At 62.9% G+C, this 55,841-nt stretch carries 56 protein-coding genes and 1 pseudogene (2 of these 57 running past the window's edge); 40 read left to right on the forward strand and 17 right to left on the reverse strand.

Annotated elements, in window-relative coordinates; genetic code table 11:
- Window positions 1-489: the 5' portion of a carbonic anhydrase gene (locus tag P5W98_RS26070; RefSeq protein ID WP_421027643.1), read on the reverse strand. The gene continues 132 nt to the left of window position 1, outside the view; only the first 489 of its 621 coding nucleotides appear in the window; it begins with the start codon at window positions 487-489; its stop codon lies off the left edge, out of view.
- Window positions 490-996: 507 nt separating this feature from the next.
- Window positions 997-1,908, reverse strand: a complete 912-nt coding sequence (locus P5W98_RS26075) for a LysR family transcriptional regulator (protein ID WP_421027644.1) — start codon at window positions 1,906-1,908, stop codon at window positions 997-999.
- Window positions 1,909-2,016: 108 nt separating this feature from the next.
- Between P5W98_RS26075 and P5W98_RS26080 the strand changes: the two genes are divergently transcribed.
- From P5W98_RS26080 to P5W98_RS26140, 13 genes are all read left to right on the forward strand, one after another.
- Complete coding sequence (locus P5W98_RS26080; RefSeq protein ID WP_421027645.1) at window positions 2,017-3,267, forward strand: CaiB/BaiF CoA transferase family protein; 1,251 nt, start codon at window positions 2,017-2,019, stop codon at window positions 3,265-3,267.
- Window positions 3,260-4,399 (forward strand): acyl-CoA dehydrogenase family protein, encoded by a 1,140-nt coding sequence (locus tag P5W98_RS26085; RefSeq protein ID WP_421028031.1) that lies wholly within the window; start codon window positions 3,260-3,262, stop codon window positions 4,397-4,399. The genes P5W98_RS26080 and P5W98_RS26085 overlap by 8 nt, the downstream gene beginning before the upstream one ends.
- A 26-nt stretch (window positions 4,400-4,425) precedes the next feature.
- Window positions 4,426-5,175: an electron transfer flavoprotein subunit beta/FixA family protein gene (locus tag P5W98_RS26090; protein WP_421027646.1), complete on the forward strand. Its 750-nt coding sequence runs from the start codon at window positions 4,426-4,428 to the stop codon at window positions 5,173-5,175.
- Window positions 5,176-5,197: 22 nt separating this feature from the next.
- Window positions 5,198-6,142: an electron transfer flavoprotein subunit alpha/FixB family protein gene (locus P5W98_RS26095; RefSeq protein WP_421027647.1), complete on the forward strand. Its 945-nt coding sequence runs from the start codon at window positions 5,198-5,200 to the stop codon at window positions 6,140-6,142.
- A 97-nt stretch (window positions 6,143-6,239) separates the two neighbouring features.
- A complete protein-coding gene (locus tag P5W98_RS26100) occupies window positions 6,240-7,691 on the forward strand; it encodes a purine-cytosine permease family protein (RefSeq protein ID WP_421027648.1) in 1,452 nt (483 codons plus the stop codon).
- A 309-nt stretch (window positions 7,692-8,000) separates the two neighbouring features.
- Complete coding sequence (locus P5W98_RS26105) at window positions 8,001-9,398, forward strand: PLP-dependent aminotransferase family protein (RefSeq protein ID WP_421027649.1); 1,398 nt, start codon at window positions 8,001-8,003, stop codon at window positions 9,396-9,398.
- A gap of 174 nt (window positions 9,399-9,572) precedes the next feature.
- Window positions 9,573-10,604, forward strand: coding sequence for a hydroxyectoine utilization dehydratase EutB (eutB, locus tag P5W98_RS26110; RefSeq protein ID WP_421027650.1), 1,032 nt, complete (start codon window positions 9,573-9,575; stop codon window positions 10,602-10,604).
- Entirely contained in the window at window positions 10,601-11,590 is a 990-nt protein-coding gene (locus P5W98_RS26115) for a cyclodeaminase (RefSeq protein ID WP_421027651.1), read from the forward strand. The genes eutB and P5W98_RS26115 overlap by 4 nt, the downstream gene beginning before the upstream one ends.
- Before the next feature lie 62 nt (window positions 11,591-11,652).
- The gene (gene doeB, locus P5W98_RS26120; protein WP_421027652.1) at window positions 11,653-12,690 is read left to right on the forward strand and encodes a N(2)-acetyl-L-2,4-diaminobutanoate deacetylase DoeB; all 1,038 of its coding nucleotides are present in this window, start codon (window positions 11,653-11,655) and stop codon (window positions 12,688-12,690) included.
- 15 nt (window positions 12,691-12,705) lie between these two features.
- Entirely contained in the window at window positions 12,706-13,197 is a 492-nt protein-coding gene (locus P5W98_RS26125; protein ID WP_421027653.1) for an Lrp/AsnC family transcriptional regulator, read from the forward strand.
- On the forward strand, window positions 13,194-13,334 hold the full coding sequence (locus tag P5W98_RS26130; RefSeq protein ID WP_421073378.1) for a hypothetical protein: 141 nt from the start codon (window positions 13,194-13,196) through the stop codon (window positions 13,332-13,334). Before P5W98_RS26125 ends, P5W98_RS26130 begins: the two co-directional genes overlap by 4 nt.
- A gap of 29 nt (window positions 13,335-13,363) precedes the next feature.
- Entirely contained in the window at window positions 13,364-14,848 is a 1,485-nt protein-coding gene (locus P5W98_RS26135) for an NAD-dependent succinate-semialdehyde dehydrogenase (RefSeq protein ID WP_421027654.1), read from the forward strand.
- Window positions 14,849-14,889: 41 nt separating this feature from the next.
- Entirely contained in the window at window positions 14,890-16,287 is a 1,398-nt protein-coding gene (locus tag P5W98_RS26140) for an aspartate aminotransferase family protein (RefSeq protein WP_421027655.1), read from the forward strand.
- Between the two features lie 91 nt (window positions 16,288-16,378).
- Here the strand turns inward: P5W98_RS26140 and P5W98_RS26145 are convergent, their stop codons facing one another.
- The gene (locus P5W98_RS26145; RefSeq protein ID WP_421027656.1) at window positions 16,379-17,473 is read right to left on the reverse strand and encodes an alcohol dehydrogenase family protein; all 1,095 of its coding nucleotides are present in this window, start codon (window positions 17,471-17,473) and stop codon (window positions 16,379-16,381) included.
- Between the two features lie 72 nt (window positions 17,474-17,545).
- A complete protein-coding gene (doeA, locus tag P5W98_RS26150; RefSeq protein ID WP_421028032.1) occupies window positions 17,546-18,766 on the reverse strand; it encodes an ectoine hydrolase DoeA in 1,221 nt (406 codons plus the stop codon).
- Between the two features lie 437 nt (window positions 18,767-19,203).
- Here doeA and ehuA point away from each other — a divergent pair, with 437 nt between their 5' ends.
- The 6 genes from ehuA to P5W98_RS26180 all read left to right on the forward strand — a co-directional run bounded on the left by ehuA (window position 19,204) and on the right by P5W98_RS26180 (window position 24,603).
- The gene (ehuA, locus tag P5W98_RS26155; RefSeq protein WP_421027657.1) at window positions 19,204-20,106 is read left to right on the forward strand and encodes an ectoine/hydroxyectoine ABC transporter ATP-binding protein EhuA; all 903 of its coding nucleotides are present in this window, start codon (window positions 19,204-19,206) and stop codon (window positions 20,104-20,106) included.
- Between the two features lie 60 nt (window positions 20,107-20,166).
- On the forward strand, window positions 20,167-21,009 hold the full coding sequence (gene ehuB / locus P5W98_RS26160) for an ectoine/hydroxyectoine ABC transporter substrate-binding protein EhuB (RefSeq protein ID WP_421027658.1): 843 nt from the start codon (window positions 20,167-20,169) through the stop codon (window positions 21,007-21,009).
- 36 nt (window positions 21,010-21,045) lie between these two features.
- Window positions 21,046-21,705, forward strand: a complete 660-nt coding sequence (gene ehuC, locus P5W98_RS26165) for an ectoine/hydroxyectoine ABC transporter permease subunit EhuC (protein WP_421027659.1) — start codon at window positions 21,046-21,048, stop codon at window positions 21,703-21,705.
- A gap of 4 nt (window positions 21,706-21,709) precedes the next feature.
- Complete coding sequence (gene ehuD / locus P5W98_RS26170) at window positions 21,710-22,369, forward strand: ectoine/hydroxyectoine ABC transporter permease subunit EhuD (RefSeq protein ID WP_421027660.1); 660 nt, start codon at window positions 21,710-21,712, stop codon at window positions 22,367-22,369.
- 3 nt (window positions 22,370-22,372) lie between these two features.
- Window positions 22,373-23,152: an ectoine utilization protein EutA gene (gene eutA / locus P5W98_RS26175; RefSeq protein ID WP_421027661.1), complete on the forward strand. Its 780-nt coding sequence runs from the start codon at window positions 22,373-22,375 to the stop codon at window positions 23,150-23,152.
- Window positions 23,153-23,241: 89 nt separating this feature from the next.
- Window positions 23,242-24,603, forward strand: a complete 1,362-nt coding sequence (locus P5W98_RS26180) for an MFS transporter (protein ID WP_421028033.1) — start codon at window positions 23,242-23,244, stop codon at window positions 24,601-24,603.
- Between the two features lie 390 nt (window positions 24,604-24,993).
- Here the strand turns inward: P5W98_RS26180 and P5W98_RS26185 are convergent, their stop codons facing one another.
- From P5W98_RS26185 to P5W98_RS26215, 7 genes are all read right to left on the reverse strand, one after another.
- On the reverse strand, window positions 24,994-26,544 hold the full coding sequence (locus P5W98_RS26185) for a phospholipase D family protein (protein ID WP_421027662.1): 1,551 nt from the start codon (window positions 26,542-26,544) through the stop codon (window positions 24,994-24,996).
- 249 nt (window positions 26,545-26,793) lie between these two features.
- Window positions 26,794-27,132, reverse strand: a complete 339-nt coding sequence (locus P5W98_RS26190; RefSeq protein ID WP_421027663.1) for a DUF4148 domain-containing protein — start codon at window positions 27,130-27,132, stop codon at window positions 26,794-26,796.
- 426 nt (window positions 27,133-27,558) lie between these two features.
- Complete coding sequence (locus tag P5W98_RS26195; protein ID WP_421027664.1) at window positions 27,559-27,990, reverse strand: LLM class flavin-dependent oxidoreductase; 432 nt, start codon at window positions 27,988-27,990, stop codon at window positions 27,559-27,561.
- Between the two features lie 79 nt (window positions 27,991-28,069).
- On the reverse strand, window positions 28,070-29,320 hold the full coding sequence (locus P5W98_RS26200; RefSeq protein WP_421024726.1) for an IS256 family transposase: 1,251 nt from the start codon (window positions 29,318-29,320) through the stop codon (window positions 28,070-28,072).
- Window positions 29,268-29,960: an LLM class flavin-dependent oxidoreductase gene (locus P5W98_RS26205; RefSeq protein WP_421027665.1), complete on the reverse strand. Its 693-nt coding sequence runs from the start codon at window positions 29,958-29,960 to the stop codon at window positions 29,268-29,270. The genes P5W98_RS26200 and P5W98_RS26205 overlap by 53 nt, the downstream gene beginning before the upstream one ends.
- 31 nt (window positions 29,961-29,991) lie before the next feature.
- The gene (locus tag P5W98_RS26210) at window positions 29,992-30,396 is read right to left on the reverse strand and encodes a DoxX family protein (RefSeq protein ID WP_421027666.1); all 405 of its coding nucleotides are present in this window, start codon (window positions 30,394-30,396) and stop codon (window positions 29,992-29,994) included.
- Between the two features lie 21 nt (window positions 30,397-30,417).
- Window positions 30,418-31,089 carry an alpha/beta hydrolase gene (locus P5W98_RS26215; protein ID WP_421027667.1) on the reverse strand — a complete coding sequence of 224 codons (672 nt, stop codon included), beginning with the start codon at window positions 31,087-31,089 and terminating at the stop codon, window positions 30,418-30,420.
- Between the two features lie 175 nt (window positions 31,090-31,264).
- Here P5W98_RS26215 and P5W98_RS26220 point away from each other — a divergent pair, with 175 nt between their 5' ends.
- From P5W98_RS26220 to P5W98_RS26270, 11 genes and pseudogenes are all read left to right on the forward strand, one after another.
- Window positions 31,265-32,176, forward strand: a complete 912-nt coding sequence (locus tag P5W98_RS26220; protein ID WP_421027668.1) for a LysR family transcriptional regulator — start codon at window positions 31,265-31,267, stop codon at window positions 32,174-32,176.
- A 61-nt stretch (window positions 32,177-32,237) separates the two neighbouring features.
- A pseudogene (locus P5W98_RS26225) lies at window positions 32,238-32,432 on the forward strand (DDE-type integrase/transposase/recombinase); the annotation flags it as partial.
- A 255-nt stretch (window positions 32,433-32,687) separates the two neighbouring features.
- On the forward strand, window positions 32,688-33,515 hold the full coding sequence (locus P5W98_RS26230) for a transporter substrate-binding domain-containing protein (protein ID WP_421027669.1): 828 nt from the start codon (window positions 32,688-32,690) through the stop codon (window positions 33,513-33,515).
- Between the two features lie 66 nt (window positions 33,516-33,581).
- The gene (locus tag P5W98_RS26235) at window positions 33,582-34,229 is read left to right on the forward strand and encodes an amino acid ABC transporter permease (RefSeq protein ID WP_421027670.1); all 648 of its coding nucleotides are present in this window, start codon (window positions 33,582-33,584) and stop codon (window positions 34,227-34,229) included.
- Between the two features lie 10 nt (window positions 34,230-34,239).
- Entirely contained in the window at window positions 34,240-34,893 is a 654-nt protein-coding gene (locus P5W98_RS26240; protein ID WP_421027671.1) for an amino acid ABC transporter permease, read from the forward strand.
- A 24-nt stretch (window positions 34,894-34,917) separates the two neighbouring features.
- Window positions 34,918-35,781, forward strand: coding sequence for an amino acid ABC transporter ATP-binding protein (locus P5W98_RS26245; protein WP_421027672.1), 864 nt, complete (start codon window positions 34,918-34,920; stop codon window positions 35,779-35,781).
- Complete coding sequence (locus P5W98_RS26250) at window positions 35,778-36,920, forward strand: aminotransferase class I/II-fold pyridoxal phosphate-dependent enzyme (RefSeq protein WP_421027673.1); 1,143 nt, start codon at window positions 35,778-35,780, stop codon at window positions 36,918-36,920. The genes P5W98_RS26245 and P5W98_RS26250 overlap by 4 nt, the downstream gene beginning before the upstream one ends.
- A gap of 2 nt (window positions 36,921-36,922) precedes the next feature.
- A complete protein-coding gene (gene hutC / locus P5W98_RS26255) occupies window positions 36,923-37,699 on the forward strand; it encodes a histidine utilization repressor (protein WP_421028034.1) in 777 nt (258 codons plus the stop codon).
- Between the two features lie 57 nt (window positions 37,700-37,756).
- Window positions 37,757-38,734, forward strand: a complete 978-nt coding sequence (locus P5W98_RS26260) for an isopenicillin N synthase family dioxygenase (protein WP_421027674.1) — start codon at window positions 37,757-37,759, stop codon at window positions 38,732-38,734.
- A 66-nt stretch (window positions 38,735-38,800) separates the two neighbouring features.
- Window positions 38,801-40,180 (forward strand): FAD-binding oxidoreductase, encoded by a 1,380-nt coding sequence (locus tag P5W98_RS26265; RefSeq protein ID WP_421027675.1) that lies wholly within the window; start codon window positions 38,801-38,803, stop codon window positions 40,178-40,180.
- Between the two features lie 255 nt (window positions 40,181-40,435).
- Window positions 40,436-41,248: a thiamine pyrophosphate-dependent enzyme gene (locus P5W98_RS26270; RefSeq protein WP_421027676.1), complete on the forward strand. Its 813-nt coding sequence runs from the start codon at window positions 40,436-40,438 to the stop codon at window positions 41,246-41,248.
- Here P5W98_RS26270 and P5W98_RS26275 read toward each other — a convergent pair.
- Together P5W98_RS26275 and P5W98_RS26280 are read right to left on the reverse strand one after the other, a co-directional pair.
- The gene (locus tag P5W98_RS26275; RefSeq protein ID WP_421027677.1) at window positions 41,148-42,410 is read right to left on the reverse strand and encodes a cation:proton antiporter; all 1,263 of its coding nucleotides are present in this window, start codon (window positions 42,408-42,410) and stop codon (window positions 41,148-41,150) included. The two genes, P5W98_RS26270 and P5W98_RS26275, sit on opposite strands and share 101 nt — an antisense overlap.
- 235 nt (window positions 42,411-42,645) lie before the next feature.
- The gene (locus P5W98_RS26280) at window positions 42,646-43,695 is read right to left on the reverse strand and encodes a GSU2403 family nucleotidyltransferase fold protein (protein WP_421027678.1); all 1,050 of its coding nucleotides are present in this window, start codon (window positions 43,693-43,695) and stop codon (window positions 42,646-42,648) included.
- Between the two features lie 270 nt (window positions 43,696-43,965).
- Between P5W98_RS26280 and P5W98_RS26285 the strand changes: the two genes are divergently transcribed.
- Window positions 43,966-44,901, forward strand: coding sequence for a LysR family transcriptional regulator (locus P5W98_RS26285; protein ID WP_035525651.1), 936 nt, complete (start codon window positions 43,966-43,968; stop codon window positions 44,899-44,901).
- An 18-nt stretch (window positions 44,902-44,919) separates the two neighbouring features.
- On the opposite strand, the gene P5W98_RS26290 is transcribed toward P5W98_RS26285, so the two are convergent.
- The 3 genes from P5W98_RS26290 to P5W98_RS26300 all read right to left on the reverse strand — a co-directional run bounded on the left by P5W98_RS26290 (window position 44,920) and on the right by P5W98_RS26300 (window position 46,891).
- Window positions 44,920-45,807: a sigma-70 family RNA polymerase sigma factor gene (locus tag P5W98_RS26290; protein WP_421027679.1), complete on the reverse strand. Its 888-nt coding sequence runs from the start codon at window positions 45,805-45,807 to the stop codon at window positions 44,920-44,922.
- Entirely contained in the window at window positions 45,804-46,280 is a 477-nt protein-coding gene (locus P5W98_RS26295) for a carboxymuconolactone decarboxylase family protein (RefSeq protein ID WP_421027680.1), read from the reverse strand. The genes P5W98_RS26290 and P5W98_RS26295 overlap by 4 nt, the downstream gene beginning before the upstream one ends.
- A 95-nt stretch (window positions 46,281-46,375) precedes the next feature.
- Window positions 46,376-46,891, reverse strand: a complete 516-nt coding sequence (locus tag P5W98_RS26300) for a GNAT family N-acetyltransferase (RefSeq protein ID WP_421027681.1) — start codon at window positions 46,889-46,891, stop codon at window positions 46,376-46,378.
- A 36-nt stretch (window positions 46,892-46,927) separates the two neighbouring features.
- Between P5W98_RS26300 and P5W98_RS26305 the strand changes: the two genes are divergently transcribed.
- The 3 genes from P5W98_RS26305 to P5W98_RS26315 all read left to right on the forward strand — a co-directional run bounded on the left by P5W98_RS26305 (window position 46,928) and on the right by P5W98_RS26315 (window position 49,973).
- Window positions 46,928-47,497, forward strand: a complete 570-nt coding sequence (locus P5W98_RS26305; protein WP_421027682.1) for a helix-turn-helix domain-containing protein — start codon at window positions 46,928-46,930, stop codon at window positions 47,495-47,497.
- Between the two features lie 124 nt (window positions 47,498-47,621).
- Window positions 47,622-48,299, forward strand: a complete 678-nt coding sequence (locus P5W98_RS26310; protein ID WP_421027683.1) for an alpha/beta hydrolase — start codon at window positions 47,622-47,624, stop codon at window positions 48,297-48,299.
- A 51-nt stretch (window positions 48,300-48,350) separates the two neighbouring features.
- Window positions 48,351-49,973 carry an AAA family ATPase gene (locus P5W98_RS26315; protein WP_421042745.1) on the forward strand — a complete coding sequence of 541 codons (1,623 nt, stop codon included), beginning with the start codon at window positions 48,351-48,353 and terminating at the stop codon, window positions 49,971-49,973.
- 51 nt (window positions 49,974-50,024) lie between these two features.
- Here the strand turns inward: P5W98_RS26315 and P5W98_RS26320 are convergent, their stop codons facing one another.
- Window positions 50,025-51,260, reverse strand: coding sequence for an NADH:flavin oxidoreductase/NADH oxidase family protein (locus P5W98_RS26320; RefSeq protein WP_421027685.1), 1,236 nt, complete (start codon window positions 51,258-51,260; stop codon window positions 50,025-50,027).
- Between the two features lie 68 nt (window positions 51,261-51,328).
- Here P5W98_RS26320 and P5W98_RS26325 point away from each other — a divergent pair, with 68 nt between their 5' ends.
- From P5W98_RS26325 to P5W98_RS26350, 6 genes are all read left to right on the forward strand, one after another.
- The gene (locus P5W98_RS26325; RefSeq protein WP_421027686.1) at window positions 51,329-51,754 is read left to right on the forward strand and encodes a MerR family transcriptional regulator; all 426 of its coding nucleotides are present in this window, start codon (window positions 51,329-51,331) and stop codon (window positions 51,752-51,754) included.
- A 140-nt stretch (window positions 51,755-51,894) separates the two neighbouring features.
- Window positions 51,895-52,725, forward strand: a complete 831-nt coding sequence (locus P5W98_RS26330; protein ID WP_421073379.1) for an ATP-dependent Clp protease proteolytic subunit — start codon at window positions 51,895-51,897, stop codon at window positions 52,723-52,725.
- A 272-nt stretch (window positions 52,726-52,997) separates the two neighbouring features.
- Window positions 52,998-53,276 (forward strand): hypothetical protein, encoded by a 279-nt coding sequence (locus P5W98_RS26335; RefSeq protein ID WP_421027688.1) that lies wholly within the window; start codon window positions 52,998-53,000, stop codon window positions 53,274-53,276.
- 104 nt (window positions 53,277-53,380) lie between these two features.
- Window positions 53,381-54,538, forward strand: coding sequence for a CaiB/BaiF CoA transferase family protein (locus tag P5W98_RS26340; RefSeq protein ID WP_421027689.1), 1,158 nt, complete (start codon window positions 53,381-53,383; stop codon window positions 54,536-54,538).
- Window positions 54,539-54,593: 55 nt separating this feature from the next.
- Entirely contained in the window at window positions 54,594-55,343 is a 750-nt protein-coding gene (locus tag P5W98_RS26345) for an electron transfer flavoprotein subunit beta/FixA family protein (protein ID WP_421027690.1), read from the forward strand.
- Window positions 55,344-55,353: 10 nt separating this feature from the next.
- Window positions 55,354-55,841: the 5' portion of an electron transfer flavoprotein subunit alpha/FixB family protein gene (locus tag P5W98_RS26350; RefSeq protein ID WP_421027691.1), read on the forward strand. It continues 457 nt past the right edge of the window; 488 of the gene's 945 nt are visible here — the first part of the coding sequence; its start codon is at window positions 55,354-55,356; the stop codon falls past the right edge of the window.

Below are 55,841 nucleotides of genomic sequence, written 5' to 3' on the forward strand. Positions count from 1 at the left end.
CTCGCGCAGCAGGCGCACCTGCTCGATCACGTTGAGTTCGGCAAGATGGTTGATGCGAGCTTCTTCCGACGGCAGGCGTTCGAGGGTCGCGCGATGCGTCTGCGCGAGCGCGCAAAGCGGCTTGATGCGCCGGTTCACGTGCGGCAGAGCGCCGGCGGGTGGGAGCAGCGAGGCGCGTACGCCGCCGCATCCGTAATGGCCGCAGACAATAATGTGTGCGACCCGGAGTACGCGCACCGCATATTCAAGCACGCTCATGTTGTTGTCGTCGTCGGGGTGGAACAGGTTGGCGATGTTTCGGTGGACGAAGAGGTCGCCTGGTGCACAGTGGGTGACGCTTTCGGCCGGTACGCGGCTATCGGAACAGCCAATCCAGAGCACTTGCGGCTTCTGCCCGGCGGCTAGCGCGCTGAAGAACTGCGGGTCGCGTCGGGCAATTTCCTGCGCCCAGGCGACGTTGGCTACGAGCATGCGTTTCGGAAGATTCATGGGTCGAGGCTCCAATGAGCGGCGGCTCCGCTCAATTCTTACGTATTGCTTTCTACCAGAAAAAAACTGGACGCCCGCGAAAAATAAATCGAAACCATGCGCAGTGAATATAAAAAGGCAGATTGGCCGTGTTTGCGCGAGTACGCGGGAAATTAGCGGCGGCTAACGACCATCGGGAACAATCTTGCTGTGGCGCCCTGTCGAAGAGGGCAGGGCGCGCTTTGGCGCGCTTTGGCGCGCTTGGGCGCGGTTGGCAAGCGTATGCATATCCGCTGAAACCCACGAACGCTATGCGGTGGCGGGCATGTGGTGCGCCTGGTTTGCCGATGGCGCGATCTGTGCGTGCTTTCCCTGCCTGCCAGCCGCTCGGCAAATCTTGAGGAGGCGCCTTCACATACGGCTGGCCCTGATGCCGGCCGTGATGCCGGATGGCCTTTCAATGGATGACCCAATGATGGGCGCAACGGTGACGGAATTAATGCGGACGACGCTTGATGCCCACATCGATCATTTTCCGACCCGCTCGCGCGTTGCTTCAGTCACCGCGTCGCGCACGCAGGCGGTGAGCAGTTCCGAGGCTCGCGTGTGCGGCACACGCGCGGGTCGTGCAATCACGAGCGGCTGAATCACGGTGGCTTCACGTATCGGCCGCTCGGCAACGAGCGGCGTCTTCTCGGCCGCGGGACTTTGCGTAATTAGCAGCGACACGCCCAGCCCGCTTGCCACCATCGCGCGCACGAGTTCAATGGACGTCGCCCGATACTGCACGTTGGGCGACAGGCCGTGCTGCCAGAATGGGGCCATCAGAAAGTCACGGCTCTGCGGCAGGTCGATCTGGATGAATGGCTGCTCCGCGAGTTCGTGCAGCGAGATCGCGCGCCGGCGCTTCGCGAGCGATGACGCGTAGGGCAAGAGCGCGTACGGCTTGAGTTCGGCGAGGCACTCGCGCTCGATGTCCCCGGGCAAGCCCACGTCGTACATGAGTGCGAGATCGATCTGGCGCTTGCGCAGCCACTCATCGAGTTGCGCCAGGTCACCTTCGCGGAACTGCACGGTGAGACCCGGAAAGCGCGCCTGCGCGAGCTTGAGCACACGCGGCAGATAAACCGGCGCGATCGTGCGGAACACGCCGATCTGAACGAGGCCGCCGTCGCCTTCGCCAACGTCGTCGGTGGCGAACGCCAATGCCGAGGCGAGCAGGTGGCGCGCCTCGGCCAGCTTTCGTTGTCCGAAATGCGTAAGCGTCATGCCGGTGCCTGCGCCGCGCGCGAAGAGCGGCGCGTCGAACAGCGCTTCCAGCTCACGGATCGCCACTGAGATTGAAGGCTGCGACACGTTCAACTGTTTCGCCGCAGCGGTCGTGCTGCCGGTTTCCGCGGCCGTAACGAAGTAGCGCAGCAGCCTGAGCGATAGGGCCATACGATTTTCATATAGCGGTTAATTTATTCCAGTATTTTATCTTATTGCCTCCAAAGCCGAGAATTAATTCACCCGCCGAATTGGCCGGCTGTTCTGGAGGAAGACGCTGTGACACTGCTCGCGCTGCCGCTCGACGGCATTCGTGTGATCGATTTTTCCCGCGTGCTCGCGGGCCCGCTATGTTCCGCGCTGCTCGGCGACCTGGGCGCCGAAGTCATCAAGATCGAGCCGCCCGGCGGCGACGACTACCGCGCAATCGGCCCGTTTTCTGGAGGAGAGAGCGGTCTTTTCAGTGCGATGAACCGCAACAAGCAAAGCGTCGTGATCGATTTGAAGCGCGACGAAGGCCGCGCGCTGGCGCAGGCGCTTTGCGCGCAGGCCGATGTCGTTGTCGAGAACTTCCGCCCCGGCGTGGCCGAGCGTCTCGGCATCGACTATGCGCAGCTCGCCGCGCACAATCCCGCGCTCGTGTATGCAAGCGTCTCGGGTTTCGGCCAGACCGGACCGGAATCGCATCGGCCCGCCTACGACATCATTCTGCAAGCGATGTGCGGACTGATGGACGCGACCGGTTTGCCCGATGGCGCACCAACGCTTGTCGGCGATTCGGTCTCGGACGTCGTGAGCGGCATCTTCGCTTCGTGGGGCGTGCTCGCAGCGCTGCTAGCGCGCGAGCGCACCGGCAAGGGTACGCACGTAGACGTGGCGATGTTCGATGCGACGCTTAGCCTGACTGCCGCGCAGGTCGCGCGTTATGCGACGACCGGCATCGCGCCGCAGCGCGTAGGCAACCGGCACCCGTCGTCGGCGCCGTTCGGGGCCTATCGCGCGAAGGACGGCTATTTTGTCGTGGCGGTGCTCAACAATCGTCTTTTCGAGCGCTTCGCGCACGCGCTTGGCCAACCCGCGCTGGTCGACGATGCACGCTTTGCGAACGACGCGGCGCGCTGCGAAAACGAAGCGGTGTTGCGTGCGTGCATCGAAGCGTGGTCTGGTATCCGTAGCATCGACGAGGTGAATGCGCTACTGAGCGAGGCGGGCATTCCTGTCGCACCGATCCAGAACATCAGAGACGCGCTGGAGAGCGAGCAAGCGCGCGAGCGTGGCCTGCTGGTCGAGACGCCGTCCAGCGGCGGGGGCACCATGCGCCTGCCGAGGCAGCCGGTCCAGTTCTCGGCCTGGCCCGCCACGCGCACGACGCGTGCGCCGCGCCTGGGCGAGCACACGCTGGCCGTGCTGCAGCGGCAGCTCGGCGTCGACGCAACCCACATCGATGCGCTGTGCGCCGCCGGCGTACTGGGTGTCGACAAAACCTTAAGCATGCCAAACGAAACGATTCAGGAGATGAATGATGCTTAAACGAATGGGTGTCACCGCGGCCGATCTCGAGATTGCCGAGGCGATCCGTCGCTTTGCGCACGCAGAGTTGGCGCCGCACGCGGCGCAGGTGGACCGCGACGAGATTTCCACTACGCGCTATGTGCCGGCGCTTGCCGATCTGGGCGTGATGAGCATGAACCTGCCTGAGCGCTGGGGTGGCATTGGCGCCTCGCCCGCAGCGATCATTCTTGCATTGGCAGAGATTGCGCGCGCGTGCGCGTCGACTTCGTCGATGATTGGCGCCCACTACCTCGCCACTGATTCGATCCTGATCGGTGGCGACGATGCGTTGCGCGCACGCTATCTGCCCGACGCGGCGACGGGCGTCAAGCTCGGCGCGTTCGCGTTGACCGAGCCGCAAGCCGGTTCGAATCCGGCTGGCATGACGACCCAGGCGGTGCGTGATGGTGATGGCTACAGGCTGCGCGGTGTGAAGCACTTCATTTCGAACGCCGGGGCGGCGCAATTTATCGTGGTCTACGCGAAGACCGCGATGGAGCTCGGGACGCGCGGTATCAGCGCGTTCGTTGTGGATGCCGATACGCCTGGCGTGTCGGTGTCGTCGGCTGAAATGCTGATGGGCATTCGGGGCGCACCGGCGCACGAGGTCGCGCTCGATTGCTATGTGCCGGCGGCAAACCGGCTGGGCGAAGAAGGCACCGGCTTTCGCACGGCGATGAAAGTGCTCGACAACAGCCGCCTGGATGTGGCGGCGACCAGCCTCGGCATTGCAGAAGCGGCACTTGGCGACGCGATGGAATGGGCGAAGACGCGCCACGTCAACGGCGAGCCCCTTGCAGCGAAACAAGGCTTGCAATGGAAATTTGCCGACATGAAAACGCAACTGGAAGCAGCGTGGCTCCTGACGCTTCAGGCGGCGACGCGGCGCGCGGCGGGCGAGCCGTTCACCGATGCGGCTTCGATGGCGAAGCTCTACGCGTCGGAGATGGTGGCGTTCGTCACCGACGCGGCGCTGCAGATACACGGCGGCTATGGATTCACGCGCGAGATGCGCGTCGAGCGGCTCGTGCGCGACGCGCGGATTCTGCGTATTTACGAAGGGTCGTCGGAAATTCAGCGCACGGTGATTGCGCGGTCGATTCTGGCGTAACGACGGTCAATGGACGGAGGGCGAAAATGAAAGTGCTAGTGGCGGTCAAACGCGTTGTCGATGCCAATATCAAAGTCGGCGTGAGGCTCGACGGCACTGGCGTCGACATTGCGAACGTAAAGATGTCGATGAACCCGTTCGACGAAATCGCCGTGGAAGAGGCGGTACGCCTGAAGGAAGCGGGCGTGGCGACCGAAGTGATCGCCGTGTCGGCAGGCGTGACGCAGGCGCAGGAGACCCTGCGCACCGCGCTCGCGATCGGCGCGGACCGCGCCATCCTGATCGAGTCGAATGAAGACCTGCAGCCGCTGGCGGTGGCCAAGCTGATGAAGGCGCTGGTCGACAGGGAACAGCCTTCGCTGGTCATCCTGGGCAAACAGGCCATCGACGACGATTCGAACCAGACCGGCCAGATGCTGGCCGCGCTGGCCAACCTGCCGCAGGCAACGTTCGCGTCGAAGGTTGTGGTGGCGGATGGCAAGGCAAGCGTGTCGCGCGAAGTGGACGGCGGCGCCGAGACGCTGTCGCTGAAGCTGCCGGCCGTGGTCACGACGGATCTGCGCTTGAACGAGCCGCGCTACGTGACGCTGCCGAACATCATGAAGGCGAAAAAGAAGCCGCTGGAAACGATCAAGCCGGAAGACCTCGGCGTGGACGTCGCGCCGCGCCTGAAGACACTGAAAGTCAGCGAGCCGCCGAAGCGCGCCGCCGGTGTGGTGGTGCCGGACGTGAAGGCGCTGGTGGCGAAGCTGAAAACCGAAGCCAAGGTGCTTTGAGCAAACCACGGATACAGAGCAAATGACGAATCTGGTAATTGCAGAACACGACAATGCGTCGATCAAGGCCGCTACGCTGAATACGGTTGCTGCGGCGCTGAAGATCGGTGGCGACGTTCACGTGCTGGTCGCGGGTCACCATGCGCAGCCTGCAGCGGATGCGGCAGCGAAGATCTCAGGTGTGTCCAGGGTGCTGTTGGCCGACGCGCCGCAACTTGAAGCAGGTCTTGCGGAGAACGTCGAAGCGACGGTTCACGCGATTGTGCAAGACCCGGCGAAGAACTACACGCACATCCTCATGCCGGCGACTGCCTGCGGCAAGAACATCGCGCCGCGTATCGCCGCGAAGCTGGACGTCGCCCAGATCAGCGATATTACCGCAGTCGACAGCCCGGACACGTTCGAGCGCCCGATCTACGCAGGCAATGCGATTGCGACGGTGCAATCTCAAGATCCCATCAAGGTCATCACGGTCCGCGCGACCGCATTCGATGCGGTTGCAGCCGAAGGCGGCAGCGCGAGCGTGGAAAAAATCGAGGCTGTGGCGGATTCCGGCCTCTCGCTATTCGTGAGCCGTGAAGTCACGAAGCTAGACCGCCCGGAACTCACGAGCGCGAAGATCATTGTCTCTGGCGGCCGCGGTCTGGGCAGCGGCGAGAACTACACCAAGGTTCTGGAGCCGCTGGCCGACAGGCTGAACGCAGCGCTGGGCGCCTCGCGTGCGGCAGTCGATGCAGGCTACGTGCCGAACGATTACCAGGTCGGCCAGACCGGCAAGATCGTCGCGCCGCAACTGTACGTCGCGGTGGGCATCTCGGGTGCGATCCAGCATCTGGCCGGGATGAAGGACTCGAAGGTCATCGTGGCGATCAACAAGGATCCGGAAGCGCCGATTTTCAGCGTCGCCGATTACGGCGTCGTCGGGGATCTCAACGACATCGTTCCGTCGCTTACCGAAAAAATCTGAACAACGTACGCCGCTTTGTTCAACGCCTGGTGCGCCGCGGTTCGCAGCGCACGCGGGCACGACCCTGCAGCAGTTACCTTTTGGAGATGAGCACAAAATGGACCGTACCGCATCACGGAGTGCAAGAACCGCCATAGCTGAGCGTCGTTCGATCGACTACATCCCCGATGCCGAGCGCCACGGCAATCTTTCCAGCCAGTTTTCGCTCTGGTTCGGTGCGAATCTGCAGATAACGGCAGTCGTGGTTGGCGCGCTCGCCGTCGTGCTGGGTGGCGACGTATTCTGGTCGTTGATCGGGCTTCTCCTCGGGCAGATTCTCGGCGGCGCGGTCATGGCCTTGCATGGTGCGCAAGGCCCGCAACTCGGCCTGCCTCAGATGATTTCGAGCCGCGTGCAGTTCGGTGTCTATGGCGCAATCATTCCGCTCGTGCTGGTCTGTGTGATGTACGTGGGGTTCTCTGCGGGCGGCACGGTGCTGGCCGGTCAGGCCATCGGCGAACTGCTCGACGTGAACAACACCGTTGCGATCCTGATCTTTGCCGCCGTGGTGATTCTGCTCACCGGACTAGGCTATCGAATCATTCACGCAATGGGCCGCGTATCGAGCATCGTCGGCACACTGGCCTTCCTGTACCTCTTCGCGAGCCTCCTGACGGGTCACGCATGGAGCTCGCTGATCGCCAACCGGCATTTCACCGTCGCCTCCTTCCTGCTCGCCGTTTCGCTCTCAGCGTCCTGGCAGATCGCATACGGTCCCTACGTCGCCGACTATTCACGCTATCTGCCGAAGTCCACCTCGACGCTCAAGACCTTCTTCGCCGTATTCAGCGGAACGGTGATCGGGGCGCAGGTTTCGATGACGTTCGGCGTGCTCGCCGCCGCGCTCGCGGGGAACCGCTTCTCCGGGCATGAGGTGGCGTTCATTGTCGGCCTCGGTGCGACGGGTACCATCGCTGCGATCCTCTATTTCACGATTGCGCTTGGCAAGCTCACCATCACCACGCTCAACGCGTACGGCAGCGTGATGTCGGTGGCGACGATCGTTACCGGTCTGGGCCAGCGCCGCGAAGTGTCCCGCCGTACCCGCCTCGCATTCGTGATTCTCTCCGTGAGCGCGTCGAGCGCACTCGCGCTTGCCGGGCAGCATTCGTTTCTGAAGGCATTCTCGTCTTTCCTGCTGTTCCTGCTGGTGTTCTTCACGCCGTGGAGCGCGATCAACCTTGTCGACTACTATTGTGTCACGCGTGAGCGTTACGACGTGCCCGCGCTCTTCGATGCGAATGGCCGATACGGGCGCTGGAATCCGGTCGGTATAACCGTCTACGTTGCAGGTGTGCTGGTGCAGATGCCTTTCGTTGCCACCGGCTTTTATACCGGGCGTTGGGTCGAGTATCTCGGCGGCGTGGATATTTCGTGGATCGTCGGCATCGTCGTGCCGGGCGCGCTGTACTACGCGGCGACGCACTTCGCGCCTTCGCGCGTGCCTGCCCAGCTCATCCTGCCTGATACGCTGAGCGATGAGGCAGGCGCCAGGGAAACGCTGATTTAGCGTGCTGGCACGACCGCGCGGGGCTGAAAACGAAAAAATTTGCAGCCCAAGGGCTTCGAGGCGGCAAGTGGGAATTGTCCCCTTTGGCTACAAAAATCGGGGAACGGGTCTCTTTTATAGCTCATGGGCTAAAAGGCATTCCCGCTGGGCCTACGCCACCCCTCCGACGCCGAAAGCGAGCAGCAATTTTTTTCCGGAAATGTCATAGGACAATATTCTTCGCGTCCTGTTTTGCCGCAATATAGACGAGGGAAGCCACAAAAACCGGTGGTAACCGGATACGCGAACCGGAAAACGCGGAGGTCGTCGGTGATCGAGCAGTGGCGGGAAACCCTGCGCGCGGTGCATGGCGTGGAATCGAAATACAAACGGCTGGTCAAGGCTATCGCGAGCGACATCGAGAGCCAGACTTTGCCGGCTGGCGCACGCCTGCCGCCGCAGCGCGACGTCGCGGCCGAACTGGCGATCAGCGTGCAAACAGTGACCAATGCGTACAAGGAACTGGAGCGACAGGGGCTGATCCGCTGCGAGGTAGGACGCGGCAGCTTCGTGGCTGCGCGCGTTACCGAGACCATGTCGAGCTACATGCTCGATACCGCCGAGCGATCGGTGGTCGATTTTTCGATCGCGCGGATCATTCATACGGCGGAACACGACGCGATGTGGCGCAAGGTGTGCGCCACGCTTTCAACCATCGACGATCAGCCGTGGATTCGCGCGTTTCGCCCGATCGCGGGCTTCGAACACCACCGGCAGGCGGGCGTCGCGTGGCTCGCGTCACTGGGCATGCCGGCTTCGGCCGATACGCTGCTTGTGACGAACGGCACCGCGCACGGCATTTTTCTCGCGCTGGCATCGACGGTCGGCCCCGGCGATACGGTGTTGTGCGAGAGCCTGACCGATCACGGCGTGATCGGCTCGGCCAACGTGCTGGGCTTCACGCTGAAAGGCCTGGAGATCGACGAGTACGGCATTCATCCCGAACATTTCGAGGAAATGTGCGACAGCGAGCGCATTACCGCGCTCGTCTGCACTCCGACGCTGAACAACCCGACGGTCGCGCTGATGCCGGACTCGCGGCGCCGCGCGATTGCGCGAATCGCCGAGCGCTACGGCGTGTACATAATCGAGGACGATGTCTACGGCCCGCTTCCCGCCAAAGCGGCCACGCCGATCTCCAGCCTGATTCCCGACCTGTCGTTTTACTGCACGAGCATGACCAAATCGGTGATGGCGGGCTTGCGGATCGGCTATCTGGCGACGCCGCGCAGGCTGGCGCTGCGCGTGGAGAGCGTGCTTCGCGTCAGCAGCTGGATGGCCACCTCACCGATGGCGGAAGTGGCCACGCGCTGGATCGCGGACGGGACGGCGGCGCGGCTCGTCGAGATCCAGCGCGAACGGCTTGGAAAGCGTCAGGCACAGTTGCGCAAGACGCTGGGCAAATACGTGCTCGGCGCGCATCCGCAGGCGCTCTCCGCGTGGCTGCGCGTGCCCGATCACTGGCGCACCGATCGCCTCGTGAGGGAACTGCGCAATCGCAATATCGCCGTGACTTCACCCGATCCGTTTCTGGTGCGCGACGCCGATAGGCCCAACGCCGTGCGCGTGTGTGTGGGCGCCGAGGTGGGCGAAGGAACTTACAACAATGCGCTGGAGACCATGCTCGATGTGTTCGAGCAATACCCGCAAGTACACGATTTCGTGTAATCGTCGCGCGCATTGCGACGCGCGAACTGGAAATGTACCAGGACAATAAAAATCGCTTTTTAGAACATTAGACTGGGCTGGACTGAGCACGATGCAGCCACCCATGAGCCAGCAAGGCGGGCGTAGCCGCATCGGATTCGAAACCTTCGAACCCTTTCGCGCAGAGCCGAGTCGATGTCCGCTTCGATATCCCTTACTTCGCAGACCGGTCTTTCATTGGCCGATGTCTATCATGCGCGGCGGCGTATCGAGAGGCGCATCTGCCGCACGCCACTCGTCGAATCGCAGGGCTTGTCGCATCTTGCGGGCGTGCCCGTGTATCTCAAGCTCGAAACCGTGCAACCCACTGGCAGTTTCAAGGTGCGCGGCGCCACCAACGCACTCGCGCGTCTCGCCGAGGCCGGTTGCCGCAAGGTCGTGACCGCTTCCACCGGCAATCATGGGCGCGCGGTTGCGCATGCGGCCCGCGCGCTCGGCATCGACGCGATGGTCTGCATGTCGGCGCTCGTGCCGGCCAACAAGGTCGACGCGGTGCGCGCGCTCGGCGCACAGGTTCAGATTGTCGGTAAAAGCCAGGACGAGGCCGAACACGCAGCGCGGCTTCTGGTGCGCAACGAAGGCTATGCGTATGTGCCGCCGTTCGATGATCCGCATGTGATCGCCGGGCAGGCAACGATTGGCCTGGAAATCGTCGAGGCGCTCCCCGATGTCGCGAACATCGTCGTGCCGCTTTCGGGTGGTGGCCTCTTTGCCGGCGTCGCGTTCGCCGCCAGGAGCGCGAACGCCGCGATTGGCCTCACCGGTGTGACGATGGCGCGCGGCGCGGCGATGCAGGCGAGCCTCGCGGCCGGCAAACCGGTTCTCGTCGACGAAGTCGAAACGCTCGCCGATTCGCTCGGCGGCGGCATCGGGCTTGAAAACCGCTACACCTTTGGGCTCACGCGCGATCTGATCGACCAGATCGTGTTGCTCGACGAGGCATCCATTGCGCGCGGCATTGCGCACGCGTACTGGCATGAACGGCTCGTTGTAGAGGGCGCGGCAGCCGTCGGCATCGCCGCCTTGCTCGACGGCAAGCTCGAAGCCGGGCGTCTCGCGCACGGACCGCTCGTGCTGGTCGTGACCGGCGCGAACATCGATATGGACCTGCATCGGCGCGTCGTTGACCGCAGCCGTGCACCACGTGACTCACTCGAGGCCCCATGACTTCCATCACGCTCCTCGGCGAAGCCGAACTACGTCAACTCGTCCCGCTCGATCTCGCGGCGGTCGATCAGGTGGAAACGGCGTTTCTATCGCTTGCCACCGAGGCCGTTGCCATGCCGCCGATCCTGCGGCTCGACCTGCCGGACCACAACGGTGAAATCGACGTGAAGACCGCTTGGCTGCCGCGCTTCGACAGTCTCGCGATCAAGGTGAGTCCCGGGTTTTTCGACAATCCGTCGCTCGGGCTGCCAAGTCTGAACGGGCTGATGCTGGTGCTGTCGGCGAAGACCGGTTTGACCGAAGCCGTGCTGCTCGATAACGGTTATCTCACGGCGGTGCGCACGGCGGCTGCCGGTGCGGTGGCGGCGCGCTGGCTCGCGAAGCCCCACGCGCCGCACGTCGCGGTGCTTGGCGCGGGCGAGCAGGCACGCCTGCAATTGCAGGCGCTGTCGCTGGTGCGCTGCATCGAGCGAGTGCGCGTGTGGGCGCGCAACCCGGAAAGCGCGCAGCGCTTCGTGCAGGAGATGAGCGAAACACTCGGCGTTCGATGCGAGGTGGCGCGCGACGTTCGCCATGCGCTCGCCGAAGCAGATATAGCGATCACGACCACGCCGAGCCGCACGCCGCTGATCGAAGCCGCCCATCTGCATCCTGGTCTGCACATCACGGCCATGGGTTCCGATGCCGAACACAAGAACGAAATCGCCCCGGCGGCGTTGGCGGCGGCGCGCTACGTGTGCGACCGCGCGCAGCAAACGCGTGTGCTCGGCGAACTGCATCACGCGCTGAATGCCGGTGCGATGCACGCCGACAGCGCGATAACCGAACTCGGGCAGGTGATCGCGGGCCAGAGTGCCGGCCGCGTCGATGAAGCCGACGTGACGATCTGCGATCTGACCGGAACCGGCGCGCAGGACACCGCGATTGCGGCACTCGCCTTGCAGCGGGCGCGTGGCGCGAGCGCCGGGGTGCTCTTTTCGCAATGACATCGCCATGAAGGCGCAACAATCGAAACGCCGCCCAGGCGGCACATGAAGGAGCAGTTCAGATGCGTGCATCACCTATTCAGCCGACGGTCGATTTCAACGCGGACGGCGAACAACATGGCTTTCTGAAACTGCCGCACTCGCACGATGGTTCTGCGTGGGGCGCCGAGATGATTCCCGTCACCGTCGTGCGCAATGGCGAAGGACCGACTGCATTGCTCACCGGCGGCAATCATGGCGACGAATACGAAGGGCCGATCGCGCTGTCAAAACTGGCGGTGTCGCTGAAAGCGAAGGATGTGAAGGGGCGCGTGATCGTCGTGCCGTTCATGAACTTTCCGGCGTTTCGAGCGGGAAGCCGCACGTCGCCGATCGATCGCGGCAATCTGAATCGCAGCTTCCCCGGCAAGCCGGACGGCACGGCGACCGAAAAAATCGCCGACTACTTCCAGCGGTATCTGCTGCCGCTTGCCGATTACGTGCTCGATCTGCACGCGGGCGGGCGCACGCTCGACTTCGTGCCATTCGCCGCCATTCACGTCTTGCCCGACGCGAATCAGCAGTCGCGTTGCGAAGCCGCGATGCGCGCATTCGGCGCGCCGTATTCGATGCGCATGCTCGAACTGGATAGCGTCGGTTTATACGACACGGCCGTCGAGGAGGCTGGCAAGGTGTTCGTCTCGACGGAACTTGGCGGCGGCGGCACGGCCACCGTGCAGAGCGTTGCAATCGCGGAGCGCGGCGTGCGAGGCTTTTTGCAGCATGCGGGCATTCTCGCAACGGCTGCCGACAATGCGACCGCGCCAAACACCGCGCGCACCACGACGCTGCTCGATATGCCCGACGCCACCTGCTACACGACGAGCGAGCATGATGGTCTGCTGGAATTGTGCAAGGACCTCGGCGATATGGTCGAAAACGGAGAAGTCATCGCGCGCATCTACGATGCGTCGCGCACCGGCACCGCGCCCGTCGAATATCGCGCGCGTCGTGCGGGCATGCTCGCCGCGCGGCATTTTCCCGGCCTCGTCAGAACCGGCGATACGGTGGCGGTGCTGGCCGACGTCGTCGAGCGCGGCATACCGGTCACGGCGCGCTAACGGCGTAATCGTCCGATGAAGCTCGACCGCTACGATCTGGCGATTCTGCGCATCCTAGCGCACGATGGGCGCATCACCAAGTCGCGCCTCGCCGAGGAAATCAACCTGTCGATATCGCCGGCGTGGGAACGCGTCAAGCGTCTCGAGGAAGGCGGCGTAATACGCGGCTATCGCGCCGACATCGATTGGGTGGCCGCGTTCAAAGGCAGCCGCGTGGTGGTCGAAGTTACACTCGCGCGTCACACCGCGCACGACATGCGGCGTTTCGAAGAGCGTGTCGCTCGCGCGCCGCAGGTCGTGCAATGCCACGCCACCGGCGGCGGCGTGGACTATGTCATGCACGTGATGTCGCGTGATATCGACCACTATCAGCGCTTCATCGATTCGCTGCTGGGCGACGAACTGAGCATCGAAAAGTACTTCACGTACATCGTCACGAAGGTCGTCAAAAGCGGCGTCGAAGAGTTGCCGGACTGGGCGCAGGAGAGCATCGGCGACGGCGCATGAAGCGTGCCGGCGGCTATCGTCCGGCGGCTTTGCGCGGCCGCAGAAAAACGCACGACGTCATTTCGAAATTCAGAAAAAAAGCCAGGTTTCAAGGCGCATCAACCAAAAAAAACACAGCGCCGCAGCCCGTACAGTGACACACATGGATTGCAAACAGGAGGCATTCATGTTGCTGGGTCATCCGGTTCTTTTCAAGTCGTTGTGCTATGTCGATGGGCGCTGGGTGCATAGCGCGAGTGCGACGAGCATTCCAGTCCTCAATCCCGCCGATCAAAAGGTGCTCGGCCACGTACCGATGCTGGACGCCGCGCAGATTACCGAAGCAGTTGACGCCGCCGGGCGTGCGTTCTCGAAATGGCGCTGGCTGCCGGTTAATCAACGCACGGCATTGCTGCTGCGCTGGCATGAACTGATCCTGCGCCATCGGAATGATCTCGCGGCGATTTTGTCGCTCGAACAGGGCAAGCCGATTGCCGAAGCGCGCGGCGAAATCACATACGGCGCGAGTTTCGTCGAATGGTTCGCGCATGAAGCACGCCGGCTGAATGGCCGCAACATTCCGACTCATATCGATGGTGCGCATCTCGGTACGGTGATGGAACCCGTGGGCGTCGCTGCGCTGATCACGCCGTGGAACTTTCCGTGCGCGATGATCACGCGCAAAGCGGCTGCCGCGCTCGCCGCCGGGTGCACCGTGGTCGTGAAGCCTGCGCACGAAACGCCGTTCTCCGCACTCGCGCTCGCGCAACTGGCCGAAGAAGCTGGCTTTCCGGCGGGCGTGTTCAACGTCGTGCTCGGCGAGCCGCAAGTGGCGATGGAAACGCTCGTGAGCGACAAACGCGTGCGTTCAGTGAGCTTCACGGGATCGACGCGCGTTGGCGCGCTCGTCATGCAGACGGCCGCGCGCGCCGGCATCAAGAAGACGGCCCTGGAACTTGGCGGCAACGCGCCTTTCATCGTGACGGCGGACGCCGATCTCAAAGAGGCCGTGCGTGTTGCAGTCGCGGCGAAGTTTCAGACCTCGGGGCAGGATTGTTGCGCAGCCAATCGCATCTTCGTCGCGCGGCCGCTGTACGAGGCATTCGTCGAACGCTACACCGAAGCCGTGCGGGCGCTGAATGTGGGCGCCGCATTCGAGGAAAACGTGGATGTCGGGCCGCTGATGCACCAGGCCGCATTCGACAGCACAGCACAGCGCGTTGCCGACGCGAAGGCGAAGGGCGCGCGCATCACGGTGGGTGGCAACCCGCACGAGCGCGGCGGCTGGTTCTTCGAGCCAACCGTGGTGGCCGACGCGGCGCCGGGCATGCGTATCTACGACGAAGAAAACTTCGCGCCGATCTCGGGGGTGTCGCCGTTCGATGCGCTCGACGAAGTGATCGAGCGCGCGAACGATACCGAATACGGCCTTGCCGCCTACGTCTGTGCGCGGGACATCAACACGGTTTTTCAACTGATCCGCCGTCTGGAATTCGCGATGGTTTCGGTCAACGGTGCGAAGTTCACCGGTGCACCTATTCCGTTCGGCGGCGTCAAGTCTTCGGGACTCGGCCGCGAAGGCGGAGCCGAAGGCTTCGAACCGTTCGTCGAAACCCGCTATTTCTGCCTCGGGCAACTTGGCCTGCCGGTTACCGAGAGTCGCGCAGCGTAGCGCAACTCAAACCCTGGATGGATTACACGAAGGAGCTTCCGATGACTCAACTCGATCAACTCTTTAACACCGACCGCGCGCACTTCATGCATCCGTCGACGCATGCGCACGACCACGCGAATGGCGCGCTGCCCGGGCGCATCGTGACGGGCGCCAAAGGCATTCGCATCGAAGACCACCAGGGCAAGTCGTATATCGACGCGTTCGCCGGTCTCTATTGCGTGAACATCGGCTACGGCCGCACGGAAGTCGCCGATGCTATCTACGAGCAGGCGAAGAAGCTCGCCTACTATCACACCTACGTCGGCCACTCGACCGATACGATCATCGAATTGTCGAAGCGCATCATCGACTGGTCGCCGCAGGGGATGAAGAAGGTGTACTACGGCATGTCCGGGTCGGACGCCAACGAAACGCAGATCAAGATCGTCTGGTACTACAACAACGTGAAGGGCCGTCCGAACAAGAAGAAGATCATCTCGCGGCAGCGCGGCTATCACGGCTCGGGCATCGTGACCGGCAGCCTGACGGGCTTGCCGAGCTTCCATCAATGCTTCGATTTGCCAATCGATCGCGTCAAGCATACGGTGTGTCCGCACTGGTATCGGCAGGCGCCGGCGGGAATGGACGAAAAGCAATTCGTCGCGTATTGCGTCGACGAACTGGAGAAGCTGATTGCGAAAGAGGGCGCCGATACGATCGCCGCGTTCATCGCTGAACCGGTGATGGGCACCGGCGGCATTCTGCCTCCCCCTGCCGGTTACTGGCCCGCCATCCAGCAGGTACTGAAAAAGCACGACATTCTGCTGATTTGCGACGAAGTCGTGTGCGGTTTCGGCCGGGTCGGTTCGAAAATGGGCGCGCAGCACTATGGCATCGCGCCGGATCTGATTACCGTCGCGAAGGGCCTGACGAGTGCCTATGCGCCGCTGTCGGGCGTGATCGTGAGCGAGGGCGTGTGGGACGTGATCGACAAGGCGTCTCAGGAACTCGGCGCGATGGGGCATGGATGGACGTACTCGGGCCATCCAGTGTGCGCGGCGGCGGCGCTCGCGAATCTGGATATTTTGGAGCGCGAGAACCTCACGCAGAACGCCGCGCAAACCGGCGCGTACTTGCTCGAACAGCTTCATGCCGCGTTCGACTCGCATCCACTGGTCGGTGAAGTGCGCGGCGCGGGCATGCTGGCCGCGCTCGAATTCATGGCCGACAAGGAGGCTCGCCGGCCGTTCGACGCGGCGCTGAAGGTCGGTCCGCGCGTGTCGGCGGCGGCCATGCAGCGTGGCTTGATCGCGCGGGCGATGCCGCACGGCGATATTCTCGGCTTTGCGCCGCCGCTGGTGACCTCGCGCAGTGACGTTGACGAGATCGTGAAAATCGCGCGTGAGGCGTTGGATGAGGTTGCGTCGGCGGCGCTTGCGCCGGCTGCCTCTTCGTGAGGCTTCGTGATGCGTCAATAGCCTGAACACAGGTGCAAAAAAGCCAGACCCGTGGGTCTGGCTTTTTTGCGCTGCGAACCGCGTTTGCGTTTCAAGCTGCCTTGGCATCGTCGCGGTAATGCCGATCCGGCACGACGACGATGTTGCCGACGAAGCGTTTCGACATGAATTGCGCTTGCGCTTCATGAAACTTCGACAGCGGCCAGGTCGCCGCAAGCACCGGTTTGATGGTGCCCGCCTGAATATGGTCGAGCACGCGCTTGAATGCGGCGCGCGTGCCTTGCGACGATCCGTTCAACTGTAACTGTTTCAGATACATGGTGCGCAGATCGAGTTGGACGAGCGGGCCCGCAATCGCGCCGGCCGTCGTGTAGCGGCCTTCGGGGCGAAGCACGTTCAATAGCTTGCCGAACAATGGGCCACCGACCAGATCGGCCACGACGTCGACAGGCTTGCCACCGGTCATCCGTTCGACCGCAGCGCCGAAGTCCGCGCTGTCGCGCAGCATCGCGCCTTGCGCGCCGAGCTGGAGCACTGCATCTTCCTTGCCCCGGCTCACGACCGCATACGGAATCGCACCGCGAGCCCTGCACAGCTGAATGACGGCCGAGCCCACGCCGCCCGAGGCGCCCGTGATCAGTACCGCTTCGCCGCGCTTTACGGCGGCGCGCTCGAGCATCTGCTCGCCGGTGTGGTACGCGCACCAGAATGTCGCGAGTTCGGCATCGGAGCAAGACGAATCGACGCGATGTGCGCTCACCGAAGGCACCGCCGTGTATTCGGCATAGCCGCCGTCGCGGCCGTGGCCGATGTAGTCGATGTCGGCGAGGCTGTCGTCATCGCGGTTGTAGATCGACGCATCGACGATCACCCGTTCGCCGATGCGCGTTTCGCTCACGCCGCGGCCGACGGCGACCACACGTCCGACGATGTCCGCGCCTTGAATGCGCGGAAACGTCAGCGTCGAGCGGCCGCGCCGCCAGGTCGAAACGGCTTGCGGGTCGTCGTCGGTGCCGTAAGCGCCTTCACGAACCCACACATCGGTATTGTTCAATCCGCACGCGGTGACGTCGAGCAGCACTTCGCCTGGCTGGCACGCGGGAACGGGCACGTCGTTGCGATAGACGAGCTTGTCGAGGCCGCCGTGCGCGGTGAGCACGACGGCCTTCATGGTCTTTGGCAGCATGGTTTTCCTTTGGGGAACCCGTTGCGGGATGCGAAGTGAGCACGCAGACGGGTTCCAGGCGGTGGCAGGGGCTTACGGCTTGATGAACAGCTTGCGCGGCGTGTTGCAGAGCGTCTCGACGCCGGTATCGGTGATCAGGATGCTCTCGGTGATCTCGAGGCCCCAGTCGTCGAGCCACAGACCCGGCATGAAGTGGAACGTCATGCCGGGCTCCAGCACGGTCTTGTCGCCGGGGCGCAGGCTCATCGTGCGCTCGCCCCAGTCGGGCGGGTAGCTTGCGCCGATTGGATAGCCGCAGCGGCTGTTCTTTTCGATGCCGTATTTGTTCAGCATGGCGAAGAACGCGTTGGCGATGTCTTCGCAGGTATTGCCGGGTTTGGCGGCGGCAAGCCCCGCTTCGATTCCTTCGACCACGGCACGCTCGCCGTCGAGGAAATGTTTCGGCGGCTTGCCCAGGTACACCGTGCGCGATTGCGGGCAGTGATAGCGCTTGAAGCAGCCTGCAATTTCGAAGAACGTTCCCGCGTCTTTCGCGAACGGCGTATCGTCCCATGTTAGATGGGGAGCAGCGGCATCGGCGCCCGTCGGCAAGAGCGGCACGATGGCGGGATAGTCGCCGCCATGACCGTCCACACCCGCAATGCCGGTCGAGTAGATCTCGGCAACCAGGTCGTTCTTGCGCATGCCGGGTTCGATCCGCTCGACGATGCGCGCATGCATCCGCTCGACGATACGCGCGGCCACACGCATGTATTCAATTTCACGTGCCGATTTGACAGCGCGCTGCCAGTTCACCAGCGCGGTGGCGTCCTGCCATTTCGCGTTCGGCAGATGCGCGACAAGCGACCGGTATGCGGCTGCGCTGAAATAGTAGTTGTCCATTTCAACGCCGATGCGTAGTGCGCCCCAGCCGCGCGCCTCGATCACTTCATTCGCGAGGTAGTCCATAGGATGGCGGTCCGGCGACTGCACGTAATGATCCGGATAACCGACGATCTGATCATGCTGCATGAACACGGTGCGTTTTGCGCCGTTGGCGTCCTGACCGCGGCCGAACCATACCGGCTCGCCCTCGAGTGCGAGCAGCACGCACTGATGCACGTAGAACGACCAGCCGTCGTATCCGGTGAGCCAGGCCATATTGGTGGGATCGGACACGATCAGGAGTTCGACTCCCGCCGCCTGCATGGCCTTGCGCGTTTTGGCCAGACGCGTGGCGTATTCGGCGCGTTCGAATGGCAAGCGTACCGCAGGCGCTGCACTTTGCCGTTCCAGGTTTGTTGTATCGGACATCTTCCTATCTCTCTCTGGGCGTGACGTCGGTTCGGAGAATGGCGCCTTGTTCAGGTGCTCCGGCACGCGACAAGACGCCTTTGGGGCGTTTCTGGGCGCAGTCTAATGCCGCGAAAAAGCCGCTTCGAATGTGCTAGTTCAATCTTCGACGTGCGCATGAGAGCACGGTGCGACGCAGCAAAAGCTCGCTGGCTCGTCCAGGTGTTGACCCTGATGCGAATGCCGGTTTGGTGCATGAATGCCCTGTGGGGCGGCATTGCGCGGCACGTTTTCGGTGCGGGGAAAAAGAATTGTTCTAGAGCAATCGGATCGCGAATATGGCTTTGTATTCTGATTTGCATAGCGGAACCGGCCAGCCTGGCAGCATTGCCGGGCGCGACTGCCGATGAACCGCGTTCCGGCAAACCCCTGGCATGAAGAACGGGAATCGAATCGAGATGAATACCGCGCGAGTCACCGACACGCTGAACGTTTCAGATATTGCTCCGACCGCCTTTGCTGCCGCCTCGCGAGTCGCGCGAGCTCACGTCGGCGATTCGCATGTCGAAGCCGCGATGAACAAGCCGCTGATCAAGATCGACCGCGTCACGAAGCGCTATGGCGCGCTGACCGTGCTCGACGAGTTGTCTCTGGAGGTGATGCCGGGTGAGAAGCTCGCGTTGATCGGACCATCGGGTTCGGGCAAGACGACGATCCTGCGCATTCTGATGACACTCGAATCGATAAATGGCGGTCACGTCGAGATCGATGGCGAGCCGCTGTTTCAGATGCGGCAGGGCGAGCGCATGGTGCCCGCGAACGAGCGGCATTTGCAGAAGATGCGCTCGAAGGTCGGCATGGTGTTTCAGCATTTCAATCTGTTTCCGCACAAGAGCGTGCTCGACAACATCACGCTTGCGCCCATCCTGACCCAGGGTGAGAGCCGTGAATCGGCTGAAAGGCGGGCGATGGAATTGCTCGACATGGTGGGCATGGCGGACAAGGCGAAGAGTCGTCCTGCGCAACTCTCCGGTGGGCAGAAGCAGCGCGTCGCGATTGCGCGCGCGCTGGCCCTTGCGCCGCGAATCATGCTGTTCGACGAAGTGACGTCGGCGCTCGATCCCGAACTCGTCGAAGAAGTGCTCAACGTGATGCAGCGCCTGGCGAAGGAAACCGACATGACGATGCTGCTCGTCACGCATGAAATGGGTTTCGCGCACGACTTCGCCGACCGCGTGCTGTTCTTCGACCGCGGCCGGATCATTGAAGAAGGCAAACCCGAAGACATCTTCCGGCACCCGGAACACGAACGGGCCCAGGCGTTTCTCCGCAAGATCATCGCTGCGGGCCACAGGCTTTGAGCCGCTGCGGTGTCTTGAACGCACGCCATTGCATACGACCACGATAAAGGAGCCGCAACCATGAAATTGAAAGGCATGCTGATCACGGGGACGATTTCGCTGCTGGCGCTAGGCGGCGTTGCGCTCGCCGCGCAGGACAAGCTGGCGCAACTAAGACAGCAGGGCTTTGCGCGCATTGCCATCGCGAACGAACCGCCGTTCACGGCAGTGGGCGCCGATGGCAAGGTGACCGGCGCCGCACCGGATGTGGCGCGCGCGGTGTTCAAGAAACTTGGTGTGAACGACATCGTCGCGTCGGTTTCCGAGTACGGTGCAATGATTCCTGGTCTCGCGGTCGGACGTCACGACGCGATCGCGGCAGGGCTTTTCATGACGCCGCAGCGTTGCGCAGCCGTTGCGTATTCCCAACCGGTGCTGTGTGCGGTCGAGGCATTCGCGGTCAAGAAAGGCAACACGAAGAACATCAAGACCTATGAGGCGATCGCCAAAGATCCGAAGGCGGTGATCGGCGTGGAAGGCGGCACGACCGAACAGAAGGTTGCGATGGCCGCCAATATTCCGGGCGACCGCGTGATCGTCGTGCCGGATGGCCAGAGCGGACTGAAGATGCTGCAGGACGGTCGCATCGATGCATTCGCGCTGCCGCTGCTGTCGATCAGCGATCTGCTCGCGAAGGCGAAAGATGCCAATCTGGAATCCATTGCGCCCGTGCAGGGCACGCCGGTGCAATGCGATGGCGTAGCGTTCCGCAAGCAGGATACGGCGCTGCGCGATGCGTTCGACGTCGAGCTGAAAAAGCTGAAGGAGTCGGGCGAATTCGCGAAGATCGTCGAACCCTATGGATTCTCCGCCAAGGCCGCGATGTCGACCAGCCGCGAAAAATTGTGCGCGGCTTCGAAATGAAGCCGTTCGGGGCCTGTCGCAACACGAGGTGCGTCCATGCATGACTGGTACGGCTATCTTCTGCTGATTCTGAAGGGCGCTCAGGCCACCGTCGAACTCACGGTGATGGGGGCGGTACAGGCCCTCGTGATGGCGTTTGTCGCCGGATTGGGGCGCTTGTCGCGATTCTCCGCGGTGCGATCGCTGGCGACAGCGTATATCGAGTTCTTTCGCGGCACATCGGTATTCGTCCAACTCTTCTGGGCGTATTTCGTCTTGCCGATGATTGGGTTGACGCTGACGCCCTTGCAGGCCGGTGTCCTCGCGCTCGGTCTGAACGTCGGCGCATATGGCGCGGAAGTGGTGCGCGGCGCAGTGGTGGCGATTGGCCAGGAGCAAAGGAACGCCTGTATCGCATTGAATCTGACCCGCTATCAACGCATGCGGCATGTGATCCTGCCGCAAGCATTGCCGCTGATGCTGCCGACCTTCGGCAACAACGCAATCGAATTGCTCAAAGGCACCGCTGTCGTCTCGCTGATTTCGCTTGGCGATATGACCTTTCAGGCACAGGTAGTGCGCTCGCAGACAGGCAATACCTTGATTCCATTCGCGACGATACTCGTACTGTATTTCGCCATGGCGTGCCTGATTGCGTTCGGCATGCGCAAGCTCGAGCGCCGGGTGAGCTTCGGACTCGACGGGATGAGGAGATAAGCGCATGGAATGGGACTGGAGTTTCGCGCGCCAGATCTTGCCGATTCTGCTGCAAGGTCTGGAGATCACCGTGCTCGCCACCGTGCTCGGTGCGATCGTGGCGGCCGTAGTCGGCATGGTGTTCGCGGTGCTGCGCCTTTCGCCGAATCGTGCGGTTGCCGGCGGCACGACGGCTGTGGTGAGCTTCATTCGCGGCACACCGTTGCTCGTGCAACTGTATTTCGTGTTTTATGTGCTGCCGGATATCGGCGTTCGCATGCCCGCGCTCGCTGCCGGCGTGCTCGCGCTCGGCGTGCACTATGCGACGTATGCGGCGGAGGTTTATCGAAGCGGTATCGAGAACGTGCCGCGCGGACAGTGGGAAGCCGCGAAGGCGTGCAATTTGAGTCCATCGCAAACGTGGCAGCACATCATCCTGCCCGAAGCCGTCCCGCCGATGCTGCCCGCGCTCGCGAACTATCTGATTTCGATGTTCAAGGAAACGCCGCTGCTGTCGGCGATTACCGTGCTCGAATTGATGAACGAGGCGAAGATCATCGCGAACACAGACTACCGCTATCTCGAACCGATGACGCTGGTTGGCGTCCTGTTCCTGTGCATCAGCCTGATCGCAGTAGCCGCGGTGAGATTGCTTGAAAAGCGCTTTCCGCCTCTCGGACATTGAGCAATGCGACCCGTCATCCAGTCTGCCGATCGTGCACCGCGCCTTAATGAACGCGCACTAGACAAGCGTATCGGGCTCGTGATTCTCGCCACCGATCACACAACCGAACCGGACTTCGCGGCGCTCGTCGCAAGCGAACGGATCGGCATTTATGTGAACCGCGTGCCTTACGTGAACCCGGTCACGCCGGAAAATCTGCGTGCGATGCAGCCCTCGCTGACCGCCGGCGCAGCGTTGATCTTGCCCGACGAAGCGCTCGACGTCGTGATGTATTCGTGTATGTCGGCGTCGGTGATGATCGGCGCCGCGCAGATCGAAGCGGCGATTCATGCAGCGAAGCCGCAGGCGCATGTGGTTACGCCGACCGCCGCCGCAGTGGCCGCGTTGCGCGCGCTCGGCGCGCGGCGCATCAGCGTGCTCACGCCCTATACGGTGGAAACCAGCGCGCCGATGGCAGCGTATTTCGCTGCGCAGGGCTTCGTAATCGATCGCTTCACCTGCCTGGGCCTGGCCGACGACCGCGAGATGGCGAGAATCTCGCATGACGACATTGTGGAATTTGCCCATTCGGCAACTGCCGACGAATCCGATGCACTTTTTATTTCCTGTACGGCGGTGCGTGCGGCCGCGCTGGTCGCGCGCATCGAGACGTCGATTGGCAAGCCCACAGTCAGCAGCAATCTTGCAACGGCGTGGATGTGTCTGCGTCTTTGCGGCAACAACAACGCGAGGCCCGCACAGGGACGATTGATGACGCTGCCATTGCCATCGCTCGAAGTTTGAGGGACGCAAATCGCGGCAAGCGCGGATCACCCGCAGAGATTTCGATGTGGTCGGGACGCTATCACATCGCTGGACATTCAGGACGAACGATGGACTACGCACATTCATGGGACAACGAGGCGGAGCGGTGTCAGTCAACGAGTCTGCTTTGTCGCGCCATTGCAGCTTCGGCGCTCGGCAACGCCACGGAGTGGTTCGATTACGGCATCTACGCATATGGCTTGAGCTACATATCGGCCGCACTATTCCCGGGCAGCACGGCTCAAGCCACACTTTTCGCGCTCGCGACGTTCGCCATTTCATTTCTGGTTCGTCCACTGGGCGGATTGTTCTGGGGACCACTCGGAGACCGCCTCGGTCGCAAGCAGGTGCTGGCGACAACGATCATTCTGATGTCGGTGGCCACGCTGCTGGTCGGACTCGTGCCGACCTACGCGCGCATCGGCTGGTGGGCGCCGGCACTCTTGATCGTCCTGCGGATGGTTCAGGGCTTTTCCACAGGTGGCGAATATGGCGGCGCCGCGACCTTCATGGCCGAATACGCGCCCGACAAGAAGCGAGGTTTTTGCGGCAGCTTTCTTGAGTTCGCGACGCTCGCGGGTTTTTCGCTCGGCGCGTTTCTGATGCTCGGCTGCTCGGTCGTGCTCGGCAATACCGCCATGCATGAATGGGGATGGCGACTGCCTTTTCTGATCGCTGCGCCGCTGGGTCTGATCGGCTTTTACTTGCGCTCGAAGCTGGAGGATACGCCGGTGTTCGTCGAACTGGAGCGCGCGAGCCAGAAGGAACAGCAAACGGAACCGCAACAATGCACCACGCTGAAGGCACTGGTGATTGATCACTGGCGGCCGCTGGTGTTACTCGGTGGTCTGGTGGTGGCGCTCAACGTGGTCAACTACGTGCTGCTGGCATACATGCCCACCTTCATGCAGAAGCAGCTTGGCATGGGCGAAAATGCGTCGGTTCTGGTGCCCCTGATCGGCATGCTGACGATGATGCTGTTCCTGCCTTTCGCAGGGGCTGTCTCTGACCGGATCGGCCGCAAGAACGTCTGGTGGTTTTCCCTCGTCGGGCTTTTCGTTGCCGCCATTCCGATGTTCCTTCTGATGAAGCACGGCCTCATCGGCGCATTGATTGGATTTTCGGTGTTGGGCCTGCTTTACGTTCCGCAGCTTGCGAGCATCTCGGCGATGTTTCCCGCGATGTTCCCCACGCAGGTGCGTTATGCGGGGATGGCGATTGCGTACAACGTATCGACGTCGATCTTCGGTGGCACGGCTCCGCTGATCAGCGAGTGGTTGATCGCGCGCACGGGCAATGTCCTCGTGCCGGCTTACTACATGATGGGCGCGTGTGTAGTCGGCGCGCTGGCGCTGATCTTCGTGACGGAGACGTCTGGCTGTTCGCTACGGGGGCGAGACATTCCTGGCAAGCGGAAAGCGTCGATATAGCGTAATGCATTCGAGTTCCCGGCGTGGGCTGTTTTCGAAGTTGCCTCGTTGCCGCGCACGCGTCGCCTGGGTATGACGCATGGAGGCGCACAGCGGGGCGGGGCACGTCCACGCGGGACCGAGGCCTTGTCCATCCGGTCGCTTGTTAAAAGCCAGAAGCGGTGGGCGAGACACGCGACCGCAACATGCATTGGCAACTGTGACAATCTCGGGCGTCATCGATGTGACGACTGTTGCGGGCCTGGAGGCTCGTGAATTCGGCGCTCAAATGCCGCTCAAAGTCTAAACGGCGTCTTTAAGCGCCAGGTATGGCACAGGCTGCCGGGCAAAAGCGGATCTAATCCTTTCATATTAGCGATCCGCTCCTGATCGCCTGACCGGCTCGCCTGTTCACAGCTGCGATTCGATGGGCAACAGCCCAAGGAACCAGACTTCCAGTCGCCGCGCTGCAGACACTGCAGGTTCTGCATCCAGCGTGGTCTTCGTGCCATCCGGCGCGGTCTGGATCCACACGAGATGCGTGCGGCCAGCGGTGTCCGTCCGAGTCGCCACGCGCCACGCGATCTGGTCGATTCCCGATTCCAGGTCCGTTGCCACTTTGGCGGCAATGTCTGGGCTCTCGCAGTAGACCCCGATCTCCGTATTGAGCTTCAGGGAGCGGGGGTCGAAGTTCATTGAGCCGATGAAAATGCTCCTGCGATCGAAGATGTACGTTTTTGCGTGAAGCGAGGCGCGCGACGACCCGAACACTACCTGCTTCGAAATGCTCTGGTCTCCGAACGGACGTCGCTCGTACAGCATCACCCCTGCGTCGACGAGATCACGGCGGTAAAGCCGGTAACCGGCATGGACGGCAGCCACGTCGGTAGATGCAAGGGAGTTGGTCAGTACCGTCACGCGCACGCCGCGCGCGACGAGTGCGCGCAGCCGATCGACCTCTGCCTTGCCCGGCACGAAGTACGGCGACACGATGATCAGCTCATGCCCGGGTTCGAGTTCGAGCGCTTTCAGCTTCGGGAACAGGTGCCCTGCGTCGTCGCGCGGCGAATGAGCGATCTTCGACGGATCGTCGTACAGCACTACGGCATGCCCCCAGGAAAACTGCGTACCCTGTCCGTGAACGATCCTCTCGAGCCGTTGCCGTGCTATGACCACATACGGGTTGTCTTCCATGGTCCGCAGGTAATCGCGCAACCGCTCGCGTTCCTGTTCGAGACCTTCGGGCGCGGCATCGTGTCCGACGAGCGCTTTGACAGGGTACACATAAGGGGAATTCCAGAACGTATCGAACTCGGTCGATACGTCGGCCACGGCGGGACCACGCACTACGACATCGAGATCGCCAAATTCGAGCATCGACGATGCGCCGAAGTATTCATCACCGATATTGCGGCCTCCGAGGATCGCAGCCTGGTCGTCCGCGATCATTGCCTTGTTGTGCATGCGCCGGTTGACGCGGGCAAACTCAAGCGCGGCGCCAGTCTTCCGGAACGTGCGGGTCGCGACCGGATTGAACAGGCGGATCTCGATGTTCGGGTGCGAACTGATATCGAGCAACTTGCTGTCATTCGCGTTCGTGCCGAGATCGTCGAGCAGTAGGCGCACCCTTACGCCGCGATCCGCCGCGCGGATGATTGCATCGGCCAGTTTGCGGCCGGTCAGATCGTCATGCCAGATGTAGTATTGGAGGTCGAGTGATCGATCGGCGCGATCGGCGAGCAGTACGCGCGCGTCCAGAGCGTCGACCGGATCCTGCAACAGGTGAAAGGCATCGAGACCTGGGTGGGCCTCGGCCTGAGCCCGAAACGCGAGGCCCAGCCGTGTGTTCGCGGTATCCGTGATGGCGTACGATGGCTCGCGGTCTGGCTGCGAAGGCAGGCTGCCGCACGCGACCAGCGCAAACAGCGAAAGCATCGCGGTAAACGAAGCCGGCGTGACCATGAATGCCTTTCCTTCGGGCGAAGTGTGCTGTCTTGCCGGCGGGCGAACCGTTCGCCGCATCGCGTGCCGGTTTGTCAGATCAATCGGGTCCGTCGCCCGTCGTGCTTGCCGCGACAATCGCTCGGGTGAGCACGGACCGGCAAGGTGCAGTGAAGACGCCGGACATCACGGGCGAGGGCGACGGCATTCGGGCGAGCATTGCAGCGGGACCGGATGCCGTCACAGGACCATATGAATCACTCGCGCACGTTACTGGCTGGCGCCCGCAGCTGCGTTGGCCTTCTTCTGCGCATCCTGCAGGTTCTGCGGATAGTTCGGGTCGTTCTGCGCCGGCTTGTAGCCAGCATCTTCAAGCTTCTTGATTTCGGCTGTATTTTTCGCGCGGGCGGCTTTGCGTTCTGCCTTGTGCTGTGCTTTGGCCTGTGCCTTTGCCTGTTTCTTCTGTTCCTTGGTGAGCGGCTGTGAAGCTGCGGCCTGGGCGGCGGCTGGCGCACTGGCCTCCGTTTGCGCGAGTGCTGACGAGGCGGAGCCAATCAGACATGCCGTGGTGGCAGCGGCGAGAGTCAGCTTGCAGATGGTGGAGCGCATTGATTCCCCTAGTGATTGATTGGAGTACCCAAGGTTGGGAGGACGCGAGCCGCTACGTAGCACGGGGGTGTGCCCCGGGGTACACCCGTTATGCAATGTAAGCGATCCGCGCAAAAGAGAATAGCAAACGCAATCCTGATGCGCCAGAGGATGCACCGTGCGTACCGCAGCCTTGCCTGGTTGGGGGCTTTTCAGCCACTGCAGCGACGATGAGGGGGCGTTCTATGGCTAATACATATCGTTGTACGCACAACTGTTAAACGGTCGCGCGGGATGCGGCGGGGTTGCCACTGAGAAGTGGTAATGTCCGCCATGCGATGGCGTGAAAAAGAAGGAGAGGCCCGGACAGGCCTCCCCCGAAACACGCCTGCGCGGTGCGCAGTGCGTGGAGAAGATACCTTCAGCGAGAGCGCTACGCTAAAGGGATTAGGACGATGATTCCCGAACTGGACTTCGTGTGATTGCGCGTCGCACCGCCGGTATGACCTCGGTAGCGAACAGCTCGATCGATTGCCGGACCATGTCGAATGGCAGTCCGCCGATATCCATCTGGGCCATGTAACGCTGATGCCTGAATAGCTCGTACTCGAAGAGAATCTTGTCGACGATCTCATTGACGCTGCCGACGAACAGCGCACCACGAGGCGAAGCCAGGGATTCGAAGTCGCCACGCGAGATTTCAAGCTGGCCGCGCGGCAGGTTGTTCGCGATGTAGCGGCGGTAGTGGGGAAAGAAGTCGTCGCGCGCCCGGGCGCCATCTCGCTGCACGTGGAAATGACCGGAAATGGCCACCTGCAGCTGCCCGGCCGGATGCCCCGCGGCGAGACCGGTCTGCCGATACATGTCGATGAAGGGCACGAACTTCTCCGGCAATCCACTGATGTTGGCGAGGTTCAGGGGGGTGTCAGAATTTCCGTGTTCAAGGCGGGGTTGAGAATCACACGGATGGTCGAACGAATCGATCCGCGTAGAGGATAGCGAATTGGTTCATGGCTGTCTTCCAGTCGTGAGCCGCACGGCCCCAGTCAGCGGTGATGTTGCGCAGTGCCAGCCAGATCAGTTTTGTTGCCGCATCATCGCTCGGGAAGTGGCCTCGGGACTTGATGATCTTGCGTAACTGCGAATTGATATTCTCGATGGCGTTCGTCGTGTAGATCACCTTGCGCACGCCCGGCGGGAACGCAAAGAACGGAATCACGCGATCCCAGGCGCGGCGCCACGCAGCACTGACCGGCGGGAACTTCTGGCCCCAAGGACCTTCGGCAAACGCCTCCAGTTCGGCCTGTGCCGCTTCTGCGCTTGGCGCGGTGTAGATCGGGCGGATCGCGGCGGCCAGCGATCTGCGATCTTTCCAGCTCGCGTAATCAAGGCTGTTGCGGATCAGATGCACGATGCAGGTTTGCAGGGTGGTCGCCGGGAACACAGCCGCGAGCGCTTCGGGCATGCCCTTGAGGCCGTCGGTGACAGCAATCAGGATGTCGCCCACGCCACGCGTTTTCAGATCGTTGAACACCTTCATCCAGAACTTCGCGCCCTCGGTGTTCTCGATCCACAGGCCCAGGATGTCGCGTGTGCCGTCGGGCAGAATGCCCAGCGCCAGATAGACGGCCTTGTTGCGCACGACGGCATCCTCGCGGATCTTCACGCGCAGCGCGTCGAAGAACACGACCGGATACATCGGCTCAAGCGGTCGGGCCTGCCATGCGGTGACTTCGCTCATCACCTCGTCGGTGACCGAACTGATGAACTCGGGCGAGACCTCGGTAGCGTATTGCTCTTGCAGGAAACCCTGAATCTCGCGCACGGTCATGCCTCGGGCATACATGGCGACGATCTTGTCGTCGAAGCCCGTAAAGCGTCGCTCATGTTTGGGAATCAGCAGCGGCTCGAAGCTGCCGTCACGGTCGCGCGGCACCTCGATGCGGATCGGGCCGTCTTCGGTCAGAACCGTTTTGGCACCACGCCCGTTGCGCTGGTTCGTCACGCTCGCCGGTTTGGCAGCGCCTGGCGCGTAGCCGAGGTGGTGATTGAGCTCGCCGCCCAGCGCGCGCTCGATCAGCGCCTTCTTGAGGGCGAGCGTCGCGGCGTTGATGGCTTCGGCCGTCATCGGGCCGTTGCCGAATTGCTCCAGCAGTTCAGCGGGAATCGCCGGCAGCTCTACCGGCGGGGTTTTTGGTTTGCGAGGCATAGGTTCTCCAGGGGAGCATCATATGCCTTGAACACGAAATTAATGACAGGCCCAGGTTCAGCGGCAGACCGGCGCGGCCGGCGCGAATGGCACTCGACGGCGTGCCGCCCGCTGCCAGCCAGATCGGAAGACGCCCGCGCACCGGCCTCGGCATGATCGCGGCGTCGGTGAGGCCCGCGCGATGGCGTCCTGACCACGTGACGCGCGCTTGCTCGTTGATCGCTGTGAGCAACGCCAGCTTCTCCTCGAACAGCGATTCGTAGTCCGCAAGCGCATAGCCAAAAAGCGGAAACGATTCGACGTATGCGCCTCGCCCGACGAGCAGCTCTGCACGTCCGCCCGAGATCAGGTCGAGCGTCGAGAACTGTTGATAGAGGCGAACGGGATCTTCGGAGCTCAGGATGCTGACCGCGCTCGTCAACCGCATGCGACGGGTCACGGCGGCAATCGTGCCCAATACGACGGACGGCGAGGAAACGGCAAAGTCTGCGCGATGGTGCTCGCCGACGCCGAACACGTCGATGCCGGCTTCATCGGCGAGTTTCGCGGCGGCGACGATGGCTTCGATGCGTCGTTGCGCTGCGGTGGCGCCGGATGCCCCGGTCGCGAGATCGCCGAACGTGTAAATACCGAATTCCATGGCATCAGTCCCGGGCAAGGCGCGTCACGCGTCAGGCGTTGCGCAGCGTCGGCTTGAGCGCGAAGGCTCCATCTCCGAGCAGCGCCAGGACAGCGGCAGCGACCGCGAGGAAAACCGGGTATTCCCAGCCACCGTTCGCGCTGGTGAACATCCAGCCGTTGCCGAAGTGGACCGTCGAGGCCATGAACAGCTCGATCGCGGCAACCGCGGCAATGGCACGCGCGTACACACCCGTCAGCAACAGTGCGCCGCCAACAATCTCGAAGGCAATGATGGGCCAGGCGAACCAGCCGGCGAAGCCCACGGACTCGAAGAATTTTGCGGTGCCGGCCGGCGTGAAGACGAGCAGCTTGGTCAGGCCGTGTGCAACGAACATGAGGCCGAGCGCGAGGCGCAGGAGGAGGGCGGCATACGGTGCGGTGCGGGTATCGGTCATGATGGGCTCCGGTTGGTTGGGTTAGTCCAGATTGATCTGCTGGTGAATCCAGCGCGAGAAGTCACTTGCGATGTCGGCGCTGAGCGTATGGCCGACCGGGTACAGGCGCGTGTCGTGCATGACACCGAGGCGGGTGAGCCAGTTATCGGCATGCCCGGCAAAGCTCACAGGCAGTTTGTCGTCGTGCTGGCCGTGCGCGATAAACGCCGAGACCTGCGCGAGCCGGTCCGGGGACGCGAGATGCGGCTCGATCTCGGGCAGAATGCGGCCGCTCAGGATCGCGAAGCGCGACACGTCTTCGGGCGCGGACAACGCGACGCTCGCGCTGAGAATGCCGCCCTGGCTGAAGCCGGCCATCATGGCTGGCTGTGCCACGGGGGCGTCGGCGCGGGCCAGCGAGCGCACCAGTTCGCGCAGACGCGTGCGGCTCTCGTCTGCCTGCCAGGCGTTGATGACGGGCCCCTGTGCGCTGAAGCGGACATGGAACCAGGCGTGCTGTCCCGGGCCAAGCGTGAGCGGGCCGCGCACGAAGACGATTTCGAGGCGAGGGTCGAGCGTTTGCGCGAGCGGCATCAGGTTCGTTTCGTTGCCGCCTACCCCGTGAAGCAGGAAGAGCCTGGCCGCCGGCTGCCCTGCCGCCTGCCGCAGCCGGAACGAGAGACCTGAGGAGGTGTCGTTGTGCAGAATATCCATGAGTCGAGGGCCTCCAATGGCCTTACTTCGCAATCCATGCCGGCGCGATGACAGTGGGTTTCATGCCCCGCGCCTTGTTTTACGCGTGAGAGGGGATGGGCAGATTCTATTGATCGCAGTAATGAAGATAAACTTGGGTGCTGTGGATTTATAATCCCGATAAACGAGACAATAGATGGATCGAAGTCAGGAAATGGCGGTATTCGTCGCGGTCGTCGACGCGGGCAGCTTTGTCGGCGCCGTCGATACCTTGCGGATATCGAAGGCGGCCGTGTCGCGCTATGTCGAGTCGCTTGAGCAGCGCATCGGGGTGCGACTCCTGCACCGTACGACGCGCCGTCTGTCGTTGACGGAAGAGGGGCGTCTGTTCTACCAGCGGGCGCGTGAAATCCTCGAGGCGATGGACAACGCGGAAGCCGAGGTGAGCTCGCGCACCCAGGTTCCTGGCGGGCTGGTGCGGGTCAACGTCCCGCTCAGCTTCGGCGTGTCGCATCTTGCCCCGCTATGGGGCGACTTCATGGCCGCCTGGCCGCAGATCGACCTCGAGATCACGCTGAACGACCGCGTCGTCGATCTCGTCGACGAAGGCTACGATCTGGCCGTGAGGATCAGTACGCTGCCGGATTCGTCGATGGTGTGTCGCAAGCTGGCCTCGACCGCGATGGTGGTGTGCGCCTCGCCCGGCTATCTCGCGCGCCACGAAGCGCCGCGCCATCCGCGCGATCTGGCCGCGCACCGTGTGCTGGCCTACACGCATTTGTCCGGCCGCGACGAGTGGCAATTTGAAGGGCCGGAAGGCAAGGTTCTGGTGCGCACGCAAGCACGCATGTATTCGAACAACGGCGACACGTGCCGCGCCATTGCGCTGCGCGATGGTGGCGTCATCCTGCAGCCGGACTTCATGATTGGCGAAGACGTGAAGGCCGGACGGCTGATCCGGTTGATGCCGGAATATCATTCAATCGAACTCGGAATCTACGCGGTTTATCCAAGCCGGAAGCAGTTGCCGCTGAAAGTGCGTTGCCTGATCGACTTCTTGTCGGACGCGTTTCGCGTGCCGCCGTGGCACCCCTGCACGGAAGCATGAGGTATCGCTCGCGGTCCCGCTTGATCGTTTGATGCAAACGCGGCGCGGCTCTCAGTGCGCCAGGTCGGCGCGGCACAAGCCGGGGTATTCGTGGCACCTCGACGAATTGTTCGTGACGCGGCGCGGGGAGCCTTACTTGGTGTGGCATGCGGTCGACGAACACAGCGCCGAACTGGATGTGCTGGTGCAAAAGCAGCGCAACAAGGCGGCGAAGCGCTTTTTCCGGCGGGTGCTGCGCTCAAATCCGTTGCCGCGCCTCGCCAGGTTGACAAAAAAGCGTGTCACGCTTGGGGATATTCGTCAGACACATGCTCCAGGGCGTGCCGACTATTTTCCGGCGGCTGTATATACCGCGTCATTGACGATCGCAAGCGCGGGTTAACGAGGCCATAAAAACCATATTTTTCCAAAAAAAATGCGGTATATACTGCCCTTCATCGCAGCGTCCGCGCAGCGCGTATTTCACGCATCGCCATTCTTGTCAACAGCTGTCATTCTCTCAGGAGAACTTATGAAGCGCGTCGCAAGTTGGAAGCGTTTTACGCTCGCACTCGCATTGGCCGCCACCAGCGTCTCCGCGTTCGCTGAAGATCAGCTCGCCAAGGTCAAGAAGGCCGGCGAACTGGTGGTCGGAACCGAAATGCAGTTCGCACCGTTCGACTTTCTCGAGAACGGACAGCAAGCCGGCTTCAACAAAGAACTGTTTGCCGAAATCGGCAAGGAGCTCGGCGTGAAGGTACGCTTCATCGACCTGCCGTGGCCGAGCGTGCTCCCGGGCCTCGAAGCGGGCAAGTTCGACATGGTTGGCGGCCCGCTCACGGTTACGAAGGCCCGCATGGAGCGCTACGCGTACACGCTGCCCGTGGCTGACGCGACCGATGCACTGCTCAAGCGTGCGAACGACACGTCGCTCAAGCAGTCCAGCGACGTCGCCGGCAAGAACATTGGTGCGGCGAAGGGTACCGCGCAGCTCGACCAGTTGAAGGCCTATGTAGCGACCCTGCCCACAGCGCCGACGATCCGCGAATATGTCGACAACAACCAGGCGTATTCGGATCTCGCCGCGGGCCGGATCGTCGCGGTCGCGAATGCAATGACGAATATCGCCTACGTCGCGAAACAACGTCCGGAAACATTCGCAGTGCTCACGCCACCGTTCGGTGCAAAGGTTTACTACGCATACTGTGTGCGCAAGGACGCGGACAGCAAGCCACTGCTCGACGCGTTCAACGCGGCGCTGCTGAAACTCCAGGCTGACGGCAGCCTCGCCGCGCTGCAGAAAAAATGGCTCGGCACGACGATGGCCGTTCCCAATACGATGCCGACGCCGAACTTCTGACGCGCCTCGTTCCCCATCCCGCTGCGATGCACGCGGCGGCACCGTCCGACAACGACACGCCCCGCCATGTTCCATCTGAACGTGTTCATGCAATCGTTGCCGCTGCTGTTTCAGGCGACGCTCGCCACGGTGACGATCTCGCTGGCCGGACTCGCGATCGGCTTTTTCATCGGCCTCGCGGTTTGTTCCGCGCGGCTCTCGCCGAACCGCTGGCTAAGCAGACTGGGCGGCGCCTATGTGTTCTTTTTCCGGGGAGTACCGCTGCTCGTGCAACTGCTCCTCGTCTATTACCTGCTGCCGTTCGTCGGCATCAACGTGCCGCCGCTCGTGGCCGCCATCAGCGCGGTGTCGCTGTGCTCGGCGTCGTATATCGCCGAGATTCTGCGAGGCGGGTTTCTGAGCGTGCCGTATGGACAGATCGAAGCGGCACGGATGCTCGGCATGCGCACGTTCGCGACGCTCTGGCGCATCAAGGTGCCGCAAGCGTTCCGTCTCACGCTGCCGTCACTCGCGAACGAAATGGTGCTGCTGATCAAGGCATCTTCGCTGATTTCGGTGGTCGGCGTAGCCGAGATCACGCGCACCGCGCAGAACATTGCCGCGAGTACCTACCGGCCGCTCGAAGTTTATGTTGCGGCTGGGCTGATCTATCTGGTCATCAACGGCGTGCTCGCGAGCCTCGCACATCTCGCCGAAGTGCGGCTGCACGCATGAGGGATGCACGATGAGTCAGTTCGATCCCACCGTCATCACGCACAATCTGCCATCGATCGCCTCGGGCTTCGGCATGACGCTCGGCACGTGGGTCGCGGGTGTCGTGATCGCAATACTGATTGGCTTCGTCATCGCGGTGATGCAGTTGTTGTGCGCCCCCTGGGTTCGCGGCGTGCTACGCGCCTATATCGAATGCTTTCGCGCGACGCCGTTCCTCGTGCAGCTATTCGTCCTGTACTACGGTGGCCCTTCGTTCGGTCTCACGCTCGATCCGATTCCGGCTGGCATCATTGGTCTCGGCTTATATGGGGGAGCGTACTTTGCCGAAGCGTTTCGCTCCGGCTTCCGATCAATACCAGCGGGCCATCTCGAAGCCGCGCAGTGTCTCGGCCTGTCGAGATGGCAAACCGTGTGGCGCGTGCAGTTGCCGCAAATGCTCGTGCTCATCATGCCTGCGATCACCAACCTGACGATCGTGCTCAGCAAGGAAACTGCCGTGCTGTCGATTGTCACCGTGCCGGAACTCACTTTCGTGCTGACTGGCATCGGCTCCGAAACCTTTGCTTTCGTCGAAACGCTGCTCGTGCTTTGCGTCTGCTATCTCGCGCTCGTCGAGCTCACCTCGCGTGTGGGTGCGTGGGTCGAAGCACGGCTTGCAGATTGACTAACCCACCAGCGCCCGATTCCGATGAACGCTCCCATCGACATTCATACTTCCTCGCTACACGCGCATGCAGTCACGGGCAGCTCGCCGCTGATCGAAGTTCACGGTCTCGGAAAAAAATTCGGCGAAGTCGAAGTGCTTCGCGGGGTCGATCTGGAAATCCACAAGTCCGAAGTCGTGTGCATCATCGGGCCGTCAGGCTCGGGCAAGAGCACGCTCTTGCGTTGCCTCGCCGCCCTCGAAAGCTACGACCGGGGCGAGGTGAGGATCGAAGGCGAACTGCTCGGCTACAGGATGCGCAATGGCCACCGCGTACGCGCATCGCAGTCGGAGATCAACCGGGTGCGGCGCAATATCGGCATGGTGTTCCAGCAATTCAACCTGTGGCCGCACATGAGCGCGCTCGGCAACGTCACCGAAGCGTTGCAGCGCGTGCGCAAAATGCCACGGGACGAAGCGCGTCAGCGCGGTATTGCGATGCTCGAAACGGTTGGTCTCACGCATAAGGCGGACACGCGGCCCGCAAAGCTGTCGGGCGGCCAGCAGCAGCGCGTAGCGATCGCGCGAGCACTGGCGATGGAACCGCACATCATGCTGTTCGATGAACCGACTTCGGCGCTCGATCCGGAACTCGTTGGCGAAGTGCTCCAAGTGATGAAACAGCTCGCGCGCGAAGGCATGACGATGGTGGTCGTCACCCATGAGATGGGCTTTGCCGCGCAGGTCGCTGACAAGGTTGTCTTTATCGACGAAGGCCGCATTGCCGTGCAGGGCAAGCCGCGCGAAGTGTTCCACGACGCCACGCAGCCGCGGCTGCGCCAGTTCCTGCAAAACTATTTCGACCGCAATGCTTTCTGGGCGCAGTCTGACGACAAGGACTCCGAATGACACCGACCGAGCTGTTCATTGGAGCAACCCGCAGCGAAGTGCGCGCGCTGCCCCCTTACAATGCCGGCCTGTCAGCGGACAGTGTGCGCGCGCAGTACGGACTCGCACGTGTCGCGAAGCTGGCGAGCAACGAGAATCCGCTTGGCGCGGGCCCGCTCGTCGAGGCCGCGCTAGCGCACGCGCTCGCCGGGGGCGTCAGTATCTATCCCGACCCGTCGTGCGATGCATTGCGAGCGGCGCTCGCCGAACGTGTCGCGCTCTCGCCCGAGCGCCTGTGCTTCGGCAACGGCTCGGAGGATTTGCTCGCGGTTGCCGCGCACACATTTCTCGCCCCGGGCGACGAGGTGATCACAGTGGCTCCGTCGTTTGGGCTGCACATCATCTACCCGCAAAGTGCCGGCGCACATGTGAAGACGGTGCCGATGAGCGCGCTCGAATTCAACGTCGACGCGCTGTGTGCGGCGCTCAGTCCGCGAACGCGTATGCTAATATTAAGTAATCCTTCTAATCCGGTAGGCTGCGCAATGAACGCCGCGCTGATCGAGCGGCTGCTTTCCTGCGTCTCACCCTCGACGCTAGTGCTGTGGGATGAAGCCTATTACGAGTACGCACGCCATGCACCCGATTACGCCGACTGCTTGCCGCTATTGGCGCGGAGCCGTTCGCCGTGGCTGATGCTGCGTACGTTCTCGAAGGCGTATGGGCTCGCGGGCATGCGGATCGGCTATGGCGTTGCTTCCGATGCTCGGCTCGTCGATCTGATGAACCGCATTCGCACGCCGTTCGGCATCAATCATCTCGCGCAATGTGCGGCGCTCGCGGCGCTTGCCGATAGCGCGCATGTGGATGCGAGCGTGGCGCACGTCGAGTGCGAACGCGAGCGCATGCGCGGGGCGCTTGTCGCGCTTGGCTACATGCCGGCGCGCTCATATGCGAATTTTCTGTTTTTCGATACGCACGAGGACGCGAGCGCGCTGTCCCGGCGGCTACTTGCGCGCGGCGTAATCGTCAAACCTTGGCGCGAAGCCGGCTACGAAAGCTGCATGCGCGTGTCGATCGGCAGCGGGGACGACAACGACCTGTTCGTCGACGCGCTCGCGCGCGAGCGCTGCGCGGTCGCCGTGAGGGCATCGCATTGAAGATCGCCAAACTTGTGCACGACACCGGGACACCGCGCGCCGTAGCGGCTTCGCGCTCGGACCTCGCGCGCTACGAGCAGGTCAAGATGTACGTGCGCGACAGCATCGACTCGGGTGCATGGAGGACGGGCGACCGGATACCGTCGGAACTTGCGCTGGTCGAAACGCTCGGCGTCTCGCGGATGACGATCAATCGCGCGTTGCGCGAGCTATCCGACGAAGGGGTGCTCACGCGGCAATCGGGCATCGGCACGTTCGTCGCCGAGACCAAGCCGCTGTCGACGCTATTGACGATCGCGCACATCGGCGACGAGATCCGTTCGCGTGGCCATGCGTACAGTTTTTCCATCCTGCTTCAGGCGCGCGAAACAGCACCCATGCTGGTATCCACCGCGCTCGGGCTAATGCCGGGCGCTTCTGTTTTTCACGTCATTTGCGTGCATCGCGAGAATGGCCTGCCGGTGCAACTGGAAGAACGTTACGTGAATCCCGACCTCGCACCGGATTTTCTCACGCAGGACTTCAGCGTGCGGCGGCCTTCCGAGTATCTGTACGACACGGTGCCGCTCGACGAGATCGAGCACATTGTCGATGCGGCGCTGGCGACGCCCAGCGAAGCGGCAATGCTGGAAATCCCCGATCGCGAGCCTTGCCTGACGCTTGTGCGGCGCACGTGGACCAACGGCCGGGCGGTCACGTTCGCGCGCTTCGTGCATCCTGGCTCGCGTTATCGGCTCGGCTGCCGCTTCTCGCCCGGTGTCGCACCGCAGCAGGGATGACTCGCGTCGCGTGTATCCGGCCGGCCTATCGACTAGAACCTTGACAAGAGAATAGCAATGACTGATACCGCCTACATTCCTCTGATCGACATGCAGGGTGTGCGCAATCGCGACCGCGAAGTCACACAACAGGTCGCGCGTGAAATCTTCCGGGCCTGCACAACCAGCGGTTTTTTCTATATCCGGAACCATGGCGTGCCGGCTGAAATCATTGAGCGTGCCCAGGCGGCGGCGCGCGCATTTTTTGCGCACCCACTGGAGGTCAAACGGCAGGCGGCGGTCAATCACCGGCATCGCGGCTTCAATGCGCTGGGCGACGCGACGATGTACCAGGCAACGCGTCCGGACTTCAAGGAGTTCTTCTCCATCGGTCTGGAACTGCCGGAAGACGATCCAACCGTGCTCGCGGGCGAAGCGTTGCGTGGTCCGAACAACTGGCCCGCGTTCATGCCGGAGTTGCGTCCTGCCCTCTACGACTACTACGAGGCGCTCGGCGCGTGCGGCTCGGATCTTCTGCGGGTGGTCGCGCTGAGCCTCGGTATAGGCGAGGACTTTTTCGTGGATAAGTACACCAAACGCCTGCAACGTACGCAAATGGTCTACTATCCGGACCAGGACCCGCAGTCTGAAGCCGATCAGTTCGGCGTCGCGCCGCACACCGACTACGGCTGCATCACGCTGCTGTGGCAAGACAACGTCGGCGGCCTGCAGGTACGCGAGCTCGGCTCGAACAGCTGGGTCGACGCACCGCCGATCGAAGGCACCCTCGTGATTAACGTCGGCGACCTGCTCGCGCGCTGGTCGAACGATCGCTTTCGCTCGACGATGCATCGCGTGATCAATCGCTCGGGACGCGAGCGCTATTCGATCGCAACGTTCTACGATCCCGACTATTGTGCGGTGGTGGACCCGCGCGGCCTGGGCGTCGGCGATGCGGACGCAAAGTATGAACCCGTCGCTGCCGGCGACTACATTCTCGGCCGCATCAATGCGTCGATGGGATACCGAAAGAATTTGCAGCAGGCGTCCCGCTGAGCGGGAACCGCAAGCCGGTACGCAGGCAATGCGCTTCACTCCAAAATCGAACTCGACACGCCCCTCATGGAAACGATACTGAACGCGCTCAAAGACGCGCTTGGCGCGGACGCGGTGCGAACCGGCGATGACATCGCGAGCCGCTACCGTGGCGACTGGAGCGCGAAGTCTCCACAAGCCCCGCTTGCGGTCGTGTTGCCACGGAATACACAAGAGGTTGCCGCCGCGCTGCGGCTTTGCAATGCGGCCGGGCAAAGTGTCGTGCCTCAGGGTGGATTGACGGGCCTCTCGGGGGGCGCCGTGCCGACGTCGCGCGACATTTGCATTTCGCTGGAGAGAATGGCCGGAATCGAAGAAATAGACCGTTGCGCGGCCACCATGACTGTGCAGGCGGGCACCACGCTGCAGGCGATTCAGGAAGCCGCCGAGGCCGAAAATTTCGAGTTCCAGCTCGATCTCGGTGCACGTGGTTCGTGTCAAATAGGCGGCAACCTTGCGACGAACGCAGGCGGCATCCGCGTCATTCAATCGGGAACCGCTCGAGATCAGGTGCTGGGACTCGAGGTCGTGCTCGCAGACGGCAGCGTGCTGAGCGCCATGGGAAAGATGATCAAGAATAATACCGGCTATGATTTGCGGCATCTGTTCGTTGGTTCGGAAGGCACGCTCGGCATCATCACACGAGCCGTGTTGCGACTCGCCCCTCGCCCGGCCGCACGACACACCGCGCTTTGTGCGCTTTCCGGATACGAGAGTGTCATCGCGCTGTTGCGAGCGCTCAGAGCGCGCCTTGGCAAGGAACTCAGCGCGTTTGAGCTGATGTGGCCGGACTTCTTCGAATTGGGCGTTTCCCTGTCCCGAAACCAGCATGCGCCGTTTTCAAGCGCGTACCCGCTCTACGCGCTGATCGAGCATACATCCTATGCCGACGACCGGCACGACAGTCTCGCGCAAACGCTGGCGAACCATCTCGAATCCGGCTTATTACTCGACGCCATTATTGCGCAATCCGAATCACAAGCTCGGTCGTTGTGGGGAATACGTGAGGCAACATCGGAATTTCCCGTCAAGCTCACCCCCATCAATTTCGACATCAGCATTCCGATCGGGGACATCGGCAATTTCGTCGACATCTGCCGTGCCAAATTCGAATCCCACTGGCCGGCCAGCCGATTGTTCTTCTTCGGCCACGTCGGCGACTCTAATCTCCACGTTACCGTAGATGGACGCTCGATCCCGGGCGTATCGCCCGACGCGGTCGAAAGCGCCGTCTACGATCTCGTCAGGGCGTTTCATGGATCGGTTTCGGCCGAACACGGCATCGGCTTGCACAAACGCGCATTTCTGGGCTACACGCGTAGCGAGACGGAGCTTGGGTGCATGCGGGCGATCAAGCACGCACTCGATCCCAACGGGATTCTGAATCCGGGAAAGCTGTTTCCGTGAAAAAACATCAGGTACGTATTGCGGCGCTTGCGGTCGCCACAAGCAAGCCGTGGCGTAAAGGTCCATGTGAACTCCCAGAAAGTTCCGCATGCAAGCAATCGACTTCCCACCCATCGCTTTAGCGATCCCATCGCCTTCCACCTCGCACAAAGCAAAGCCATTGTAGTCACAGTCAATCGCGATCCGATCCTGAAACCGAGCAGAGTGCCAGCCGTATCGCCGGCTAACCCGGCAGCCAGCGCGGACGCTCTCGCCATGGCTGCGGATTTGCTCGCCGCCGCGCGCCAGCCACTCATTCTTGCAGGCGGCGGGGCGGTGCATGCGGCGGTCGAGTTGCGCGAACTCGCTGAACGCTTGCAGGCGCCCGTCACGCTCACCAACAACGCAAAGGGCCTGCTGCCGTGCGGTCATCCGCTCCTGATCGGGTCGACTCAGTCGTTGCCGCCGATGCGGGCGATGGTGCGCGATGCCGATGTCGTGCTCGCGGTCGGCACGGAGCTGGGCGAGACCGACTATGACGTCGTCTTCGACCGGGGCTTTGGTATCAAGGGCCGACTGATCCGCATCGACATCGACGCGCAGCAGCGGATGCGCAACTTCCGCGCAGACGTCGCGATTGCCGGCGATGCGCAGCAGGCGCTGAGCAGCCTGTCGAAGCGGCTGCATGAACTGCCCGTGCCCGCACGTCAGTCCAACTGGGGCGCGGCGCGCGTCGCGGAAGGGCGGCGCGCCGTGCTGGCGTCTTACGATGCGCTGACGCGCTCGCAGAAGCAATTGGTCGACACGATCGCCAGTGCGCTGCCCGGTGTGATCATCGCCGGCGACTCGACTAGCCCGGTTTATGCGGGCAACTTCGTGCACGATGCTGCGGCGCCGCGCTCGTGGTTCAACTCGTCGACAGGTTACGGCACGTTGGGCTACGGCTTGCCGGCTGCGGTGGGCGCAAAGCTTGCCGCGCGCGAGCGGCTTATCCGCCGTTGCCGCTCACCCGGTCTGCTTCGGCTTCGGTGCCCGCGTGCTCCGGCGCGTAATCGCCGAGAGCGGCGATCGATTTCGCATACCGGCTAATCGATGGAAGCGCCGAGAGCCCATGAGCGACGATGCTGAGCAGGACCGTGGCCATGACCGCGAGTTTGATCGTCGACTCGCCAGGCAAGCCTTTTTCGCCTTCGAGATAGACGAGCCCGAGAACGATGGACGCGAGCCCTCGCGGGCCGAACCAGCCCATGAACAAAGTGGTCGGGCGGCTCAGATGGGTGCCGCGCAGCGCGATGGCCACCGGCACCATGCGGATCAACGTCAGGCTAAGCACGCCGTAGCCCACCACCGCGAAGCCGAACTGCGGCACGACGCCGGTAACCAGCAGGGCGAACAGGAAAAAGACGAAGTAGTTGAACAGTTGCCCCCACTCTTCGGTGAACTCGACGCTGTGCTTGCCGACGTCGTGGAAAGCAGCCTGGGTGGCGAGCCCTGCAACGAAGGCTGCGATGAACATGCTTGCGCCGGTGCTTTCCGCCGCGACCACGCATGCAAAGGGCAGGGTGACCACGCCCAGCTGCGCGGCTGGATTGGACGTCCATTGCCGGCGCTGTGCGAGACTGAGCAGCCAGCCGCCGGCGAGCCCGATGCCTAGACCGATCAACGTGCCGTAACCCAACTGCTCGAGCATGAAATGCGCGAGGACCGCGCCGCGTCGACCCATTTCGCTCGCCTCGGCCAGGGCAATGAAAAACATGAGAAATGGCACGGAGAGTCCGTCGTTGAGTCCCGCTTCCACGTTCAATGCCTGGCGGATTCGCGCGGGAACAAGCGGGCTGTTCACGATGATTTGACCGAGGCCCGCGTCGGTCGGTGCGAGGATCGATGCAAGAATGCCCGCCTCCGGCCAGCTCAGCGCCGGAAAGACGAGCCTGGCGCCAATCATGCCTAGCGCAATGGTGAGCAGCATGCCCACGCTGAGCAGGCGCGAAGGCAGATTGGCCTCGCCCTTGAGCATCGACAGACGAACCCGTGAAGCGTCGGTGAACAAGGTCATCACGAGGCCCAGCTCGGCCATCATCAGCAGATCGTGGCGGCCGATCGTGAGTTCGTGAAGCGCTTCGCGAGAGAAGTGCATCAGCGCACCAGCAGCGGCAAAGACGATCGGGGCAGTGAGAACCGTTCGCTCGAGGCGCCGGGATAACAGACTGTACAGAAAGACAGTCGCTATAAAGGCAGCGATGATGATCATCGATCGGCTCCTGCGTGCGGTGCACCGCGTCGTGGTCGACTGGATGTGAGCCCCGCGTGCGAACACGGTGGCCCTGTGCACCATTCACGCTCAGCTCGCCGGAGCATCGCTTGATTCAAGTCAAGCACTTGTGCCGCTCGGCGCTCCGGCATTTGCCGCTGCCGTGACGTGCTGACTTGCGGCGAGCGATCTCATGGGCGCAGGCGTGCCCAGCAGCACAATCGCTTTCCCCCGCTTACCCACCCATAGCCGCTTCAAACTCCTCCAGCGCTCCCTCGTGCGCCTCGAGCAGACGCCGCACTTCAGGCAGTGCGCGGCGCACAGGCGCGCGGGCCGAATCGGGCAGGTCGGCGCATGCATCTTCGATATCGCCGCTGCGGTGCTCGCCGAGCATGGCGAGGAGCACGCAAGCCTGATGCACGTCTTTCTGCGATTTGACGAGCATGCTCGTGCGCAAGCGCGACACCAGCAGCTTGTGAATCGCAAAACGCGCCGGGTCCGGCACGCGCACCGGAACCGCGCCGTGCCGCGAAATGAGCGTGCCCATCTGCGACTTGCCGAGCAGATAGGCGAGGTAAGGCAATCCAGTTGCGTGCGCATCCAGTTCGGGCACCGCGACGATCGGGAACGAGTCGTCTTCCGAAGGCACGAGCAGATCGACATGAAAACGCGTCGCGCCGGCCTGCTTGAACGAGGTCGATGGCGCGCCGCGCGTCATCGGCGGCACCTCCACGAAGGCGATGCCGGTCTCTTTGAGGATCGCGAGCAGGCCGCCCGTGGGCACGTGCTGCAACGCCAGTTGCCGTGCGCGGGCAATATCGACGTCTTCGGTTTCGTAGGCGAGCGACTTGATGCCGAGGCTATTGAGCAGCACCGCATAGGCATGTGAGCCGATGAGCACCGCGCCGGCCTGGAACAGGCCGTGGTTGTAGAGCACGCCCATCGTGGCGCAAGTCTTGTTATCGGCGATCTGGAAGCCGAGCTTCGCGAGTTCGCGAATGCGGTTCACGAGATCCTTGCTTTGCACGATGCGCTCGCGCATCGCCGCCACGCGCGCTTCCACCTCGGCGTCGCCTTGCGGGCCGCCAAGGCTTTCTTCCTGCTTCTTGCCCTCGGGGTTCATGAACTGGCGGGCGTAGTAGACGAGGCCCCTGCGCTTGTGCTCGAGTATCGTCCCCGGCGCGCCGATGAGCACGGTGTCCTGTGTGGCGGCCGCCTGCTCGACGTTCGCAAGCTGCGCGCAAAAAGCCTGGTCGTGACGTTGGTAAAGCGGTGAGCCGAGCATGTCTGGAGCCGTTTTCAGTAATTTTTTATATTTTACTGAAATTATGGATGGGCGGAGATTTCAGTAATTTTTCGGAAATTACTGAAAGCCGTGCGCCAGCGGTGCAAGGGGGGGCGTCCATGCCGGCCATGAATCCCGACATCAATGGTGCCGCAATTGGCGCGGGCGTTCGGCGGGTAGAATGCGCATCAACGGCGCGGGGCCGATCTCCGGGTCAAAAGAACACGGCGGGAACAGCCAGGAACAGGGCGGAGGCGCGGCAAGGTGGTAATCGATTATTTTTTGGCGATTCGGGCATTTCTTCAGTCCGCGGAGCTGGGCAGCTTCAGCAAGGCGGCCGAGCGGATCGAGGTTAAAACGTCCACGGTCTCGCGCTATATCTCCGAACTCGAAGCCGATCTTGGCGTCTCGCTGTTCAATCGCTCGACGCGCGGCCTCACGCTGACCGAGGGCGGGCGCGTCTTTCGCGAGCGCGCGCTGCGCGTGATGCAAAGCCTCGACGAGGCGCGCGAGGCCGCTTCGTCGCTCAATAGCGCGCCGCAGGGTGTGCTGCGCGTCACCATGCCCACGTCGTTCGGGCGCAGGCACGTGATCCGCCATTTGCCCGAATTCATGGCGCGCTACCCCAAGATCAGCGTCGACGCGATCCTGACCGACGAGATCGTGAACATCATCGAGGCCGGCATCGACGTGGCCGTGCGCATCGGCGTGCTTCCCGACTCGCAGCTGATGGCAAAGCAGCTCGCCACGCACCGGCGCATCGTCTGCGCGAGCCCCGAGTACCTGTCGCGGCGCGGGCATCCCGCCACGCCCGCGGAACTCGCCTCGCACGAGGCCATCCGCTTTCCGCTGACCGCCGAGGACAAGTGGGTCATCGTGAGCCCCTCGGGCCGCAGCAGTTCGGGCGAGGTCACGGTGAAGCTCGGCGGACGCTTGCGCGTCGACGACACCGAAGCCGTGCTCTCGCTCGCGCTGGCCGGCATGGGCGTCGCGCTGCTGCCCGAGTGGGCCGCGGGCGGAGCGCTGCGCGAGGGCAAGCTCGTGCGCCTGCTGCCCGGCTGGGAGGCGCGCACCTCCACCGCGACGCCGGGTGTGTGGGGCGTTTATCCGCCCCGCAAAACCGTCTCGCCGAAGGTGCGCGCGTTTCTGGACTTCTTCGCGGGGCTCTACGCGCGCGAGGGCTACTGGCAGGAGCCGTCTGCTTGAGGCCGATGTCGCCAATGGTCAGTGCAGATGCCGCAGCTTGTCCGGATTGCGCATGACGTAAATGGCGGCGATCTTGCCGTTCTCGATTTCCAGCGCGGTCGTCTGCAACTCCCCATCGGCTTCTAGCGTGACGAAGCCGGGCAGCCCGTTGATGAAACCCGCGCGCACGAGTGTCGAGCCGTTCTTGCGGAACAGCTCCGCCAGATGCGCGTGCACTTTCATCACCGACCCGAAGCCGAACAGCGGCTTGGGCGCTGCGGAGCGCTTGCCGCCGCCATCCGCATGCAGGCTCACGTCGGTGGCCAGCATGGCGCCGAGCGCGCTCATGTCGCCGCTGCGCGACGCGGCGAAAAATGCCTCCGCCAATTCCAGGCCGCGCGCCTTCTCCACGTGAAAACGCGGGCGCGACTCGCGCACATGGGTGCGCGCCCGCGCCGCGAGCTGGCGGCACGCGGCCCGCTCGCGCTGAATCGTGGCGGCGACTTCGTCGAAGTCGAGGCCGAACACGTCGTGCAGCAGGAACGCCGCGCGCTCGAGCGGCGAGAGCCTCTCCAGCGCGAGCATCAGCGGCAGCGTGACGTCGTCCTGATCGTCCTCTTCGACGACCGGCTCGGGCAGCCACGGACCCACATAGGTTTCGCGCTGATGCCGCGCGGACTTGAGCTGATCGAGGCACATGCGCATCACCATGCGGCGCAGGAAGGCCTCGGGCACGCGCACCTCCGTGCGATCGACCTGCATCATCCAGCGGATGAACGCGTCCTGCACGATGTCCTCGGCGTCGGCCACGGAGCCGAGCATGCGGTACGCCACGCGGATAAGTTTGCGCCGCAGCGGATCGAAGCTCGCTGCGGCGTCGCCGGCGTCCCCCGGGTTTTCAGGGGCGGTCAGGCCGGTATCCGTCATGCGGCGGCCCGGGTTGCCATGGCTTTCGCCGCCGCCGGATCGACCCACAGGCCGAAGCCGACTGCGAGCCGATTCCAGCCATTGATCACGTTGATCACCAGCGTGAGTTTCACCTGTTCTTCCTGAGTGAAGTGGTCGTTGAGCGCGGTGCGGGCGCGCTCGATTGCATCATGGCCTTCGGAAATACGCGTGAGCGCCTCGGTCCACGCAAGCGCCGCGCGTTCGCGCTCGCTGTAGCAGGGCGCCTCGCGCCAGGCCGAGAGCAGGTAGATGCGTTGCTCGGTCTCGCCTGCCTCGCGCGCATGGGCCGTGTGCATGTTAATGCAATTGGCGCAGGCGTTGATTTGCGAGGTGCGGATCTCCACGAGCGCGACGAGGCTGCGGTCGAGGCTGCCGGCAATGGCCAGCGAGGCGCCCATCCAGGACTTCATTTGAGCGGGGGCGGCGGCGAACGGGTCGAGCTTGGCAGTCATGGTTCCATCTCCTTTCGTTGGGTTCCATTGACATGACGAGCGAGCCTGGCCCGTGTGTGACATCGGGGCGAAAAAATTTTGGCGGGCGGGGCGCATCACCCCCCTGGCGTTGGCCGCGTGTCGAGCCTGAGTTGCATGAATGCCAGATCGAGCCACGCGCCGAACTTCATGCCCACCTCCTTCATATGCCCCACGTGCTCGAACCCGAGCTTCTCGTGCAACGCGATAGAGCCCGCATTGTTCGCCTCGATGCCGGCCACCATCACGTGCTTGCCGATCGCGCGCGCCCGGCCGATCAACGCTTCCATGAGCGCCACGCCGATGCCGCGCCCGCGCTGGTCGTTGCGCACGTAGACCGAGTGCTCGACCGTATGCCGATAGCCGTCGAAGGCGCGCCAGTCGCCGAACGAGGCATAGCCGAGCACCGACTGCTGAGCGTCGACAGCGACCAGCACCGGGTAGCCGGCCTTGCGCCGCTCGGCGAGCCATGCCGTGCGGTTGGCTGCATCGACCACGGTGTCGTTCCAGATCGCGGTCGTGTTCAGCACGGCGTCGTTATAGATCGCCGTGATACCGTCGATGTCCTCGGGTCCCGCGTTGCGAATGTTCATGGCCGCCTCTTCGTTGAATCTACTATAATGGAACAAGTGTACACGATATTAGACAACATAGATCAACGCATCGGCACGCGCATTCGAGGCGAGCGCGAGGGGCGCGGCTGGTCGCTCACCGACCTCGCGGCCCGATCCGGCGTCTCGCGCGCCATGATCCACAAGATCGAGCGCGGCGAGAGCAGCCCGACGGCGTCGCTGCTCGCGAAGCTGGCAGGGGCGTTCGGCATGAGCATGTCGGCGCTGCTGGCGCTCGCGGAACTGGAAGAGGGCCGCCTCTTGCGCGCGGCGGATCAGCCGATGTGGATCGATCCGCAAAGCGGGTATGTACGGCGTCACCTGTCGCCGAAGTCGGCGGCACCGCTCAATCTCGTGGAAATCGATTTGCCGCCGGGTGCGGAGATTCCGATGCCGGCTTCCGCCTATTTGCACACGCGGCAATTGATCTGGGTGCTGGCGGGCAATCTGGTCTTTATCGAAGCGGGCGAGCGCCATGACCTGGGCGCGGGGGATTGCCTCGATCTGGGACCGCCCGGCGATTGCGTATTCAAGAACGAAAGCGCGCACTTGTGCCGGTATGCCGTGATCGTTTTTCAGAAGGGCTGATTGCGGGACTGGAATTCCTTCCTTTTGTATCGCGTTGTGATATATGATATATCACAATAGCCGCAACATCCAACAACAGCCGGGGCGATCTCGGCGGCGATCCGCATCCACCTTCAGGTCCGTCATGTTCGATCCCTCGCTGTTCGGTCGCCTGTCCTTTGCTCACGCCGAGCCGACCCAGGGCCGGTTGCCGCCGGGCCGCCATCATCTCGGGCTCGCCGATGAGCGCGACGCCGTATTGTTCGTGCCGCCGGGCCTCGATGACGATGCGCCCGTTGCGCTCTTCGTGATGTTTCATGGCGCGGGCGGCTTTCCGGAGAAGGTGTTGCCTTTTATCGAGGAGCATGCGTGCCAGCACAAGTTTCTGGTCCTCGCGCCGCATTCGACTTACCCGACGTGGGACATTGTGATTGGCGGCAACGGCCCCGATCTTGAGCGGCTGCGCGAGGCGCTCACGCAGGTTTCGTCGCGCTACCGCATCGATCCGGGCCGCCTCGCGTTCGCGGGATTTTCGGATGGCGCGAGTTACGCGCTTTCGATCGGCGTGACGAATGGCGATGTCGTGAGCCACGTGATCGCGTTTTCCGGCGGCTTCATGTCGATTTTCATGCAGGAAGGCGCGCCGAAGGTGTTCATCGCTCACGGTCTTGTCGACGAGCAGCTGCCGATCGAAACGAGCGGCCGCGCCAATGCCGCAAGACTGCGCGCAGCCGGATACGATGTTCAGTACATCGAATTCAATGGCGTGCACGTGGTTCATCCGCCCATCGTCAGCATGGCAATCGAATTCTTCCTGAAATGACGCGCGAGTCCGCTGCCGCAATGGCGGCGGCAATGAACGGGGGTCTTGCACATGGATTTTGAAATACCGGAATCGCTGATTCATCCGTTGCTCGGGATGATCGAGACCGAATCGCTGCTCGCCATGCGGCTCAAGGAGCACGGCGTGTGCCACGGCAACATGATCGTGTCGAGCAAGCTGTTCGACGCGCGTTCGCTCAATACGCTCTACGCGTTGAGCAAGACGCAGAACGAACGCATGCTGATGTTTCAGATGCTGGCGCTCGACAATATCTACAACGCGCCGCAGGCGCGCGTCATTCCCGCATTGGATCAGCTGGTGCCGGGCCTCGTCGCGTACCTGTCTCGCGACGCCATCGATGGCTGGCTTTACCAGCGCAACAAGGACGGCACGCTGCTGCCGTGGCTCGTGCACCGGATTCGCTACATGGAGCCGGAGCAGGGTGCGCCTTATGTGGTGGTCGACATGCTGGCCAATACGATGGTGTCGGCCAATTCGGAGCTGACCGACTATCACAAACGCCGCTCGGGCATGACCACCTCACTCGTGATCAATCGCCACGATATCGTCAATCGCACGATTCCCGAGCTGCTGGCCGAGTTTGGCTTCTACAAGGAATGCGCGGAGTTCAAATCCGAATACGAGCAGCACGCGCAGCGCTTTCTTGAGTTTCAGCGCCGCTTTGGCGCGCAGTTCGTCGTGACGAAGGCTGCGTTCACGGTGAACGAGAAAGGCGCGGTGGAGCTGACGCGCATCGTCGACGGCGTCGTCGCCAAGTGCGTGAACGACGAGGAGCGGCTCGAGCGCCGCTTCGAAATGATTTGCGATCCTGAATTCTGGCGCGGCGCCGGCATTGCCGCAGGTTTCGAAAGAATTCCGCTGCACGGCTATGTTCACCTGTTCCACCTGGAATGGCATCGCGATATCTGGGTGCACGTGCAGCACATGGAGGCGTATCGCTACCAGCCCGAGTTGCGCGACAAGCTGGTGTTGCCGGCCCACCATCACGATCTGATCGACATTCTCACGTCGAACATGAACATGTTCGTGCAGGACGTCGTGCCGGGCAAGTCGGGCGGCACGACGATACTCTGCCAGGGTGCGCCGGGCCTCGGCAAGACGCTGACTGCCGAGGTTTATGCGGAAGTGGTCGGCAAGCCGCTCTATCGCGTGCATTCGGGGCAGCTCGGAACCACGGCGGCTTCGGTGGGCGCGGCACTCTCGACCATTTTGCGGCGTGCGATGCGCTGGGACGCCGTTCTTCTGCTCGACGAAGCCGACGTCTATATCCGCAGGCGCGACAATGATCTCGAACACAACGCGATCGTCGCGGAGTTCCTGCGCACGCTCGAGTATTTCAACGGGCTGCTGTTCATGACCACCAATCGCATCGACGATGTCGACGATGCGATTCTCTCGCGCTGCATCGCGACGATTCACTACGAAACACCGCCGAAAGCCGACGCGGTCCGCCTCTGGAAAGTGCTTTCGGAACAGTTCGGCGCGGCGCTCGGCGATGACGTGATCGAGACGCTCACGCAGACGTATCCGAACGCGAGCGGCCGCGACATCAAGGAGTTGTTGAAGCTCGTCACGCGCTATTGCAAGGCCAAAGGGATTCCCGTTTCGGAGGACGCATTCCGGTTGTGCGCGAGCTTTCGCGGGCACGCCTGAGCCTTGCGTCGTCGAACGTCGTCGAGCGCGGTTCAGTGGATTCAAGCGGAGTCAAGCGCGGGCCTGCCGCCACTGCAGATATCGCGCGGTCAGCTTGCGCGTGCGAAGCTGATCGATCACGAGGCTGTAGAGCGGCGAATAGCTGCGCCCCGGCCGTCTGCCTGCTGCGATGACGCGCAGCCGGCGCTTGGCGAGCGCCATGGTCGCGAGCCCGGCCACGGCCTTGTCCCGCCAGTCGACCACGGCCAGCGGCGCATCGACGGCTTGCCCGTCGCGCCAGCGCCTGGGCAGATCCGGCACGCAAGCGAGCGCGCTCGCCATGCCGACCACGGCCACGCCTTCCGCAAGCACGGCCTCGGCCACCGCTTTCCGGCGAATGCCGCCTGTGGTCATGACCGGCATGCGTGCGACCGCTGCAATCTCCTGGGCGAAGCTCAGGAAATACGCCTCGCGCGCGAGCGTGCGGCCGTCCGCGGTGCGCCCCTGCATTGCGGGGCTTTCGTAGCTGCCACCTGAGAGCTCGACCAGATCGACGGCCTCGAGGTTGAGCCATAGCACGATCTGCCGCGCGTCCGCTTCGGAAAATCCGCCGCGCTGGAAGTCGGCGGAATTGAGTTTGATCGCCACGGCGAACGACGCGCCAACGCGCGCGCGCACCGCCCGCACGACCTCCAGCAGCAGCCTTGCGCGGTTTTCGAGCGCGCCGCCCCAGGCGTCGTCGCGCCGGTTGGTGAGCGGCGAAAGAAACTGCGACAGCAGATAGCCGTGCGCGGCGTGGATCTGCACGCCGTCGAAGCCAGCTTGCTGTGCGGCTTGCGCGGTATTCGCGAAGCGTTCGATCACCTCGTGAATGTTCGCTTCGGTCATCGCGCGCGGCTGCGCGAACAGTTTGCTGTGCTTCCCGAGATCGACCGGCACGGCCGAAGGCGCCCACGCATCGCGCCCCATCGCCGCGATGACCTGCCGCCCGGGATGATTGATCTGCATCCAGATCCGCGCGCCGTGCTTGCGCGCGCCGGCCGCCCAGCGCCTGAATGGCTCCAGCGGCGTGCCCCGCTCCAGCACGACGCCGCCCGGACCGGTCAGCGCGCGGCCGTCGATCATCACGTTGCCGGTGATCAGCAAGCCCGCGCCGCCCGCGCCCCAGGCCTCGTAGAGACGCCATAGCGCCGCGCCCGGAAGCTGGCCGGCGTCGGCGAGATTTTCTTCCATCGCGGCCTTGGCAATGCGATTGGGCAGGGTGCCGCCGTTGGGCAGCGCGAGCGGAGCGAACAGTGAAGCAGCCATCGATTGACCTTTTCAGCATGGGTGACTGGCATATACTAAGTTTCAAGTTCACTTGAAGGTCAAGCACCATGAAGATCGGCGAATTGGCGGCGCGCATGGGCTTGGCTGCCTCGGCCATCCGCTTCTACGAACAGAGCGGCCTGCTGCCGCCGGCGCACCGTGGCGCGAACGGCTATCGCATTTACGACGAAGCGGCCGAGGAGCGGCTCAGGCAGATTCAACTGGCGCAGCGGCTGGGTTTCTCGCTGGAGGACATGCGCGCGGCGGTCGAGCAAATGCAGGGCTTCTCGAAGGAGGCGCTGCTCGGGCGCATCGAGCAGCGTCTGCAGGAGATCGATGCGCTGCGTACGCGGCTCGACGAACAGCGCACGGCGCTGCTGGACGTGCGCAAGGCGCTGCAGGCCGAATGGGCGGCTGGGCGCTGCGTCAAGATGGAGCGGTTCGAAGCGCCGGCGTCTGCTCCGGCGAAGCGGCCCCGAACGAAGCGCGGTTGAATTTCGCACGACGCATGCATTACCCATCGACGAACACCGGGCACCCAACAGCGGGAGATGCGGCGGCACAACGCTGGATCCTGCGGTTATCGTGCTGGTTTTGTTTCGTCATTCTGATGTTTCCAGGTGCCGCGCCAGGGATGGACTTCAAGATTGCCACCCAGCCACAGCTCAAGCTGAAAATGGTGATCGGCGAGGGGAAGATTCAGGACGGCGATGCAAAGAGGTTTCTGGCGGCCGCAAAATTGGCCGACCGTGACGACGAAGGACTCGTCATTCTTGTTTTAAATAGTCCCGGCGGAAACGTCGAGGCTGCTTTCCGAATCGTCGATGCGATGGATAAAGTCCGCGTCTATACCCTGGTTCCAGATAATGCCAGGTGCGCATCTGCTTGCGCTTCCATCCTGTTCGCTTCAGGAGAGCGCCGAAGCGTAGTGGGTACGGGGCGGCTCGGTTTCCACAGTTGCTACCGGCGCGATAAGAGAAACTACGCCACCGACTCGCTTTGCAACGAAATAATCGCGGCAAACGCCATGCAAAGGGGCGTCAGCCAGGCCGCCATCAATCGTTTCGTCAAGCAATACGGCGCACAAGACATGGCATGGGTCGGACGCGATATCGCCTGCAAGTCGCTGCAGGGGCTCTGCAGGCCGGGACTGCTGGAAACCCAATCCGCGGCGAAGACGGCCCTAGCGCGAAGTCTTGATTGCAACACGCTGATATCCGTTCAAGCGCGGCTTATTTGCGGGGATGCGGAGCTTACCCGCCTCGATAGCATATTGGCAGAAACCTATAATCAAAAACTAAAAGCATCATCTAACAAGGCGCAATTGCGGGCGGAACAACGAGCATGGCTTCGAAATTCCCGCAATGTGTGTAGCGATAAAGCTTGTCTGCTCAGAAGCTATCGTCTTCGCATCGACGAGCTAAAGCGAATTCATGAGCGTAGCGCGCCAGCGGCCGAGAAATAGCAGGATCATCACGGCCCTGAGGCACGCGGCAATCAGCGACTCGCACTTGCTTTTCGCTCGCACGATATTGGTGTGCAGCGCTGTGGCTTTCCCTTCCCGATGATCTGGCTAGCAATGCCGTCTGTTCCCTCAAGGAGATCGCTGCGTGCTACAGCCCCCCATTTGCAGGGGGGTGGAGGGGCTCGCGCGGTCACTATGCTCATGTCTGGCAAGTGTGCATCGGCGATTCGCTGCATGCAGGCTCATGAACGGAGCAGGGCGGGAGATAAGCGATGGCGAGTCACAAAGGGGCGCATGGAAGGTCGTTGCGCGCGGCAATCGAGAAGTGGCTGGCGCCGGAACCCGCAGCCGAGGTCGTGCTGACCCGCGTTCAGCCATGCCGCTCGACGCCGTGGCGCTGCGTGCGCGTCGAGACCGCGAGGCCGTCCGGCGGCTACGCCATCGTGTTCTTCCGGCACCACGACGGCTCGTGGTGCGTGTTTCCTCCGCCGTTTACGCGTCCGGCGATGGGCGGCGGCTACCCGCAGCCCGCCCTTTGCGCCACCCAATAAGGGGGGGCACGCGCATGCCTCCAACTGGCTTACTTGAGTGGGTGTAGCGATTGCTCGTGACGGCGGCAATCGCCAGACAAGTCCAAACATAACGGAGACAAACAATGGGTGTGCTGAGCGGAATTCGCGTACTCGAATTCGAGGCGATTGGCCCCGCCCCATTCGCGGTGATGATGCTGGCCGACATGGGCGCCGACGTCATGCGCATCGACCGGCCCGTCGCGCCGGACGACCTCGGCCCGAAACGCGAGGGCAAGCTCATCAACGTCGTGGGCCGTGGCCGGCGCTCCGTCACGCTCGATCTCAAGGACCCGCAGGCCTGCGAAGCCGCGCTCGACCTGATGTCGCGCGCCGACGTGGTGATCGAAGGCTTCCGGCCGGGCACGATGGAGCGCCTCGGCCTCGGGCCGCAGCAGGGACTCGCGCGCAATCCGCGGCTCGTCTACGGCCGCATGACGGGCTGGGGGCAGACCGGGCCGCTCGCCGCGCGCGCGGGCCACGATCTGAACTACATCGCGCTCTCGGGCGTGCTCTCGGGCATCGGCCGCAGCGCGGACAGCGCGCCGGTGCCGCCGCTGAATCTGGTGGGCGACTATGGCGGTGGCGGTATGCTGCTGGCGCTCGGCGTGGTGGCCGCATTGCTGAACGTGCAGCGCGGCGGCGAAGGCCAGGTCGTGGACGCCGCCATGATCGAGGGCGCCGCGCAACTGGGCTCCGTGATCTGGGGCCTGCTCGGCTCCGGCCATTGGCGCGAGGAGCGCGGCAGCAATCTGCTCGACGGCGGAACGCCCTGGTACGACAGCTACCGCACGCTCGACGGCCGCTACATGTCGGTTGGCGCCGTGGAGGCGCGCTTCTACGCGCAGTTGCTCGACAAGCTCGGGCTCGCCGGCGAAGACCTGCCGAAGCAGCATGACCGCCGTGGCTGGCCGATCCTGCGCGAGCGCTTCGCAGCCGTGTTCCTGACCCGCACGCGCGACGAATGGAGCGCCGTTTTCGAAGGCAGCGATGCGTGCGTCGCGCCGGTTCTCGACTTCTCGGAAGCGCCGCATCACCCGCATCACCGTGCGCGCGGAAGCTTCGTGGAGTCGGCTGGCGTGGTCCAGCCCGCGCCCGCACCGCGCTTTTCCGCCACGCCGTCGAAGCTTTCCGCACCCGCGCCCGCGCGCGGCGAGGGCGGCCGCGAAGCGCTGCGCGCCTGGGGCTTCGACGACGATGCGGTGGCGCGCCTGGGCGAGAAGGGCTTGGGCTGCAACGCCTGAGCGCCGGCGCTTCGCTAGATAGTAAGGACCGGGAAATGAATTTTTGGAGACAAACATGAAGGTGTTGGTAGCAGTCAAACGGGTCGTTGATTTCAACGTCAAGGTCCGGGTCAAATCGGATGGCACGGGCGTCGATCTCGCGAACGTCAAAATGAGCATCAATCCGTTCGACGAGATCGCCGTTGAGGAAGCTGTGCGCCTGAAAGAGAAGGGCGTGGCGACCGAGGTCGTTGTCGTTTCGTGCGGCGCGAGCGCTTGCCAGGAAGTGCTGAGAACCGCCATGGCGATCGGCGCCGACCGCGGCGTGCTGATCGAATCGGATGCCGAGTTGCAGCCGCTGGCCGTGGCCAAGCTGCTCAAGGCATTGATCGACAAGGAGCAGCCGCAGCTCGTGATTCTCGGCAAGCAGGCAATCGACGACGATTGCAACCAGACCGGGCAGATGCTTGCCGCGCTGATGGGTGCGGGTCAGGCCACGTTCGCCAGCAAGGTCGAGATCGCCGATAGCCAGGCCGTGGTCACGCGGGAAATCGACGGCGGCCTCGAAACTGTCAAGCTCGCGCTGCCGGCCATCGTCACGACCGATTTGCGCCTGAACGAGCCGCGCTATGCCACGCTCCCGAACATCATGAAGGCAAAGAAAAAGCCGCTGGACACGGTAACGCCCGAGCAACTGGGCGTGGACGTCGAGCCGCGCCTGAAGACGCTCAAGAGCACGGAGCCCGCCGGGCGCAGCGCGGGCGTGAAGGTGCCCGACGTGGCCACGCTGATCGCAAAACTGAAGAACGAAGCCAAGGTAATTTGAGGGAACTGCAATGACTGCGCAAGGCAAAGTGCTGGTCGTGGCCGAACACGATCACGTTTCAATCAGGAACGCAACGCTCAACGCTGTGACCGCCGCGTGGCAATGCGGCGCCGAAGTTCATCTGCTGGTTGCCGGCCACAACGCCGGCGGCGCGGTGCAGGCCGCTGCGGGCATCGCGGGTGTCGCGCGCGTGCTGCACGCTGACGCGCCGCATCTGGCCGAGGCGCTCGCCGAGAATCTCGCGGCGCAGGTGGTGGCGCTCGCGCCGGCTTACGGCCACATCCTGTTTGCTTCGACGAGCACGGGCAAGAACGTCGCTCCGCGTGTGGCCGCGCTGCTCGACGTCGCCCAGGTCTCGGACATCACGCGCGTCGTGAGCGCCGATACCTTCGAGCGGCCGATCTATGCGGGCAACGTGATTGTTACGGTGCAAAGCAGCGATGCCGTGAAGGTCGTGACGGTCCGTGCGACTGCATTCGAAAGCGCGGCCTCGCAAGG

It is taken from the genome of Paraburkholderia sp. A1BS-2L (genome assembly GCF_051125205.1).
Classification (GTDB): domain Bacteria; phylum Pseudomonadota; class Gammaproteobacteria; order Burkholderiales; family Burkholderiaceae; genus Paraburkholderia.

What these genes read in the sequence shown, in the direction of transcription:
- P5W98_RS26265 (WP_421027675.1), top strand. Translation starts at nt 38,801, where the DNA reads ATGGAAACGATACTGAACGCGCTCAAAGACGCGCTTGGCGCGGACGCG.
- P5W98_RS26330 (WP_421073379.1), top strand. Translation starts at nt 51,895, where the DNA reads ATGGACTTCAAGATTGCCACCCAGCCACAGCTCAAGCTGAAAATGGTG.
- P5W98_RS26325 (WP_421027686.1), top strand. Translation starts at nt 51,329, where the DNA reads ATGAAGATCGGCGAATTGGCGGCGCGCATGGGCTTGGCTGCCTCGGCC.
- P5W98_RS26340 (WP_421027689.1), top strand. Translation starts at nt 53,381, where the DNA reads ATGGGTGTGCTGAGCGGAATTCGCGTACTCGAATTCGAGGCGATTGGC.
- P5W98_RS26240 (WP_421027671.1), top strand. Translation starts at nt 34,240, where the DNA reads ATGAGTCAGTTCGATCCCACCGTCATCACGCACAATCTGCCATCGATC.
- P5W98_RS26210 (WP_421027666.1), bottom strand. Translation starts at nt 30,396, where the DNA reads ATGACCGATACCCGCACCGCACCGTATGCCGCCCTCCTCCTGCGCCTC.
- P5W98_RS26180 (WP_421028033.1), top strand. Translation starts at nt 23,242, where the DNA reads ATGGACTACGCACATTCATGGGACAACGAGGCGGAGCGGTGTCAGTCA.
- P5W98_RS26085 (WP_421028031.1), top strand. Translation starts at nt 3,260, where the DNA reads ATGCTTAAACGAATGGGTGTCACCGCGGCCGATCTCGAGATTGCCGAG.
- P5W98_RS26320 (WP_421027685.1), bottom strand. Translation starts at nt 51,260, where the DNA reads ATGGCTGCTTCACTGTTCGCTCCGCTCGCGCTGCCCAACGGCGGCACC.
- eutA (WP_421027661.1), top strand. Translation starts at nt 22,373, where the DNA reads ATGCGACCCGTCATCCAGTCTGCCGATCGTGCACCGCGCCTTAATGAA.
- P5W98_RS26260 (WP_421027674.1), top strand. Translation starts at nt 37,757, where the DNA reads ATGACTGATACCGCCTACATTCCTCTGATCGACATGCAGGGTGTGCGC.
- P5W98_RS26290 (WP_421027679.1), bottom strand. Translation starts at nt 45,807, where the DNA reads ATGACGGATACCGGCCTGACCGCCCCTGAAAACCCGGGGGACGCCGGC.
- P5W98_RS26125 (WP_421027653.1), top strand. Translation starts at nt 12,706, where the DNA reads ATGAAGCTCGACCGCTACGATCTGGCGATTCTGCGCATCCTAGCGCAC.
- ehuC (WP_421027659.1), top strand. Translation starts at nt 21,046, where the DNA reads ATGCATGACTGGTACGGCTATCTTCTGCTGATTCTGAAGGGCGCTCAG.
- P5W98_RS26145 (WP_421027656.1), bottom strand. Translation starts at nt 17,473, where the DNA reads ATGCTGCCAAAGACCATGAAGGCCGTCGTGCTCACCGCGCACGGCGGC.
- P5W98_RS26220 (WP_421027668.1), top strand. Translation starts at nt 31,265, where the DNA reads ATGGATCGAAGTCAGGAAATGGCGGTATTCGTCGCGGTCGTCGACGCG.
- ehuD (WP_421027660.1), top strand. Translation starts at nt 21,710, where the DNA reads ATGGAATGGGACTGGAGTTTCGCGCGCCAGATCTTGCCGATTCTGCTG.
- doeB (WP_421027652.1), top strand. Translation starts at nt 11,653, where the DNA reads ATGCGTGCATCACCTATTCAGCCGACGGTCGATTTCAACGCGGACGGC.
- P5W98_RS26295 (WP_421027680.1), bottom strand. Translation starts at nt 46,280, where the DNA reads ATGACTGCCAAGCTCGACCCGTTCGCCGCCGCCCCCGCTCAAATGAAG.
- P5W98_RS26270 (WP_421027676.1), top strand. Translation starts at nt 40,436, where the DNA reads ATGGCTGCGGATTTGCTCGCCGCCGCGCGCCAGCCACTCATTCTTGCA.
- P5W98_RS26075 (WP_421027644.1), bottom strand. Translation starts at nt 1,908, where the DNA reads ATGGCCCTATCGCTCAGGCTGCTGCGCTACTTCGTTACGGCCGCGGAA.
- P5W98_RS26245 (WP_421027672.1), top strand. Translation starts at nt 34,918, where the DNA reads ATGAACGCTCCCATCGACATTCATACTTCCTCGCTACACGCGCATGCA.
- ehuA (WP_421027657.1), top strand. Translation starts at nt 19,204, where the DNA reads ATGAATACCGCGCGAGTCACCGACACGCTGAACGTTTCAGATATTGCT.
- P5W98_RS26200 (WP_421024726.1), bottom strand. Translation starts at nt 29,320, where the DNA reads ATGCCTCGCAAACCAAAAACCCCGCCGGTAGAGCTGCCGGCGATTCCC.
- P5W98_RS26140 (WP_421027655.1), top strand. Translation starts at nt 14,890, where the DNA reads ATGACTCAACTCGATCAACTCTTTAACACCGACCGCGCGCACTTCATG.
- P5W98_RS26310 (WP_421027683.1), top strand. Translation starts at nt 47,622, where the DNA reads ATGTTCGATCCCTCGCTGTTCGGTCGCCTGTCCTTTGCTCACGCCGAG.
- P5W98_RS26100 (WP_421027648.1), top strand. Translation starts at nt 6,240, where the DNA reads ATGGACCGTACCGCATCACGGAGTGCAAGAACCGCCATAGCTGAGCGT.
- P5W98_RS26315 (WP_421042745.1), top strand. Translation starts at nt 48,351, where the DNA reads ATGGATTTTGAAATACCGGAATCGCTGATTCATCCGTTGCTCGGGATG.
- ehuB (WP_421027658.1), top strand. Translation starts at nt 20,167, where the DNA reads ATGAAATTGAAAGGCATGCTGATCACGGGGACGATTTCGCTGCTGGCG.
- P5W98_RS26300 (WP_421027681.1), bottom strand. Translation starts at nt 46,891, where the DNA reads ATGAACATTCGCAACGCGGGACCCGAGGACATCGACGGTATCACGGCG.
- P5W98_RS26345 (WP_421027690.1), top strand. Translation starts at nt 54,594, where the DNA reads ATGAAGGTGTTGGTAGCAGTCAAACGGGTCGTTGATTTCAACGTCAAG.
- P5W98_RS26235 (WP_421027670.1), top strand. Translation starts at nt 33,582, where the DNA reads ATGTTCCATCTGAACGTGTTCATGCAATCGTTGCCGCTGCTGTTTCAG.
- P5W98_RS26090 (WP_421027646.1), top strand. Translation starts at nt 4,426, where the DNA reads ATGAAAGTGCTAGTGGCGGTCAAACGCGTTGTCGATGCCAATATCAAA.
- eutB (WP_421027650.1), top strand. Translation starts at nt 9,573, where the DNA reads ATGTCCGCTTCGATATCCCTTACTTCGCAGACCGGTCTTTCATTGGCC.
- P5W98_RS26215 (WP_421027667.1), bottom strand. Translation starts at nt 31,089, where the DNA reads ATGGATATTCTGCACAACGACACCTCCTCAGGTCTCTCGTTCCGGCTG.
- P5W98_RS26190 (WP_421027663.1), bottom strand. Translation starts at nt 27,132, where the DNA reads ATGCGCTCCACCATCTGCAAGCTGACTCTCGCCGCTGCCACCACGGCA.
- P5W98_RS26275 (WP_421027677.1), bottom strand. Translation starts at nt 42,410, where the DNA reads ATGATCATCATCGCTGCCTTTATAGCGACTGTCTTTCTGTACAGTCTG.
- P5W98_RS26135 (WP_421027654.1), top strand. Translation starts at nt 13,364, where the DNA reads ATGTTGCTGGGTCATCCGGTTCTTTTCAAGTCGTTGTGCTATGTCGAT.
- P5W98_RS26130 (WP_421073378.1), top strand. Translation starts at nt 13,194, where the DNA reads ATGAAGCGTGCCGGCGGCTATCGTCCGGCGGCTTTGCGCGGCCGCAGA.
- P5W98_RS26095 (WP_421027647.1), top strand. Translation starts at nt 5,198, where the DNA reads ATGACGAATCTGGTAATTGCAGAACACGACAATGCGTCGATCAAGGCC.
- doeA (WP_421028032.1), bottom strand. Translation starts at nt 18,766, where the DNA reads ATGTCCGATACAACAAACCTGGAACGGCAAAGTGCAGCGCCTGCGGTA.
- P5W98_RS26250 (WP_421027673.1), top strand. Translation starts at nt 35,778, where the DNA reads ATGACACCGACCGAGCTGTTCATTGGAGCAACCCGCAGCGAAGTGCGC.
- P5W98_RS26230 (WP_421027669.1), top strand. Translation starts at nt 32,688, where the DNA reads ATGAAGCGCGTCGCAAGTTGGAAGCGTTTTACGCTCGCACTCGCATTG.
- P5W98_RS26185 (WP_421027662.1), bottom strand. Translation starts at nt 26,544, where the DNA reads ATGGTCACGCCGGCTTCGTTTACCGCGATGCTTTCGCTGTTTGCGCTG.
- P5W98_RS26115 (WP_421027651.1), top strand. Translation starts at nt 10,601, where the DNA reads ATGACTTCCATCACGCTCCTCGGCGAAGCCGAACTACGTCAACTCGTC.
- P5W98_RS26335 (WP_421027688.1), top strand. Translation starts at nt 52,998, where the DNA reads ATGGCGAGTCACAAAGGGGCGCATGGAAGGTCGTTGCGCGCGGCAATC.
- P5W98_RS26280 (WP_421027678.1), bottom strand. Translation starts at nt 43,695, where the DNA reads ATGCTCGGCTCACCGCTTTACCAACGTCACGACCAGGCTTTTTGCGCG.
- P5W98_RS26205 (WP_421027665.1), bottom strand. Translation starts at nt 29,960, where the DNA reads ATGGAATTCGGTATTTACACGTTCGGCGATCTCGCGACCGGGGCATCC.